This window comes from Pseudomonas sp. Y39-6 (genome assembly GCF_023651955.1).
In the GTDB taxonomy this organism is placed as follows: domain Bacteria; phylum Pseudomonadota; class Gammaproteobacteria; order Pseudomonadales; family Pseudomonadaceae; genus Aquipseudomonas; species Aquipseudomonas veronii.
Genome location: NZ_CP069594.1, coordinates 1 through 56,136 on the forward strand (window position 1 = coordinate 1; position 56,136 = coordinate 56,136).

The 56,136-nt window shown below is 61.1% G+C and carries 53 protein-coding genes and 1 pseudogene (1 of these 54 only partly in view); 29 read left to right on the forward strand and 25 right to left on the reverse strand.

Going from position 1 to position 56,136, the window contains the following annotated elements; all coding sequences use genetic code 11:
• Positions 1–100: 100 nt before the first annotated feature.
• The 4 genes from dnaA to gyrB are packed head-to-tail and all read left to right on the forward strand — an operon-like array spanning position 101 to position 6,306.
• Positions 101–1,618 (forward strand): chromosomal replication initiator protein DnaA, encoded by a 1,518-nt coding sequence (gene dnaA / locus JN756_RS00005; RefSeq protein WP_026140277.1) that lies wholly within the window; start codon positions 101–103, stop codon positions 1,616–1,618.
• A 38-nt stretch (positions 1,619–1,656) separates the two neighbouring features.
• Positions 1,657–2,760, forward strand: a complete 1,104-nt coding sequence (gene dnaN / locus JN756_RS00010) for a DNA polymerase III subunit beta (protein WP_017848945.1) — start codon at positions 1,657–1,659, stop codon at positions 2,758–2,760.
• A gap of 20 nt (positions 2,761–2,780) precedes the next feature.
• The gene (gene recF / locus JN756_RS00015; RefSeq protein ID WP_010565854.1) at positions 2,781–3,884 is read left to right on the forward strand and encodes a DNA replication/repair protein RecF; all 1,104 of its coding nucleotides are present in this window, start codon (positions 2,781–2,783) and stop codon (positions 3,882–3,884) included.
• A gap of 4 nt (positions 3,885–3,888) precedes the next feature.
• Complete coding sequence (gyrB, locus tag JN756_RS00020) at positions 3,889–6,306, forward strand: DNA topoisomerase (ATP-hydrolyzing) subunit B (RefSeq protein WP_201021673.1); 2,418 nt, start codon at positions 3,889–3,891, stop codon at positions 6,304–6,306.
• Positions 6,307–6,445: 139 nt separating this feature from the next.
• On the opposite strand, the gene norW is transcribed toward gyrB, so the two are convergent.
• The gene (gene norW / locus JN756_RS00025) at positions 6,446–7,579 is read right to left on the reverse strand and encodes an NADH:flavorubredoxin reductase NorW (RefSeq protein WP_017848947.1); all 1,134 of its coding nucleotides are present in this window, start codon (positions 7,577–7,579) and stop codon (positions 6,446–6,448) included.
• Positions 7,576–9,018: an anaerobic nitric oxide reductase flavorubredoxin gene (gene norV / locus JN756_RS00030; protein WP_017848948.1), complete on the reverse strand. Its 1,443-nt coding sequence runs from the start codon at positions 9,016–9,018 to the stop codon at positions 7,576–7,578. Before norV ends, norW begins: the two co-directional genes overlap by 4 nt.
• 160 nt (positions 9,019–9,178) lie before the next feature.
• Here norV and norR point away from each other — a divergent pair, with 160 nt between their 5' ends.
• Positions 9,179–10,702 (forward strand): nitric oxide reductase transcriptional regulator NorR, encoded by a 1,524-nt coding sequence (gene norR, locus JN756_RS00035; RefSeq protein ID WP_201021674.1) that lies wholly within the window; start codon positions 9,179–9,181, stop codon positions 10,700–10,702.
• 85 nt (positions 10,703–10,787) lie between these two features.
• Here norR and JN756_RS00040 read toward each other — a convergent pair whose 3' ends face one another.
• Positions 10,788–11,990, reverse strand: a complete 1,203-nt coding sequence (locus JN756_RS00040; RefSeq protein WP_057004921.1) for a cytochrome P450 — start codon at positions 11,988–11,990, stop codon at positions 10,788–10,790.
• A 200-nt stretch (positions 11,991–12,190) separates the two neighbouring features.
• Between JN756_RS00040 and JN756_RS00045 the strand changes: the two genes are divergently transcribed.
• From JN756_RS00045 to JN756_RS00060, 4 genes are all read left to right on the forward strand, one after another.
• Positions 12,191–12,538, forward strand: a complete 348-nt coding sequence (locus tag JN756_RS00045) for a hypothetical protein (RefSeq protein WP_017848951.1) — start codon at positions 12,191–12,193, stop codon at positions 12,536–12,538.
• Positions 12,539–12,952: 414 nt separating this feature from the next.
• Positions 12,953–13,303: a hypothetical protein gene (locus JN756_RS00050; RefSeq protein ID WP_046381569.1), complete on the forward strand. Its 351-nt coding sequence runs from the start codon at positions 12,953–12,955 to the stop codon at positions 13,301–13,303.
• A gap of 283 nt (positions 13,304–13,586) precedes the next feature.
• On the forward strand, positions 13,587–14,360 hold the full coding sequence (locus tag JN756_RS00055) for an SDR family oxidoreductase (RefSeq protein WP_046381568.1): 774 nt from the start codon (positions 13,587–13,589) through the stop codon (positions 14,358–14,360).
• A 115-nt stretch (positions 14,361–14,475) separates the two neighbouring features.
• Positions 14,476–15,405: a LysR family transcriptional regulator gene (locus JN756_RS00060; RefSeq protein ID WP_046381567.1), complete on the forward strand. Its 930-nt coding sequence runs from the start codon at positions 14,476–14,478 to the stop codon at positions 15,403–15,405.
• A gap of 32 nt (positions 15,406–15,437) precedes the next feature.
• Here the strand turns inward: JN756_RS00060 and JN756_RS00065 are convergent, their stop codons facing one another.
• Positions 15,438–16,160 carry a response regulator transcription factor gene (locus JN756_RS00065; protein ID WP_017848955.1) on the reverse strand — a complete coding sequence of 241 codons (723 nt, stop codon included), beginning with the start codon at positions 16,158–16,160 and terminating at the stop codon, positions 15,438–15,440.
• 437 nt (positions 16,161–16,597) lie between these two features.
• On the opposite strand from JN756_RS00065, the gene JN756_RS00070 reads away from it, so the two are divergent.
• Positions 16,598–18,871, forward strand: a complete 2,274-nt coding sequence (locus JN756_RS00070) for a CHASE2 domain-containing protein (RefSeq protein ID WP_201021675.1) — start codon at positions 16,598–16,600, stop codon at positions 18,869–18,871.
• 182 nt (positions 18,872–19,053) lie between these two features.
• On the opposite strand, the gene JN756_RS00075 is transcribed toward JN756_RS00070, so the two are convergent.
• The 4 genes from JN756_RS00075 to glyQ form a co-directional block, all read right to left on the reverse strand.
• Positions 19,054–19,824 (reverse strand): lysophospholipid acyltransferase family protein, encoded by a 771-nt coding sequence (locus tag JN756_RS00075; RefSeq protein ID WP_017848958.1) that lies wholly within the window; start codon positions 19,822–19,824, stop codon positions 19,054–19,056.
• An 82-nt stretch (positions 19,825–19,906) separates the two neighbouring features.
• Positions 19,907–20,446 (reverse strand): D-glycero-beta-D-manno-heptose 1,7-bisphosphate 7-phosphatase, encoded by a 540-nt coding sequence (gene gmhB / locus JN756_RS00080; protein WP_169850580.1) that lies wholly within the window; start codon positions 20,444–20,446, stop codon positions 19,907–19,909.
• Positions 20,446–22,500 (reverse strand): glycine--tRNA ligase subunit beta, encoded by a 2,055-nt coding sequence (gene glyS / locus JN756_RS00085; RefSeq protein ID WP_046381564.1) that lies wholly within the window; start codon positions 22,498–22,500, stop codon positions 20,446–20,448. The genes gmhB and glyS overlap by 1 nt, the downstream gene beginning before the upstream one ends.
• A complete protein-coding gene (glyQ, locus tag JN756_RS00090; RefSeq protein WP_003213601.1) occupies positions 22,497–23,450 on the reverse strand; it encodes a glycine--tRNA ligase subunit alpha in 954 nt (317 codons plus the stop codon). The genes glyS and glyQ overlap by 4 nt, the downstream gene beginning before the upstream one ends.
• An 81-nt stretch (positions 23,451–23,531) precedes the next feature.
• On the opposite strand from glyQ, the gene JN756_RS00095 reads away from it, so the two are divergent.
• Positions 23,532–24,089, forward strand: a complete 558-nt coding sequence (locus tag JN756_RS00095) for a DNA-3-methyladenine glycosylase I (RefSeq protein ID WP_017848961.1) — start codon at positions 23,532–23,534, stop codon at positions 24,087–24,089.
• Between the two features lie 40 nt (positions 24,090–24,129).
• Positions 24,130–25,017 (forward strand): lysophospholipid acyltransferase, encoded by an 888-nt coding sequence (locus tag JN756_RS00100; RefSeq protein ID WP_017848962.1) that lies wholly within the window; start codon positions 24,130–24,132, stop codon positions 25,015–25,017.
• A 123-nt stretch (positions 25,018–25,140) separates the two neighbouring features.
• On the opposite strand, the gene JN756_RS00105 is transcribed toward JN756_RS00100, so the two are convergent.
• The 5 genes from JN756_RS00105 to def form a co-directional block, all read right to left on the reverse strand.
• Positions 25,141–25,452, reverse strand: a complete 312-nt coding sequence (locus JN756_RS00105; protein ID WP_057004925.1) for a hypothetical protein — start codon at positions 25,450–25,452, stop codon at positions 25,141–25,143.
• A 19-nt stretch (positions 25,453–25,471) separates the two neighbouring features.
• Positions 25,472–26,845 (reverse strand): Trk system potassium transporter TrkA, encoded by a 1,374-nt coding sequence (gene trkA / locus JN756_RS00110; protein ID WP_046381563.1) that lies wholly within the window; start codon positions 26,843–26,845, stop codon positions 25,472–25,474.
• A 22-nt stretch (positions 26,846–26,867) separates the two neighbouring features.
• Positions 26,868–28,178, reverse strand: coding sequence for a 16S rRNA (cytosine(967)-C(5))-methyltransferase RsmB (rsmB, locus tag JN756_RS00115; protein WP_017848965.1), 1,311 nt, complete (start codon positions 28,176–28,178; stop codon positions 26,868–26,870).
• Entirely contained in the window at positions 28,175–29,128 is a 954-nt protein-coding gene (fmt, locus tag JN756_RS00120) for a methionyl-tRNA formyltransferase (RefSeq protein WP_046381561.1), read from the reverse strand. The genes rsmB and fmt overlap by 4 nt, the downstream gene beginning before the upstream one ends.
• 69 nt (positions 29,129–29,197) lie before the next feature.
• Positions 29,198–29,704 (reverse strand): peptide deformylase, encoded by a 507-nt coding sequence (gene def, locus JN756_RS00125; protein WP_017848967.1) that lies wholly within the window; start codon positions 29,702–29,704, stop codon positions 29,198–29,200.
• A gap of 135 nt (positions 29,705–29,839) precedes the next feature.
• Between def and JN756_RS00130 the strand changes: the two genes are divergently transcribed.
• The 3 genes from JN756_RS00130 (at position 29,840) to tsaC (ending at position 32,386) form a co-directional block, all read left to right on the forward strand.
• The gene (locus JN756_RS00130) at positions 29,840–30,616 is read left to right on the forward strand and encodes a hypothetical protein (RefSeq protein ID WP_057004926.1); all 777 of its coding nucleotides are present in this window, start codon (positions 29,840–29,842) and stop codon (positions 30,614–30,616) included.
• Between the two features lie 63 nt (positions 30,617–30,679).
• The gene (dprA, locus tag JN756_RS00135; protein WP_057004927.1) at positions 30,680–31,774 is read left to right on the forward strand and encodes a DNA-processing protein DprA; all 1,095 of its coding nucleotides are present in this window, start codon (positions 30,680–30,682) and stop codon (positions 31,772–31,774) included.
• A gap of 54 nt (positions 31,775–31,828) precedes the next feature.
• Positions 31,829–32,386, forward strand: a complete 558-nt coding sequence (tsaC, locus tag JN756_RS00140) for an L-threonylcarbamoyladenylate synthase type 1 TsaC (RefSeq protein ID WP_017848970.1) — start codon at positions 31,829–31,831, stop codon at positions 32,384–32,386.
• Positions 32,387–32,517: 131 nt separating this feature from the next.
• Here the strand turns inward: tsaC and JN756_RS00145 are convergent, their stop codons facing one another.
• Positions 32,518–33,495: an NADPH:quinone reductase gene (locus tag JN756_RS00145; protein WP_057004928.1), complete on the reverse strand. Its 978-nt coding sequence runs from the start codon at positions 33,493–33,495 to the stop codon at positions 32,518–32,520.
• A gap of 160 nt (positions 33,496–33,655) precedes the next feature.
• Here JN756_RS00145 and hemF point away from each other — a divergent pair, with 160 nt between their 5' ends.
• Together hemF and aroE are read left to right on the forward strand one after the other, a co-directional pair.
• Positions 33,656–34,588 carry an oxygen-dependent coproporphyrinogen oxidase gene (hemF, locus tag JN756_RS00150; protein WP_017848972.1) on the forward strand — a complete coding sequence of 311 codons (933 nt, stop codon included), beginning with the start codon at positions 33,656–33,658 and terminating at the stop codon, positions 34,586–34,588.
• On the forward strand, positions 34,588–35,406 hold the full coding sequence (gene aroE / locus JN756_RS00155; RefSeq protein ID WP_017848973.1) for a shikimate dehydrogenase: 819 nt from the start codon (positions 34,588–34,590) through the stop codon (positions 35,404–35,406). Before hemF ends, aroE begins: the two co-directional genes overlap by 1 nt.
• Before the next feature lie 52 nt (positions 35,407–35,458).
• Here aroE and JN756_RS00160 read toward each other — a convergent pair whose 3' ends face one another.
• The 3 genes from JN756_RS00160 to betC form a co-directional block, all read right to left on the reverse strand.
• Entirely contained in the window at positions 35,459–37,027 is a 1,569-nt protein-coding gene (locus JN756_RS00160) for a SulP family inorganic anion transporter (RefSeq protein WP_177030321.1), read from the reverse strand.
• A 161-nt stretch (positions 37,028–37,188) separates the two neighbouring features.
• A complete protein-coding gene (gene choX / locus JN756_RS00165) occupies positions 37,189–38,112 on the reverse strand; it encodes a choline ABC transporter substrate-binding protein (protein WP_201021676.1) in 924 nt (307 codons plus the stop codon).
• 15 nt (positions 38,113–38,127) lie between these two features.
• The gene (betC, locus tag JN756_RS00170; RefSeq protein WP_201021677.1) at positions 38,128–39,642 is read right to left on the reverse strand and encodes a choline-sulfatase; all 1,515 of its coding nucleotides are present in this window, start codon (positions 39,640–39,642) and stop codon (positions 38,128–38,130) included.
• Positions 39,643–39,745: 103 nt separating this feature from the next.
• Between betC and JN756_RS00175 the strand changes: the two genes are divergently transcribed.
• The 6 genes and pseudogenes from JN756_RS00175 to JN756_RS00200 all read left to right on the forward strand — a co-directional run bounded on the left by JN756_RS00175 (position 39,746) and on the right by JN756_RS00200 (position 45,211).
• Complete coding sequence (locus JN756_RS00175) at positions 39,746–40,696, forward strand: choline sulfate utilization transcriptional regulator (protein WP_017848977.1); 951 nt, start codon at positions 39,746–39,748, stop codon at positions 40,694–40,696.
• Positions 40,697–40,698: 2 nt separating this feature from the next.
• A pseudogene (locus JN756_RS00180) lies at positions 40,699–40,776 on the forward strand (DOPA 4,5-dioxygenase family protein); the annotation flags it as partial.
• Positions 40,777–40,952: 176 nt separating this feature from the next.
• A complete protein-coding gene (locus tag JN756_RS00185; RefSeq protein WP_046381555.1) occupies positions 40,953–41,912 on the forward strand; it encodes a 2-dehydro-3-deoxygalactonokinase in 960 nt (319 codons plus the stop codon).
• 1 nt (position 41,913) lies between these two features.
• Complete coding sequence (locus JN756_RS00190) at positions 41,914–42,534, forward strand: 2-dehydro-3-deoxy-6-phosphogalactonate aldolase (protein WP_201021678.1); 621 nt, start codon at positions 41,914–41,916, stop codon at positions 42,532–42,534.
• Between the two features lie 48 nt (positions 42,535–42,582).
• On the forward strand, positions 42,583–43,731 hold the full coding sequence (dgoD, locus tag JN756_RS00195) for a galactonate dehydratase (RefSeq protein ID WP_201021679.1): 1,149 nt from the start codon (positions 42,583–42,585) through the stop codon (positions 43,729–43,731).
• Positions 43,732–43,906: 175 nt separating this feature from the next.
• A complete protein-coding gene (locus JN756_RS00200) occupies positions 43,907–45,211 on the forward strand; it encodes an MFS transporter (protein ID WP_046381554.1) in 1,305 nt (434 codons plus the stop codon).
• 41 nt (positions 45,212–45,252) lie between these two features.
• On the opposite strand, the gene JN756_RS00205 is transcribed toward JN756_RS00200, so the two are convergent.
• From JN756_RS00205 to trpB, 4 genes are all read right to left on the reverse strand, one after another.
• A complete protein-coding gene (locus JN756_RS00205) occupies positions 45,253–46,911 on the reverse strand; it encodes a BBE domain-containing protein (protein WP_201021680.1) in 1,659 nt (552 codons plus the stop codon).
• A 174-nt stretch (positions 46,912–47,085) separates the two neighbouring features.
• Positions 47,086–47,526, reverse strand: coding sequence for an anti-virulence regulator CigR family protein (locus JN756_RS00210; RefSeq protein WP_057004935.1), 441 nt, complete (start codon positions 47,524–47,526; stop codon positions 47,086–47,088).
• A 137-nt stretch (positions 47,527–47,663) separates the two neighbouring features.
• A complete protein-coding gene (gene trpA, locus JN756_RS00215) occupies positions 47,664–48,473 on the reverse strand; it encodes a tryptophan synthase subunit alpha (protein WP_046381551.1) in 810 nt (269 codons plus the stop codon).
• The gene (gene trpB, locus JN756_RS00220) at positions 48,474–49,700 is read right to left on the reverse strand and encodes a tryptophan synthase subunit beta (RefSeq protein ID WP_017848984.1); all 1,227 of its coding nucleotides are present in this window, start codon (positions 49,698–49,700) and stop codon (positions 48,474–48,476) included.
• A 111-nt stretch (positions 49,701–49,811) separates the two neighbouring features.
• On the opposite strand from trpB, the gene JN756_RS00225 reads away from it, so the two are divergent.
• Positions 49,812–50,708, forward strand: a complete 897-nt coding sequence (locus JN756_RS00225; protein WP_201021681.1) for a LysR family transcriptional regulator — start codon at positions 49,812–49,814, stop codon at positions 50,706–50,708.
• Between the two features lie 8 nt (positions 50,709–50,716).
• Here the strand turns inward: JN756_RS00225 and JN756_RS00230 are convergent, their stop codons facing one another.
• The gene (locus JN756_RS00230; RefSeq protein ID WP_010565821.1) at positions 50,717–51,043 is read right to left on the reverse strand and encodes an ElaB/YgaM/YqjD family protein; all 327 of its coding nucleotides are present in this window, start codon (positions 51,041–51,043) and stop codon (positions 50,717–50,719) included.
• A 156-nt stretch (positions 51,044–51,199) separates the two neighbouring features.
• Here JN756_RS00230 and JN756_RS00235 point away from each other — a divergent pair, with 156 nt between their 5' ends.
• Both JN756_RS00235 and JN756_RS00240 read left to right on the forward strand, forming a co-directional pair.
• A complete protein-coding gene (locus JN756_RS00235) occupies positions 51,200–51,415 on the forward strand; it encodes a dodecin (protein ID WP_017848986.1) in 216 nt (71 codons plus the stop codon).
• Positions 51,416–51,530: 115 nt separating this feature from the next.
• On the forward strand, positions 51,531–51,755 hold the full coding sequence (locus tag JN756_RS00240; protein ID WP_169881585.1) for a DUF1161 domain-containing protein: 225 nt from the start codon (positions 51,531–51,533) through the stop codon (positions 51,753–51,755).
• Between the two features lie 61 nt (positions 51,756–51,816).
• On the opposite strand, the gene JN756_RS00245 is transcribed toward JN756_RS00240, so the two are convergent.
• Complete coding sequence (locus JN756_RS00245; RefSeq protein WP_201021682.1) at positions 51,817–52,818, reverse strand: LLM class flavin-dependent oxidoreductase; 1,002 nt, start codon at positions 52,816–52,818, stop codon at positions 51,817–51,819.
• 216 nt (positions 52,819–53,034) lie between these two features.
• Here JN756_RS00245 and JN756_RS00250 point away from each other — a divergent pair, with 216 nt between their 5' ends.
• Together JN756_RS00250 and JN756_RS00255 are read left to right on the forward strand one after the other, a co-directional pair.
• Positions 53,035–53,466: an OsmC family protein gene (locus tag JN756_RS00250; protein ID WP_017848989.1), complete on the forward strand. Its 432-nt coding sequence runs from the start codon at positions 53,035–53,037 to the stop codon at positions 53,464–53,466.
• A gap of 142 nt (positions 53,467–53,608) precedes the next feature.
• Positions 53,609–53,848, forward strand: a complete 240-nt coding sequence (locus JN756_RS00255) for a DUF1161 domain-containing protein (RefSeq protein ID WP_017848990.1) — start codon at positions 53,609–53,611, stop codon at positions 53,846–53,848.
• Here the strand turns inward: JN756_RS00255 and JN756_RS00260 are convergent, their stop codons facing one another.
• A complete protein-coding gene (locus JN756_RS00260; RefSeq protein ID WP_017848991.1) occupies positions 53,849–54,271 on the reverse strand; it encodes a PA0061/PA0062 family lipoprotein in 423 nt (140 codons plus the stop codon).
• Between the two features lie 110 nt (positions 54,272–54,381).
• Between JN756_RS00260 and JN756_RS00265 the strand changes: the two genes are divergently transcribed.
• Positions 54,382–55,425, forward strand: a complete 1,044-nt coding sequence (locus JN756_RS00265; protein WP_057004936.1) for an aminopeptidase — start codon at positions 54,382–54,384, stop codon at positions 55,423–55,425.
• 86 nt (positions 55,426–55,511) lie between these two features.
• Here the strand turns inward: JN756_RS00265 and JN756_RS00270 are convergent, their stop codons facing one another.
• Positions 55,512–56,136, reverse strand: the 3' portion of a protein-coding gene (locus tag JN756_RS00270) for an HAD family hydrolase (protein ID WP_079442550.1). The gene runs 35 nt beyond the window's last position; the window shows 625 of its 660 coding nt (coding positions 36–660); its start codon lies off the right edge, out of view; it ends in the stop codon at positions 55,512–55,514.

The window sequence follows — 56,136 nt, forward strand, 5'->3', positions numbered from 1 at the left end:
TTGGCTGGCCTGTGCGCAACCTACATGTGGATAAGTGGGCGGCCGACCGCTACAATGGCGGCTGTTTTTGCCTCACCGGCTTTCAACTTAGGGGATATCCGTGTCAGTGGAACTTTGGCAGCAGTGCGTAGAGCTTTTGCGCGATGAGCTGCCTGCCCAGCAATTCAACACCTGGATCCGTCCGCTACAGGTCGAAGCCGAAGGCGACGAGTTGCGCGTCTACGCACCCAACCGTTTTGTTCTCGACTGGGTCAACGAGAAGTACCTGAGCCGCGTTCTCGAATTGCTCGATGAACATGGCAACGGCCTCGCGCCCGTGCTCTCCTTATTAATAGGCAGCAAACGTAGCTCCGCGCCTCGCGCTGCGCCGAATGCGCCATTGGCGGCTGCCGCGTCGCAAGCCCAGGCGGTGACGGCTCCGGTCAACCACGCGCCGGCTCCCGCGCCGACGCCTTCGAAATCGTCGGCCCAGAAAAACGCGCCGGCCAATGAAGAGCCGTCCCGCGACAGCTTCGATCCGATGGCGGGTGCCAGTTCCCAGCAAGCACCGGTTCGCGCCGAGCAGCGCACCGTGCAGGTCGAAGGCGCGCTCAAGCACACCAGCTACCTGAACCGCACCTTTACCTTTGAGAACTTCGTCGAGGGTAAATCCAACCAGCTGGCCCGCGCGGCCGCCTGGCAAGTCGCCGACAACCCCAAGCACGGTTACAATCCGCTGTTCCTTTATGGTGGCGTTGGCCTGGGTAAGACGCACTTGATGCACGCGGTGGGTAACCATCTATTAAAGAAGAACCCGAATGCCAAGGTCGTGTACCTGCACTCGGAGCGCTTCGTGGCTGACATGGTCAAGGCCTTGCAGCTCAACGCTATCAACGAGTTCAAGCGGTTCTACCGTTCCGTGGATGCCTTGCTGATCGATGACATTCAATTCTTCGCGCGCAAGGAACGTTCCCAGGAAGAGTTTTTCCACACCTTCAACGCCCTGCTCGAAGGCGGCCAGCAGGTCATCTTGACCAGCGACCGCTACCCGAAGGAAATCGAAGGCCTGGAAGAACGCTTGAAGTCGCGCTTCGGCTGGGGCCTGACCGTAGCGGTCGAGCCACCGGAGCTGGAAACTCGCGTGGCGATCCTGATGAAAAAGGCCGATCAGGCCAAAGTCGATCTGCCCCACGACGCCGCGTTCTTCATCGCCCAACGCATTCGCTCCAACGTGCGTGAGCTGGAAGGCGCGCTCAAGCGGGTCATCGCGCACTCGCACTTCATGGGCCGCGACATCACCATCGAGCTGATTCGCGAATCCCTGAAAGACCTGCTGGCTCTGCAGGACAAACTGGTGAGTGTGGATAACATCCAACGCACCGTGGCCGAGTACTACAAGATCAAGATTTCCGATCTGCTGTCCAAGCGCCGTTCGCGCTCGGTGGCACGTCCGCGTCAGGTGGCCATGGCACTCTCCAAGGAGTTGACCAACCACAGCCTGCCGGAAATCGGCGATGTCTTCGGTGGTCGCGACCACACCACGGTCTTGCACGCATGCCGCAAGATCAACGAGCTTAAGGAATCCGACGCGGATATTCGCGAGGACTACAAGAACCTGCTGCGTACACTGACTACTTGATGACACCAGCGCAGCTTATTAAGGCAAGGGACTAGACCATGCACTTCACCATTCAACGCGAAGCCCTGTTGAAACCCCTGCAACTGGTCGCAGGCGTCGTCGAGCGCCGACAGACCTTGCCGGTGCTTTCTAACGTATTGCTGGTTGTCGAGGGCCAGCAATTGTCCTTGACCGGCACCGACCTGGAAGTCGAACTGGTGGGTCGCGTTCAGCTGGAAGAGCCCGCTGAACCTGGCGAGATCACCGTGCCCGCGCGCAAGCTGATGGATATCTGCAAAAGCTTGCCCAACGACGCGCTGATCGACATCAAGGTCGATGAGCAGAAGCTGGTGGTCAAGGCCGGCCGCAGTCGCTTCACCTTGTCGACCTTGCCGGCCAATGACTTCCCGACTGTGGAAGAAGGCCCGGGTTCGCTGACCTGCAGCCTGGAGCAAAGCAAACTGCGTCGTTTGATCGAGCGCACTAGCTTCGCCATGGCCCAGCAGGACGTGCGCTATTACCTCAACGGTATGTTGCTGGAAGTGTCGGAAGGCATTATTCGCGCCGTGGCCACCGACGGTCACCGCCTGGCCATGTGTTCGATGAAGGCCGATATCGGTCAGCCGGACCGTCATCAGGTGATCGTGCCGCGCAAAGGTATCCTTGAACTGGCGCGTCTGCTCACCGAGCCGGACGGTATTGTCAGCATCGTCCTGGGCCAGCATCATATCCGCGCCACCACTGGCGAGTTCACCTTCACCTCCAAGCTGGTTGACGGCAAGTTCCCGGATTACGAGCGTGTACTGCCCAAGGGTGGCGACAAGCTGGTGGTCGGTGATCGTCAGGCCCTGCGTGAGGCGTTCAGCCGTACTGCGATTCTGTCCAACGAAAAGTACCGGGGTATTCGCCTGCAATTGGCCAACGGCCAACTGAAAATCCAGGCCAACAACCCGGAACAGGAAGAAGCGGAAGAAGAAGTGGGCGTCGACTACAACGGCGGTTCGCTGGAAATCGGCTTCAACGTGAGCTACTTGCTCGACGTACTGGGTGTGATGACCACCGAACAGGTTCGCCTGATTCTGTCCGACTCCAACAGCAGTGCGCTGGTGCAAGAATCCGATAACGATGACTCGGCTTACGTTGTTATGCCGATGCGTCTGTAATCATGCTCAGCAGAAGCTAGATGTCCCTCAGTCGCGTCTCGGTCACCGCGGTGCGCAATCTGCACCCGGTGACCTTCTCCCCCTCCCCCCGCATCAATATCCTCCATGGCGCCAACGGCAGTGGCAAAACCAGCGTGCTGGAAGCCATCCATTTGTTGGGGCTTGCCCGGTCTTTCCGCAGTGCCCGCCTGTTGCCGGTGATTCAGTACGAACAACTGGCGTGTACGGTGTTTGGCCAGGTCGAGTTGGCTGAAGGCGGCCACAGCAGCCTGGGGATATCCCGTGATCGCGGGGGCGAGTTTCAGATCCGCATCGACGGGCAAAATGCTCGCAGCGCGGCGCAGTTGGCGGAAATCCTGCCGCTGCAACTGATCAACCCCGACAGTTTCCGTTTGCTCGAAGGCGCGCCGAAAATCCGTCGGCAGTTCCTCGATTGGGGAGTGTTCCACGTGGAACCGCGCTTCATGGCCACTTGGCAGCGCCTGCAGAAGGCCTTGCGGCAGCGGAACTCATGGCTGCGGCATGGTACACTTGACGCCGCGTCGCAAGCAGCCTGGGACCGGGAACTGTGCCTGGCCAGCGACGAAATAGATGAATACCGCCGCGCCTATATCAAAGCCTTGAAACCAGTCTTTGAGCAGACCTTGAGTGAGCTGTTGGACCTCGAAGGGCTGACGCTGAGCTACTACCGCGGTTGGGACAAAGAGCGTGAACTGAGTGCAGTGCTCGCCACGTCCTTGCAGCGGGATCAGCAAATCGGCCACACCCAGGCCGGCCCCCAGCGCGCTGATTTGCGTCTTAGGTTAGGCGCACATAATGCCGCGGATATCTTGTCCCGCGGCCAGCAGAAGCTGGTGGTATGTGCATTGCGTATCGCCCAAGGGCATTTGGTTAGCCAGGCCCGGCGCGGTCAATGTATTTATCTGGTGGATGATTTGCCGTCAGAACTCGACGAGCAACACCGCCGAGCGTTATGCCGCTTGTTGGAAGACTTACGCTGCCAGGTGTTTATCACCTGTGTAGACCACGAATTATTGAGGGAAGGCTGGCAGACGGAAACGCCAGTCGCTTTGTTCCACGTGGAACAAGGCCGTATCACCCAGACCCACGACCATCGGGAGTGAAGGCATGAGCGAAGAAAACACGTACGACTCGACCAGCATTAAAGTGCTGAAAGGTTTGGATGCCGTACGCAAACGTCCCGGTATGTACATTGGCGACACCGATGATGGTAGCGGTCTGCACCACATGGTGTTCGAGGTGGTCGACAACTCCATCGACGAAGCTCTCGCCGGTTACTGCGACGACATCAGCATTATCATTCACCCGGATGAGTCCATCACCGTGCGCGACAACGGTCGTGGCATTCCGGTAGACGTGCATAAAGAAGAAGGCGTTTCGGCGGCAGAGGTCATCATGACCGTGCTCCACGCTGGCGGTAAGTTCGACGACAACTCGTACAAAGTATCCGGTGGTTTGCACGGCGTAGGTGTTTCCGTAGTAAACGCCCTCTCCGAATTGCTGGTGCTGACCGTGCGTCGCAGCGGCAAGATTTGGGAGCAGACCTACGTTCACGGTGTTCCGCAGGAACCGATGAAGGTTGTTGGCGAAAGCGAAACTACCGGTACCCAGATTCACTTCCGTCCTTCTGACGAAACCTTCAAGAACATCCACTTCAGCTGGGACATTCTGGCCAAGCGGATTCGTGAACTGTCCTTCCTCAACTCCGGTGTCGGCATCGTCCTCAAGGATGAGCGCAGCGGCAAGGAAGAGCTGTTCAAGTACGAAGGCGGCCTGCGTGCGTTCGTTGAATACCTGAACACCAACAAGACTCCGGTCAACCAGGTGTTCCACTTCAACGTCCAGCGTGAAGACGGCATCGGCGTGGAAATCGCCCTGCAGTGGAACGACAGCTTCAACGAGAACCTGTTGTGCTTCACCAACAACATTCCGCAGCGCGACGGCGGTACTCACCTGGTGGGTTTCCGTTCCGCGCTGACGCGTAACCTGAACACCTACATCGAAGCCGAAGGCCTGGCCAAGAAGCACAAAGTTGCCACCACCGGTGACGATGCCCGTGAAGGTCTGACTGCGATTATTTCGGTGAAAGTACCGGACCCTAAGTTCAGCTCCCAGACCAAAGACAAGCTGGTGTCTTCCGAAGTGAAGACCGCCGTGGAACAGGAGATGGGCAAGTACTTCTCCGACTTCCTGCTGGAAAACCCGAACGAAGCCAAGCTGGTTGTCGGCAAGATGATCGACGCAGCGCGTGCCCGTGAAGCCGCGCGTAAAGCCCGTGAGATGACCCGCCGCAAAGGCGCGCTGGACATCGCCGGCCTGCCGGGCAAACTGGCTGACTGCCAGGAGAAGGACCCTGCCCTCTCCGAGCTGTACCTGGTGGAAGGTGACTCTGCTGGCGGTTCCGCCAAGCAGGGCCGTAACCGTCGCACCCAGGCCATCCTGCCGCTGAAGGGTAAGATCCTCAACGTCGAGAAAGCACGCTTCGACAAGATGATTTCCTCCCAGGAAGTCGGCACCTTGATCACGGCGTTGGGCTGCGGTATCGGCCGCGACGAATACAACATCGACAAGCTGCGCTATCACAACATCATCATCATGACCGATGCTGACGTCGACGGTTCGCACATCCGTACCCTGCTGCTGACCTTCTTCTTCCGTCAGTTGCCGGAGCTGATCGAGCGCGGCTACATCTACATCGCCCAGCCGCCGTTGTACAAAGTCAAAAAGGGCAAGCAAGAGCAATACATCAAAGACGACGACGCCATGGAAGAGTACATGACGCAGTCGGCCCTGGAAGACGCCAGCCTGCACTTGAACGAAGAAGCACCGGGCATTTCCGGTGAGGCGCTGGAGCGTCTGGTCAACGACTTCCGCATGGTCATGAAGACGCTCAAGCGTCTGTCGCGCCTGTACCCTCAGGAGCTGACCGAGCACTTCATCTACCTGCCGGCCGTGAGCCTGGAGCAGTTGGGCGATCACGCAGCGATGCAGGATTGGCTGGCCCAGTACGAAGTGCGTCTGCGCACCGTCGAGAAATCCGGCCTGGTGTACAAAGCCAGCCTGCGCGAAGACCGTGAACGTAACGTGTGGCTGCCCGAGGTCGAATTGATCTCCCACGGCCTGTCCAACTACGTCACCTTCAACCGCGACTTCTTCGGCAGCAACGACTACAAAACCGTGGTCACCCTGGGCGCACAACTGAGCACCCTGCTGGACGACGGCGCTTATATCCAACGTGGCGAACGCAAGAAGCAGGTCAGGGAATTCAAGGAAGCCCTTGACTGGCTGATGGCCGAAAGCACCAAGCGTCACACCATCCAGCGCTACAAAGGTCTGGGCGAGATGAACCCGGATCAACTGTGGGAAACCACCATGGACCCCGCTCAGCGCCGTATGCTGCGCGTGACCATCGAAGACGCCATTGGCGCAGACCAGATCTTCAACACGCTGATGGGTGATGCGGTCGAGCCTCGCCGTGACTTCATCGAGAGCAATGCTTTGGCGGTGTCTAACCTGGATTTCTGATCGGGTGTAGGAACTCACAAAAGCAGCTGACGTTCACACTATGCTGCTTTCGCCGCGCTACAAAAAAGGCCAACCCCTGCGGGTTGGCCTTTTTTTTGCCCGTATGTCCAGGAACGCGCGAGAGCTCTGCCAATTGGATTCACAGCGAGAGTTGCCGTAATAGTGTAAAGGCCTGCTTCATTTGGTCTTCACTGACGACGAACGCACGTAGCTGCCCTGCCATGTCCAGACCTTTGGCTATCAGCCCCTGTGCCTCAAGGCTGATCTGCCATTGCAAGTCCTTGCGGCTGGTTTCTCCGGCCAGGTGCAGCGGCATTTCCGGTGTCTTGACCTTCACCAGCATCGCCGGGAACTTAACTTCCTCATTCCCACCCAGCACATTACGCGCCAGGGTCATGGCGCTTACCTGAATAGGTTGCAGAAACGGCAGTAGCTTGCCCTGGATTTGCGCGCAATCGCCAACGGCGAATATGCGTGGGTCAGAGGTGCACATGCGTTCATCAACTTCAATGCCACGGTCCACTCGTAAGCCAGCCTGTGTGGCTAACGTCGTATCGGGTTTCAACCCAATTGAGGCAACGATCACATCGGCGCTGATGTGTCGGCCGTTGGACAACGTCGCCAACAGGCCATCGTTTCTCTTTTCAATGGATACCAACGCCTGGTTAAACAGCATTTCCACACCCATCTGGCATAACCGGTGCTGCAGGCGGCTGCTCACCTCAACAGGAAGCAACGATGCGAGCAGGCTGCAGGACTTGTCCATCAGCACCACCTGCTTTCCAGCACGATTGATGTCCATCGCCAGTTCACTGCCAATCAAGCCGGCCCCGAGGATCAGTACGCGCTGTGCAGCCCGCAGTGCATGTTGTGCATGACGGTATTCCTGCTGGCTGTTCAGCGTCACCATCCACTCCCGCCCGGGAATCGGCGGAACCATGGCTTGCGCCCCCGTGGCGAGAATCAGTTGGTCGTAGCTGAATGCCTCATTCCCGGCGCTAACACGCTGGTTTTCGCGATCAATCGCAGTGAGCTGGCAGCACGAGTTCAGGGTCAACCGATACATCTCGGCAAACTCTGCTGCAGGCTGGCGAGTCATGTCGTCTGCGGTCTGATTGAGACTGACGACGTGACTCAGGTCGGGCTTGTTGTACTCATCGCAACTGTCTGCAGCGATCAATCGAATGGGCACCGCCGCATCGAGCCGGCGCAAGTTCTTGACCACCTGACGAGCCGCGAAGCCGGAGCCCACAATGACGATTTCCCGGTTCATGTCGCCTCCGAAGGCAGCTCATCGAACACGGATTTACCCATTGAACATTCAGGGCACAGGAAGTAATCAGGCACATCACACCAGGCCGTACCGGCCTGCACATCCTGCATCGGCTCGCCGATCGCGGGGTCGTAAATCCATTGGCAGACACTGCAGCGCATGCGCAGGCCGTTGTCCGCGATGGGGTCTGCCTGGGCAGTTGCGGTGGCTGCAGCGGGTGCGACATGTGCAGCCGTCGATGGATGCAGCGCCCATTGCCGAGCGATTTCGCGGCCATGAGCCCGGCAAACCTCAAGCGCCTCGCCGTCCGGCCGCCACTTGGCTTTGAGCGCCAATGTGGTTTCAAAACCAGCGTCCATCAAGCGCGTCTGGATACGGTCTACCGCCCCGCCATTCCAGCCGTAACTGCCAAACGCCGAAGCCTTTTTGTCACGAAAACGCAGCCCGGTTATTTCCTCCAGCAGCGCGGCGACTTTCGGCATCATCACGTTGTTCATGGTGGACGAGCCCACCAAAACGCCTTTTGAGCGGAACACGTTGGTCAGAATCTCATTCTTGTCGTGGCGCGCGACGTTGAAAATCTTCACCGCCACACCTGGATCGACTTCGTGAATACCCTGCGCGATGGCATCGGCCATCATGCGGGTGTTGTTCGACATGGTGTCGTAGAACAGGGTGATGCGATCCTCCTGATAGTCCGCCGCCCATTCCAGATAGCGGTGCACGATCTGCGTCGGATTATCACGCCACACCACGCCATGAGCGGTGGCAATCATATCGACCGGCAGGTTGAAACCGAGGATCTCGGTAATCTTGGCAATGACCAGGCGACTGAAGGGGGTGAGGATATTGGCGTAGTAGCGTTGGCACTGTTCGAACAGTTCGTTTTGATCCACTTCATCATTAAACAGGTGTTCGTCGCAGTAATGCTGGCCAAAGGCGTCGTTACTGAACAGAACGGCATCGCCGGTCATGTACGTCATCATGCTGTCCGGCCAATGCAGCATCGGGGTTTCCACGAAAACCAGCTGTTTGCCATTGCCGACATCCAGGGTGTCGCCGGTATGGACGACGTGGAAATTCCATTCGGGATGATGGTGATGACCGTTGATCGAGTCCACGCCATTGGCGGTGCAATAGATCGGCGTATTCGGGATCAGCGACATCAACTCTGTCAGCGCTCCTGCATGGTCCTCTTCCGCATGGTTGATGACGATACAGTCCAGCGTGTTCAGGTCGATTTCCATCGCCAGGTTCTGTATGAACTCCCGACTGAACCTGTGATCAACCGTATCAATCAGTACGGTCTTTTCTTCACGGATCAGGTAGCTGTTATAGCTGCTACCTTTGTGGCATTTGTATTCTGTGCCATGAAAGTCCCGCACTTCCCAATCGCGCTGACCGACCCAATGAATGTTGTTTTTGACGTGAATTGACATGACCTACCTCGGTATAGAAATGATGTTCTACACCGAAGATGGCAACCTTCGTGCCACATAATAACTAGTTGATTTAAAAGGAAAAATAAAACAATGATTGTCAATATGACATTGCCCGACTATTGTCTTTATGACTAATTCATTGTCAAAGTGACAAACCATGAGTCTCTCCGTTGAATCCCTGGCACGCATCGCTATTGAGCTGCAAAGCGGCATTTCCCATCAGGACCGTTTTCAACGTCTGATCAATACCCTGCGCCAATTGCTGGGTTGCGACGCCTCTGCCTTGTTACGTTATGAACAGCGACTGTTCCGTCCGCTGGCGATCGATGGCCTGGCACCGGATGTTCTGGGGCGCCGCTTCAGCCTTGATGCACATCCACGTCTGGAAGCCATCGCCCGCGCCGGTGACGTGGTGCGCTTTCCGGCAGAGAGTCATTTGCCTGATCCCTATGACGGCCTGATCCCGAGCCGGCAGGACCTCAAAGTACATGCCTGCATCGGGTTACCGTTGTTCGCGGACCAGACACTGATTGGCGCGCTGACGATCGATGGCATGGACCCGGCACAGTTTGATCACTTCAGCGACGAAGAGCTGCGACTGGTGGGCGCCCTCGCTTCTGCTGCCTTGACCAATGCGTTGCTGGTCGAGCAACTCGAGAGTCAGACCATTACGCCTCTCTCCATCAGTCATGTCCCGGCGGGCAAACCCGGCACCGAAATGGTCGGGCTCAGCGAGGTCATGCAACAGTTGAAAAGAGAGATCGAAATGGTGGCAGGTTCCGACCTGAACGTTTTGATCACTGGAGAAACCGGGGTCGGCAAGGAACTGGTCGCCAAGGCGATACATGAAGGTTCATCACGCGCCAGTCACCCTGTGGTCTATCTAAACTGCGCTGCGCTGCCGGAGTCAGTGGCTGAGAGTGAGTTGTTCGGCCATGTCAAAGGTGCCTTCACCGGGGCGATCCATCATCGCACCGGGAAGTTCGAAATGGCCGATAACGGCACACTGTTCCTCGACGAAATCGGTGAACTGTCGCTGAGCCTGCAAGCAAAACTGCTGCGGGTATTGCAATACGGCGACCTGCAACGGGTTGGTGACGATACCGTCTTGCGGGTCAACGTAAGAGTGCTTGCCGCGACCAATCGTGACCTGAAGCAGGAGGTGCTGAACAATCGCTTCCGGGTCGACCTGTTCCACCGTTTAAGCGTGTTCCCTGTGCATGTGCCGCCACTGCGTGAGCGTGGGCAGGACATCACATTGCTAGCGGGTTTTTTCTGCGAGCAGAGCCGGGTACGCATGGGATTGCAACGGGTGGCGCTGGCTGCCGGTTGCCTGTCGTTGCTCAAGCAGTATTCGTGGCCAGGAAACGTTCGCGAACTGGAGCATGCTGTTTATCGAGCGACAATCCTTGCTCGTGCGACCCAGCAAAGTGAAGAGCTGCTGCTGGAAGCACAGCATTTCAATCAAGTACCCGAACAGCTGGCAATACAGCCTGTTGCTGTGGATGTTCCTTCCAGCAGCGTTGGCCAATGCCTACGGGACGCGACGGATAGCTTCCAGCGTCAGCTGATTGAAAGCACGCTGAAAAATTGCGCAGATAACTGGTCTGCCTGTGCGCGAATGCTCGATATGGATGTGGCCAACCTGCACCGACTGGCGAAGCGGCTCGGTTTGAAATAACACTCGCGGCCGATCAGGGCTCAATGCAGGTCAGTCATGCTGACCCACATGTCGCCCTCGCCGCCAAGCTGTCCAGCATAAAACGCTATCGGATCTCGGGGGGAAGGCCGGCGCCCAGCGGTTGGGACGGCGGTTTCTGAATCTGCAGGTGTAGAGAAGAAAACCCGCCGGCAGGGAAAAACGCGTTCACTGGTTCTTTATCCGGCGCCAGCGTAATCCGGCTGGTGCGTCCAAGCAGTTCCTCCATCACGATCCGTAGCTCCAGTCTGGCAAGCGGCGCACCGGGGCAGACATGAATGCCGGCGCCATAGAGCAGGTTCAGCTCGGGATCGCGATCGAGGCGCAATTCATCGGGATCTCCAAAGACCGCTTCGTCCCGATTGGCGGACGCCCAGTTGAGGGCAATACGCGAACCCTTCGCCAGCGTGCGCCCGCCCAGCGTGACCTCTTTCGTAGTCACCCGACGGTTCATGATCAGTGGCGCATGAATACGCAGTATTTCATCAATGGCGACAGGTAACAGCGCGGGTTGTTCGCGCAATCGCTGCTGCCACCCGAAGTTGGTCGCCAGATAGTGCGCAAGAATGCCGACCGAGGCGGAAATGGTTCCGAGTTCGCCGACTGTCCAGTTACGTAGAATGCTGACGATCTCGTCGTCCGTCAGGGGCCTTCCCAAGGACTGATCGCGTAGCAAGAGGGTCGTGATGTCATGCGATGCAGCAGCGCCAGCGGTACGGCGCACGTCCAGCAGATCCTTGATGTAACCGTCAAACTCAAGGGCCACGGCACTCAGGGCCGCCTCGTCTCGGGACAGCGTGGCCGAGTGATTCTTCAGCGTCCACAGGCGCAGCGGTTCATGAAAATCCGCCGGCCAACCCAGCCAGGCACACTGGATCTGCAACGCAAAGATCTGGGCAAATTCGCCGATCAGTTCTGCACGGCCTTCATCCGGTAATGCCTGCACCAGACGAACCGCTATGTCACGGCACGTCGGCGCAAAGGCATCCATATGCTCCGGGCTGAAATAACGCTCGATGAGGTTCCGGTACGCCGTATGTTCGGGCGGATCCATTCCGTTGGGGACCGCGGGGAAACGCGAGACGGCATTACTGAAGGTTTCATGATCGTTAAGTACGCGCAGCACATCCGCATGCCTGAATAACGACGTATAGCCATATTGACTGTGTGCGACCGGGCAACGGTGGCGCATGTCGTCATAGGCTGTCGTCTGATCCTTTAATACGGCTTCAGACCTGGGATCCCAATCCGGTAGCGATTTCTTGTCCATCGTTTACTCCATAAACCCGTCCCGCTGAGAACCCGGAAACAAGGAAGCAAGGTTTGTCGGCCTACTTGTACTCGGTCGGGACATGTAGGAAATACCCGCTAGACTGAAACCATGCACGACGTCCCTACGTCGGCATCACTTGGGTGAAGTCTGTACGGGCTTATAGGGAAAATCGGCTATTAGCTAGCCAGGGGGTTGTGATGAGTAAGCTTCAGCAGTGGGTAAACTCGCAGGGCAGCACTGCGCTGTGGGTGGTGTTCTGGCTCTACGGGGTGGTGCTCAGCAATGTACTGTTTGGCCTGATTCTGGTCGCCTTCAACAAAGTTGCACCCTCCCTGTTTGGTCTAATGCTGCTGGGTTTTGTGGCCTACACCGCGTGCATGCTCAATGCGGTATGGCGCAATGCGGATAATGTCAGTGACCCCCTCTACGGTCAGATCGCTCGTTTCCTCACGGTGGCCTGGTCGATCAACGCGGTATTGGTTTCGGGCTTTCTCTTCCTGGGCCATCTGAATGCCGTCGCCCTCCCCCTGCCGCTGCCTTTTTGATTCCAGATAACCTGGGCCCTCAATGTGGGGTTTGAACGTTAGAGCCCAGGTCATTGCGCCGTTGCGATTATCGCGCCAATTGATTGTCTGCATAGTTGATCAATATCAATTCCATTATTTCTGTCGATCGCCATCACCGTTTCAACGCTATCTCAAGTGCAACAACTCGATCTTCGCTCATGACGCATAGCGGCTCTGTAGAGCGTTGAGCGCTGTTCAACCCCTCCCTTCAACAAATTGCCTCAACCGGCGATAGGAAGTCATATTGACTATTCCTTTGTCATTATGACCTTTTTCGAGTTAGGTCATAATGACAGTGTTGTTATTTAACTAGTTGATATTAAACAATAAAATTGTTGGCCCGGTTTGTGTATTAGGTAATGAACTTAACGCAAACCCCAAAGGGACAATCTCATGACTCGTACCATCGCGCTCAGTTTCACCCTGTGTACACTGCTGTCTCCGCTATGCCAGGCAGACCAGATAATCCGTGTAGTCCCCGACACAACCGCCGGCAAGGGGGTCGGCGTTTTGACCGGAATGATGGTTGGCGCGGTAGGTGGCCCGATTGGAGCATTAGTCGGCGCAGCTGGCGGATTTTTCGCCGGCAGTGCGGTGCAAGGAGGCATTGGCAAGTCTGAAACCGCTTATGAAGTGAAAAACGCGCAAGGCGAGATTAGTACGGTGCGCTCACCCAATGGGCGTTTTGAAGTCGGGCAACAGGTCACCCGTAAAGGTGTGCGACTGGTGGCATCTGAGGAGTAAGAGGCTCCCGTCTGCGTCTTCCCAAGCATTCCAGGCCCTCCGTGGAGTTGCACACATAGATGGTTCGGCTAATCCTCACCGATTAGCTGAACATCACGAAAAGAGCCCGTCAAATCGCGGGCTTTTTTTGCATTCGATCCGGGTTTTTATTACGTGACCTTCCCCGCTCCAATCTGCCTGATTGGGGTGTTTTTCTGGATTATTCATCCAGTCATCCACGGTTTATCGCCGCGTTGAAGCGGCCTAATCTCGATTCTCCATCGATTCGTGAAGGAGATTCTCCATGGCAGACCATTCCATTAAAGGCAAAGTCGTTCTCATCGCGGGTGGCGCGAAGAACCTTGGCGGTCTCATCGCCCGTGATATGGCCGCACAGGGTGCCAAGGCTGTCGCGATCCATTACAACAGCGCCGCGTCCAAGGTTGATGCCGATGCCACGGTTGCCGCCGTTCAGGCCAGCGGCGCACAGGCCGTCGCGCTGCAGGGGGATCTGACGACGGCCGGCGCCATTGAGAGGTTGTTCGCCGATACCATCGCCGCGGTCGGCACACCCGACATCGCCATCAACACCGTTGGCAAGGTGCTCAAGAAGCCGATGGCCGAGGTGAGTGAAGCCGAATACGACGAGATGAGCGCGGTCAATTCCAAGACCGCTTTCTTCTTCCTCAAGGAGGCGGGCAAGCACCTCAACGACCATGGCAAGATCTGCACGATAGTGACGTCGCTACTGGGCGCCTTCACGCCGTTCTATGCCGCCTATGCCGGCACCAAGGCGCCGGTCGAACACTACACCCGAGCGGCCTCCAAGGAATTGGGCGCGCGCGGTATTTCGGTGACAGCGGTCGGTCCGGGGCCGATGGATACGCCGTTCTTCTACCCGGCCGAAGGCGCCGACGCGGTGGCCTATCACAAGACCGCCGCCGCGCTCTCGCCGTTCAGCAAAACAGGCCTGACCGACATCGAGGATGTGGTGCCTTTCATTCGCCATCTGGTCAGTGACGGCTGGTGGATCACCGGCCAGACCATTCTCATCAATGGTGGGTACACCACCAAGTAAATCCATTATCCGCAGTGTGATCTTCGTCGCCATCCGCTGCTGGGGCGCCGTACAATCGACGCAGAGCAGGCGCTCCTGGGCAGGCTGACGTCGGGACCATCGGCAGGGCAGATACATGGACAGATTCGACCAGTACCGCGTATTCGCCAAAGTGGCCGAGATGGGCAGCTTCATCAAAGCTGCCAACGCGCTGGAGATGCCACGAGCGTCGGTGTCTGCGGCCATCCAGCAGTTAGAGGCTCAACTGGGCGTGCGCCTGCTGCATCGCACGACGCGGCAGGTACGGCTGACACCCGATGGGGAGCAATTGCTCAGCCGTGTGCGCCCGGTGTTGTGCAACGTCGAAGACATCGACCAGTTATTCCAGGCCAGCCAGCGGCAAGTCTCCGGCCGGCTGATCATCGATGTGCCCAGCCGCATTGCCCGCCGCGTCATTGCGCCAGCGCTGCCCGGCCTGTTGCGTTGTCATCCCCTGCTTCAATTGATTTTGGGTTCTACCGACCGGGCCATCGATCTGGTGCAGGAAGGTGTGGACTGCGCGGTGCGCGTTGGCGCGCTGCATGACAGCAGTCTTGTGGTGCGGCCGCTGGGTCAGATTGCCTTGATCAATTGTGCGAGCCCGGCCTATTTGCTTGAGCATGGAGAGCCTCAGCAGCCTGCGCAGCTACTCGATGGACATTGGACCATCGGCTATGCGTCGCCGAAGTCGGGCAAGGAACTGCCTTGGGAATACCTGTCCGGCGACGGCAGCGTGCAGCGGTTCGACGTACCGAGCCGGGTGATCGTGAACAATGCCGAAAGCTATATCGCTTGCTGCCTTGCAGGGTTGGGGTTGATCCAGATCCCGCGCTTCGACGTCCAACACCTGCTGGACTCACGACAACTGGTGGAGGTCATGTCGAGTTACTGTGCCGCTTCGATGCCGGTATCCCTGCTCTACCCGCACCGCCGGCAGCGTTCGCAGCGACTGGATGTGTTCCACGAGTGGTTCGAGGCATTGATGCGGCCGTATTTGGATAGCCGCCACGTCTCTCTGCATCAATAAAGCCAAATGCTCCACGTGGAACATCGGCATTTTTAACCCGCTGAAGCGGCCGCCACACTCTCCAAGCGGTAGCCGTATCCATAGATCGTCAACAACTGCCAACCCCGATCCGCGGTTAACCCCAGCTTGTTCCGCAGCCGATAGATATGTGTGTCTAGCGGCCGCGACGAGACCATTTCTTCATGGCTCCAGAACCGCTCATACAGATACTCGCGAGACAACGGCCGCGCCAGGTTGGCGAACAGGCAGCTGGCCAGGCGGTATTCGCGTTCGGTCAGGTTGATCGGTTTGCCCGCACGGGTGACGGTCAGTTCGGCGTCGTCAAAGGTCAGGTCGTTGAAACTTTGCACTTCAGACGTCGCCGACTTTTGCAGACCGTGGCGGCGCAGGACGGCGTTGACCCGGGCTTTGAGTTCATTCGGGCGAAAGGGTTTACTGACGTAATCGTCGGCGCCGCTGTTCAGGGCGGTGACGATATCGCTTTCGGCATCGCGGCTGGTAAGCATGATCACGGCCGGGGGCGATTCCATGTGTTCACGGGTCCAGCGCAGCAAGGCGATGCCGCTGATGTCGGGCAACTGCCAGTCGAGGATCAGCAGGTCGAAGGTTTCCCGGCGCAGTTGGCGCAGCAGGTCTTCACCGCGTTCGAAGCAATGCACAGACCAGGGCTGTTCCAGGTTGCTGGGGATCTGTCGCAGTGTCTGTTCCACCCGCTGCAATTCAGCGGGTTCGTCATCCAGTATTGCGACACGCATGGGTGGGTCCTTTCTACTTGGAAATATTTCAGCTGTCGGCCGGTCGAAGAGCGGGCGTCCTTGCTGCGCAGATGCCAGTCATTGAATCTGAAGAATTGTGCTCAGATTCAACGACCCTTTGGATCTCTCGGTACGCTGATATCAAAGGGCCGTTAACGCTTTGAAAAACCATGCGACTCAGGGGGAAAGATACCGACTCCCGTGCGTAAGGAAAAGGATCAGTGCCGCTGGCATTGCATAGCCGTGCGGGTAGCTGATACTGCGCCCCGATGTACGGTATGTTTCAACGAACGCATTCAGGAAAACCCCCGGGGCGATCAAAATGAGCTTCACTGGGTTCAGCACCACACCGCGCACCACCTGGAGGGAGAAACCGGGTCTATGACATCTTCAACTGTCCATTTTCAGCAGCGGTGCGGGTTCCTGGCGGTCGCCCTGTGATGCTGTGGCGCAAGGCCGAAAAACGCCAGCCCACCCAGGCGCAGTTGTTGTTCCATGGCCTGTTTCGGGAGTGGCTGTGGATTGGCCTGGTGTTGCTGCCCTTTACTGCATATTTGTCCTCAAGTGCGGGCCTGGCCTTCAATAATCCGCTGTATGACGGCCTGCGCCGCCTGACCCCTCTGCCGGTCGATCCGCGCATTTTGCTGGTGACCATCGATGACCAGAGCCTGAAAAAGCTCGGCCAATGGCCATGGCCGCGCAGCCTGCATGCCGACGTCATCAACCGTCTGAGCGCTGCCCAACCCGCGGGTATCTTGTTCGATGTGATCTTCAGTGAGCCGCGCAACGCCACGGATGACCAGCGCCTGGCCAATGCCGTGTGCAACGCTGGGAATGTTTTGCTTCCCCTGGAACGCGATGGCGGCGCGAGCCAGCCGGGCGAACAGCTGTTGCCGCTGCTCAATTGCGCCAAGGGGCTGGGCCATATCAACGTCGAAGCAGACAGCGACGGTGCCGTCCGCAGCCTGTATCTGCGTGAAGGCCCGCCTGGGAACACCCTGCCGCAGTTGGCATGGCTGGCGTATACGTTGAGCGGGCAAACCGCGCAAATGCCTGGACGCAGCGAACAACCCAACAGTCTGCGCTGGCATCGGGAATATAGAGTTCGCGTCCCGTCCACGTCTGAGCCGCATGGGTTTCCCAGTGTGTCCTACGCCAGCGTATTGCACGGCGAAGTGCCGGCCGAATTGCTGCGCGACCGCCTGATCCTGGTGGGCGCCAGCGCCTATGGGCTGGGGGACCGTTTTGTGACGCCGCTCTCCTCCACTCCGGATACCACCGCCGGTGTGGAAATCCAGGCCAATGTGCTCAACGGCTTGCTGCAGGAGCGCAGCATTGTCGACCTCCCCGGCTGGCTCGCGGCACTGATCGCCACGGCCTGGGTGGCGTTGTTGCTCGGCCTTTTGCTGTACCGCCCACGTTACGCGCTGTGGATGACCTTGGGTTGCATGGCCGGCGCGTTGCTCGGCGCGTGGGCGCTGTTACGCCTTGGCCATTGGTGGTCGCCCGCGGCCTGCCTGATCGGTATGTTGCTCAGCTACCTGATCTGGAACTGGCGCCGCCTGAGCGTGATCCTTGCCTACTTTGGCTGGGAACTGGCGCGCCTGGACAACGAACCCAAGGTGCTGCCCGAACGCCGCCGAGCGCCCGCGAACAAAGGCGATGTGTTGCAAGGGCGCATCTTTGCCCTGGAGCAGGCCGTCAGCCGCACCCGTGACACCCGACGCTTCATGGCCGATGGCCTCGAATGCCTCCCGGTGGCGACCCTGATCACCGACCCGCGGGGCAACATCCTGTTGGCCAACCGTATTGCCCGCGACGTATTCGGCAATGATCTGGTCAACCAAAACCTGCTCGAGCAGCTCGCCGACCTGGGTTATCCACCCCTGCATAACGGCGTGCGCCCTGCCTTGTCCGCCCTGGAAATCGTCGAGTTCCGGGACATCCACCAACGCAGCCTGCGCATGGAAATCGCACCCTTGCTGCCCGCCGAAGGCGATGTCGCCCTCGGCTGGCTGCTCAGCCTGACCGACTTGAGCAAGGAGCGCGAAGCCCAGCAACACCGCGAAACCATGCTGCGCTTCCTGTCCCACGACCTGCGCGCGCCGCACTCGGCGATCCTCGCGTTGCTGGATGTGCATAACGCGGAGTCGCCGGTGTTTGCCCAGATCGAGCAGCAGGTTCGACGCGCCTTGAGCCTCACCGAATCATTCGTACAACTGGCGAAAGCCGAGGCTGACGGCTACCACTTCCAGCCAAGCCTGTTTGCCATGCTGGTGATGGATGCGTTCGATCAGGTGGCGGTGATTGCGCAGCTCAAGGGCATCCAGTTGATCCACGACCTGGATGAAGCGGATGAAGGCATGGTGTCGGCCGATCAATCCCTGCTCACCCGCGCGTTGTTCAACGTGCTGGAGAACGCGATCAAATACTCGCCGGCCGGCACCACCGTGAGGTTGAGCCACGGCAGCGCGCAAGGTTGGCTGGAGTGTCGCATCAGCGACCAGGGCCCGGGCATTGCGGCAAAGGACTTGCCGGAACTGTTCAGCCAGTACCGCCGCTTCGATTCTGCCCAGGGTAGCGAAGGCCTTGGGTTGGGCCTGACCATGGTCAAGGCCGTTGTGGAGCGGCACGGTGGCCGTATCTGTTGCGAAAGCGTGGTGGGCAAGGGCACCACATTCACCCTGCAGCTGCCCCAGTTGGAAGACTGACAACACGTGCTTTTGCGCTGTGTATAAAAAACCGGTCTCAAGGACCGGTTTTTTTATCCAAAAAAAACTTATGCACGTTTTTAGTATTTTTATGAGTTCAGGAAATATCTAATAAAATCATCTTGTTATGAAGAGAAAATGCCATTTTGCCAACAAACCGTACACAGGTTATCCACAGATGCTCAGGCCACCGGCGTGTCCACCGCCACCGGCTCCGGCGGCAGCGAACCCATGGCGCGTTGCTGGGCTTCATTCCAGGCGGCGGCGCGGTCATTCAGTGCGGCAATTGCACGCGGTCCTTCACCTTCGGCGTACATCGGTTCCCCGATCACCACGGTGATGGTGCCTGCACGTTTTGCCCAACCGGTTTTTGGCCAGTACTTGCCGGCATTATGTGCAATCGGCAACACGGGCAGGTGGGCGTTGACGGCCAATGCCGTGCCGCCACGTGAGAACTTGCCGACGGTGCCGTAGGGCACACGTGTACCTTCCGGAAAGATCAGCACCCAGACGCCGTCCTTGAGCAGCTCGTCGCCCTTTTTGGCCACGTGCTTGAGCGCCGCCTTGGGGTTGTCGCGGTCGATGGCGATCGGGCGCAGCATCGCCATCGCCCAGCCGAAGAACGGCACATACAGCAGCTCGCGCTTGAGCACTTGGCTCAGGGGCGAGAAGTACGCCGAGAGGAAGAACGTCTCCCACGTGCTCTGGTGGTTCGACAGAATCACGCAGGGCTGATCCGGGACGTTTTCCGCGCCCTTGACCTCGAAGCGGATGTTCAGGAACACCTTGGTCAGCCACAGCGCGCAGCGGCACCAATAGACGTTGATGAAGCGATAGCGCGCCTTGAACGGCAGAAAAGGCGCGATAAAAAAGCTCAGGGTGCACCAGAGAAACGAACTGGTGCCCAACAGCAGGTAAAAGAAGAAGGTTCTGATGGCCTGCAAAATCGACATGGCGGCATTTACCGTTGCGGGACACAGCCCGCCTGTTGAAGGCGCACTCCCGAACAGTCCTTGGTCAGGCAGTCGAGGGCGGCTAGTTGTTGATAAGTTCTGCGGCAACCGCCGCCAGATCGTCAAAAATCAAGGTGCCTACCGGCAGGTTTTTCGCCTGGGTCTTTTCGCCTTTCCCGGTCTTTACCAAAACTGGCTGAGAGTCGACGGCTTTGGCCGCCTCCAGGTCACCGAGGCTGTCCCCGACGAACCATAGCCCAGCCAGGGGCACGTTGTAATGTTCTGAAATAGTTTTCAACATGCCAGGCTTGGGTTTGCGGCAATCGCAGCCCTCATCCGGCCCGTGGGGGCAGTACACCACCAGCCCCACCTCACCGCCCTGCTCCGCCACCAACGTGCGCAAGCGCGCGTGCATGGCGTCCAGGGTTGCGATGTCGTAGTAGCCGCGGGCGATGCCGGACTGGTTGGTGGCGACGGCCACCGTCCAGCCGGCCTTGCTCAACTGCGCGATGGCCTCGATCGCGCCGGGCAGTGGGATCCATTCCTCCACCGACTTGATGTAAGCGTCGGAGTCGTAATTGATCACCCCGTCCCGATCGAGAATCAGCAGTTTCAACATGATCAGCCCAATACGGAAATGTCAGCGATGTTGATGAACAGACCGCGCAGACGCGCCAGCATGGCGTAGCGGTTTTTCCGCACGCCGGCATCTTCGGCATTGATCATCACCGCTTCGAAGAACGCATCCACCGGCTCGCGCAAGGTAGCCAGGCGCGCCAGTGCTTCGGCGTAGTTGCGTTCGGCGATCAACGGTTTCACCGCATTTTCCGCCTTGGCGATGGCCGAGTTCAGCGAGAACTCCTTGGCATCGGCGAACAGGCCTGGGTCGACATCGGCATTGCCAAGGTTGTCGGCCTTGCTCAACAGGTTCGACACGCGCTTGTTCACGGCGGCCAGGGCCTCGGCTTCCGGCAGTTTGCGGAAGGCCTGCACGGCTTGCACGCGCTGGTCGAAGTCCAGCGCCGAACCCGGTTGCAGGGCACGTACCGACAGGTACACCGAAACGTCCACGCCTTCGTCTTCGTAACGCGCACGCAGGCGGTCGAACACGAACTCCAGCACTTGCTCGGCCAGGCCGGTTTGCTTGACCTTGCCGCCGAACTGGCCGACCGCGAACACCACGGCCTGGGTCAGGTCGAGGTCGAGCTTCTTGTCGATCAGGATCCGCAGCACGCCCAGGGCCGCACGGCGCAGGGCATACGGGTCTTTACTGCCGGTAGGCAGCATGCCGATGCCGAAGATCCCGACGAGGGTATCCAGCTTGTCGGCAATGGCCACGGCCGCACCGGTCAGGGTGCTCGGCAACTCGGCGCCAGCACCGCGCGGCATGTACTGCTCGTTCAGGGCCAGGGCGACATCGTCCGGCTCGCCGTCGTTGAGGGCGTAGTAGTAACCGGCAACGCCTTGCATTTCCGGGAACTCGCCGACCATCTCGGTGGCCAGGTCGCACTTGGACAGCAGGCCAGCGCGCGCAGCCCAGGCAGCGTCACCGCCAATGCGCGGGGCAATGTAGGCGGCCAGTTTGGACACGCGCACAGCCTTGTCGTAGACGCTGCCGAGTTTTTCCTGGAACACCACGTTTTGCAGGCGCAGGTTGAAGTCTTCGAGCTTCTGCTTCTTGTCTTGCTTGAAGAAGAACTCGGCGTCGGTCAGGCGCGGGCGCACGACTTTTTCGTTACCGGCGATGATCTGCTGCGGGTCCTTGCTTTCGATGTTGGCCACGGTGATGAAGCGCGGCAGCAATTTGCCGTCCACGTCCAGCAGGCAGAAGTACTTCTGGTTGTCCTGCATCGTGGTGATCAGCGCTTCTTGCGGTACATCGAGGAAGCGTTCTTCGAACGAGCACACCAGCGGCACCGGCCATTCAACCAGGGCGGTCACTTCGTCCAACAGGCTTGGCGGCACGATGGCGGTGCCTTCCTGCAGGCGGGCCAACTCTTCGGTGCGCTTGCTGATCAGCTCGCGACGCTCGTTGGCGTCGGCCAGCACATAGGCGGCGCGCAGGTCGTTGAGGTAGTTGGCCGGCGCGGTGATACGCACGCTTTGCGGGTGGTGGAAGCGGTGACCACGGGAATCGCGGCCGGCTTTCTGGGCAAGGATGGTGCAATCGATGACCTGGTCACCGAGCAGCATCACCAGCCACTGGGTCGGACGCACGAACTCTTCCTTGCGCGCACCCCAGCGCATGCGCTTGGGGATCGGCAGGTCGTTCAGGGAGTCTTCGACGATGGTCGGCAACAAGCTGGCAGTCGGCTTGCCTTTGATGACCTGGCTGAAACGCAGTTTCGGGCCGCTCTGGTCGATCTCGCTCAGCTCGACGCCACACTTCTTGGCAAAACCCAGCGCTGCTTGGGTCGGGTTGCCTTCGGCGTCGAAAGCGGCCTGGCGTGGCGGGCCGTCGAGGTTGATGCTGCGATCCGGCTGCTGGGTTTCCAGCGCGGTCAGCAACACCGCCAGGCGACGCGGCGCGGCGTAGACTTTTTTCGCCTCGAACTTCAGGCCGGCGCTTTGCAGGCCTTTTTCGATACCGGCCAGGAACGCATCGGCCAGGGTGTTCAGTGCCTTGGGTGGCAGCTCTTCGGTGCCCAGTTCAACCAGAAAATCTTGAGCACTCATTGTGCAGCCTCCAGCTTAGCCAACACTTCATCACGCAGGTCCGGGGTTGCCATCGGGAAGCCCAGCTTGGCGCGAGCCAGCAGGTAGGCTTGGGCGACGGAACGCGCCAGGGTGCGAACACGCAGAATATATTGCTGGCGCGCGGTCACCGAGATGGCGCGGCGGGCGTCCAGCAGGTTGAAGGTATGGGACGCCTTCAACACCATTTCATAGCTCGGCAACGGCAGCGGCTGGTCCAGTTCGATCAGGCGCTTGGCTTCGCTTTCATAGAAGTCGAACAGTTCGAACAGCTTCTCGACGTTGGCGTGTTCGAAGTTATAGGTCGACTGCTCCACTTCGTTCTGGTGGAACACATCGCCGTAGGTCACTTTGCCGAACGGGCCGTCTGCCCACACCAGGTCGTAGACCGAATCCACGCCTTGCAGGTACATGGCCAGGCGCTCGAGACCGTAGGTGATCTCGCCGGTCACCGGGTAGCACTCGATGCCGCCCGCTTGCTGGAAGTAGGTGAACTGCGTGACTTCCATGCCGTTCAGCCAGACTTCCCAGCCCAGGCCCCAGGCGCCCAGGGTCGGCGATTCCCAGTTGTCTTCGACGAAACGGATGTCGTGGACCAACGGGTCGAGGCCGACATGTTTCAGCGAGCCGAGGTACAGCTCCTGGAAGTTGTCCGGGTTCGGCTTCAATACCACCTGGAACTGGTAGTAATGCTGCAGACGGTTCGGGTTTTCGCCGTAGCGGCCGTCAGTCGGGCGCCGACTGGGCTGCACATAAGCGGCGTTCCAGGTTTCCGGGCCGATGGCCCGCAGGAATGTAGCGGTGTGGAAAGTGCCGGCGCCTACTTCCATATCGTAGGGCTGAAGTACCACACAACCTTGCTCGGCCCAGTACTGCTGGAGGGCGAGGATCAAGTCTTGGAAGGTACGCACGGCTGGCGTAGGCTGGCTCACGAAATTCACCTGTTACTTGGGCTGCGATTTAAAGAGCGGGAGTATACCCGATTCGGCCGCGCCACCATCCCCTGGAGCCTTATGCCACGCTGCTTTTGGTGTTCTGAAGATCCGCTGTACATGGCTTATCACGATCAGGAGTGGGGAACGCCGCTGCGCGATGCGCAGGGTTTGTTCGAGTTACTTTTGCTCGAAGGGTTCCAGGCGGGCCTGTCCTGGATCACCGTTTTACGCAAACGCGAGCATTATCGAAAGGTCTTGTTCGGTTTTGATGCACAGCGCCTGGCGCGGCTGAGCGATGCCGAGATCGAAGCGTTGATGCTCGACCCAGGCATCGTGCGCAATCGTCTGAAGCTCAACGCCACCCGCCGCAACGCCGCGGCCTGGTTGGCGCTGGAGGACCCGGTGGGGCTGCTGTGGTCGTTTGTCGGCGGCGTGCCCAAGGTCAATCACTTCAAGGACCGCAGCGAAGTCCCGGCGATTACCGCCGAAGCCGAGGCCATGAGCCGCGCGCTGAAAAAAGCCGGTTTCACCTTCGTCGGGCCGACCATTTGCTACGCGTTCATGCAGGCCTCGGGCATGGTCATGGACCACACCCAGGACTGCGACCGTTACGCGGACTTGGCCAACGCCGGTTAGAATGCGTGCTTTGCGCACCACACACGATCAGGAGTGACCTGTGGAAAAGTTTAAAGGCGCCTTGCTGGTAGGCGCTCTCCGGTTGTTTGCCCTGCTGCCCTGGCGCGCCGTGCAAGCCGTAGGTTCGGCGATTGGCTGGATCATGTGGAAAACCCCCAACCGCTCCCGCGACACGGTGCGGATCAACCTCTCAAAATGCTTCCCGGACATGGACCCGGCCGAGCGCGAGCGCCTGGTGGGCCGCAGCCTGATGGACATCGGCAAGTCCCTGACCGAAAGCGCCTGCGCCTGGATCTGGCCGGCCCAGCGCTCCATCGACCTGGTGCGCGAAGTCGAAGGCCTGGAAGTCCTCCACGAAGCCCTGGCCTCGGGCAAAGGCGTGGTCGGTATCACCAGCCACCTGGGCAACTGGGAGGTGTTGAACCACTTCTATTGCAGCCAGTGCAAACCGATCATTTTCTACCGCCCGCCGAAGCTCAAGGCGGTGGATGACCTGCTGCGCAAGCAACGCGTGCAACTGGGTAACCGCGTGGCGGCGTCCACCAAGGAAGGCATCCTCAGTGTCATCAAGGAAGTGCGCAAGGGCGGCCAGGTGGGCATTCCGGCCGACCCGGAGCCGGCTGAATCGGCGGGGATCTTCGTGCCGTTCTTCGCCACCCAGGCGCTGACCAGCAAGTTCGTGCCGAACATGCTCGCGGGCCACAAGGCGGTCGGTGTATTCCTGCATGCCCTGCGCCTGCCGGACGGTTCAGGCTACAAAGTGATCCTGGAAGCGGCGCCGGAAGACATGTACAGCACCGACACCGCCACCTCCTGCGCGGCGATGAGCAAGGTGGTGGAGCGTTATGTCGGCGCCTACCCGAGCCAGTACATGTGGAGCATGAAGCGCTTCAAGAAACGCCCGCCGGGTGAGGCGCGGTGGTACTGACTCAAAGGCAACCCAAAACCAATGTGGGAGGGGGCTTGCCCCCGATAGCGGTGTATCAGTCGATGCATATTGGACTGAACCACCGCTATCGGGGGCAAGCCCCCTCCCACATTTGAGTTCCGCTTAGGCCTTGCGGTCGAGTTTTTTCAGGAACACCGTCATTTCTTTCTCGGCCTGCTTGTCGCCATGGGCCTGGGCCGCTTCAATGCCCTTCCCCCAGGCCAGTCGCGCGGCAGCCTGATCGCCCAGCCCGACGTGGGCCTTACCCAGCAGCTTCCACGCCGCCGAATACTTCGGATCAAACTCGACACACTTGTGCAGATGCTCGGCGGCCTTGGCGTTGTCCTTCAGGTCCAGATAACCCTTGCCCAGCCCAAAGCGCAGCAGGGCGTTATCCACACCCTTGGCCAGCATTTTCTCCAGGGATTCGAGCATGTCGGTGTACTCCGTTTGATCAGAAAAAGCTCAACCCCACGTGGAACAGCTTCTCCACATCGCGGATATGTTTTTTATCCACCAGGAACAGGATCACATGGTCACCGGTGGCAATTACCGTGTCGTCGTGGGCAATGATCACTTCTTCATCGCGAATGATCGCACCGATGGTGGTACCCGGCGGCAAGCCGATGTCGCGGATGGCCTTGCCGATCACCTTGCTCGACTTCGAGTCGCCATGGGCGATCGCCTCGATGGCTTCCGCCGCGCCGCGGCGCAGGGAGTGGACGCTGACGATATCGCCACGGCGCACGTGGGTGAGCAAGGTGCCGATAGTCGCCAACTGCGGGCTGATGGCGATGTCGATATCGCCGCCCTGGATCAGGTCGACATACGCTGGGTTATTGATGATGGTCATCACCTTCTTCGCCCCCAGCCGCTTGGCCAGCAGCGATGACATGATGTTGGCTTCGTCATCGTTGGTCAGGGCCAGGAAGATATCGGCGTCGGCGATGTTTTCTTCCATCAACAGGTCGCGGTCCGAGGCGCTGCCTTGCAGGACTACAGTGCTGTCGAGGGTGTCGGACAAATGCCGGCAGCGCGCCGGGCTCATCTCGATGATCTTCACTTGGTAGCGGCTTTCGATGGCCTCAGCCAAGCGTTCGCCGATCTGCCCGCCACCGGCGATGACGATGCGTTTATACGTCTCATCGAGACGGCGCATTTCGCTCATCACGGCACGAATATTCGCTTTGGCGGCGATGAAGAAGACTTCGTCGTCAGCCTCGATCACCGTGTCGCCCTGGGGCAGGATCGGCCGGTCACGCCGGAAAATCGCCGCGACGCGGGTTTCCACATTCGGCATGTGTTCGCGCAGTTGGCGCAGTTGCTGGCCGACCAACGGCCCGCCGTAATAGGCCTTCACGGCGACCAGTTGCGCTTTGCCGTCGGCGAAGTCGATCACCTGCAACGCGCCGGGAATCTCGATCAGGCGCTTGATGTAATGGGTGACCACCTGCTCCGGGCTGATCAGCACGTCCACCGGGATCGCGTCGTTGTCGAACAGGCCGGCGCGGGTCAGGTAGGCGGCTTCACGCACCCGGGCGATCTTGGTCGGGGTGTGGAACAGCGTGTGGGCGACCTGGCACGCGACCATATTGGTCTCGTCGCTGTTGGTTACGGCCACCAGCATGTCGGCATCGTCGGCACCCGCCTGACGCAGCACCGTAGGAAACGACGCACGGCCCTGCACGGTACGAATGTCCAGGCGGTCGCCGAGGTTGCGCAGGCGCTCGGCATCGGTGTCGACCACGGTGATGTCGTTGGATTCGCTGGCCAAATGCTCGGCCAGCGTGCCACCGACCTGCCCTGCCCCGAGGATGATGATTTTCATCCGGTCACTCCCTTTGAACCGTTCAGCCGCGTGCGGCGGCGATCTTGATCAGTTTGGCGTAGTAGAAGCCATCGTGTCCGCCTTCCTGCGCCAGCAATTGGCGCCCGTGGGGCTGCTTGATGCCGGCTGCGGTGGCGAGGTCCAGCTCGCGCGCGCCGCTGGTACGGGCGAGGAAGGCTTCGATGACCTCGGTGTTCTCGGTGGGCAAGGTGGAACAGGTGGCGTAGAGCAGGATGCCGCCGACTTCCAGGGTCGGCCACAACGCGTCGAGCAGTTCGCCTTGCAGCACGGCCAGGGCGGCGATGTCGTCGGGTTGGCGGGTCAGCTTGATGTCCGGGTGGCGACGGATCACGCCGGTGGCGGAGCACGGCGCGTCGAGCAGGATGCGCTGGAACGGCTTGCCGTCCCACCAGGTGGCGGTGTCGCGGCCATCGGCGGCGATCAGCTCGGCGCTCAGGCCCAGGCGTGCGAGGTTTTCCCGCACGCGCACCAGGCGCTTGGCTTCCAGGTCGACGGCGACGACGCCGGCGAGGTCTTTTTCGACCTCCAGGATGTGACACGTCTTACCGCCGGGGGCGCAGCAGGCGTCCAGCACGCGCTGGCCTGGGGCCAGGTCGAGCAGGTCGGCCGCCAGTTGCGCGGCTTCGTCCTGCACGCTGATCCAGCCCTCGGCGAAGCCCGGCAGGCTGCGCACGTCGGTGGCGGCTTCGAGCACGATGCCATCGGTGCTGTACACGCACGGCGCGGCCGCGATGCCCGCATCGGTCAGCAATTGCAGATAAGCATCGCGGCGGTGATGGCGACGGTTGACCCGCAGGATCATCGGCGGGTGTGCATTGTTGGCCGCGCAGATGGCTTCCCATTGCTCGGGCCAGAAGGCTTTCAGGGATTTTTGCAGCCAGCGCGGGTGAGCGGTACGCACCACCGGGTCATGTTCCAGCTCGGCCAGCAGCGCTTCGCTTTCGCGCTGGGCGCGGCGCAGCACGGCGTTGAGCAGGGCTTTGGCCCAGGGTTTTTTCAGCTTTTCGGCGCAGCCGACGGTTTCACCGATGGCGGCGTGGGCCGGCACGCGGGTGTAGAGCAATTGATAGAGGCCTACCAGCAGCAGCGCTTCTACATCGGCATCGGCCGCCTTGAACGGCTTTTGCAGCAGCTTGGCTGCCAGCGCCGACAGCCGTGGCTGCCAGCGCGCGGTGCCGAAGGCGAGGTCCTGGGTGAAGCCGCGATCACGGTCTTCGACCTTATCCAACTGGGTCGGCAGCGAACTGTTCAGCGAAGCCTTGCCGTTGAGCACGGCGGCCAGGGCCTTGGCGGCGGCCAGACGCGGGTTCATTGGGCGGCCACCCCGAGAAGCGTGCCTACGGCAAATTTCTCACGACGGCTGTTGAACAAATCGCTGAAATTCAGCGCCTTGCCACCGGGCAATTGCAGACGCGTCAGACACAGCGCCTGTTCACCGCAGGCGACCAGCAGGCCGTCCTTGCTGGCACCGATGATTTCACCGGGGGCGCCCTTGCCGTCGGCCAGGGTGGCAGCCAACACCTTCAAGGCTTCGCCGTTGAGGGTGCTGTGGCAGATCGGCCACGGGTTGAACGCGCGCACCAGGCGCTCCAGTTCCACGGCCGGGCGGCTCCAGTCGAGGCGCGCTTCGTCCTTGTTCAGTTTGTGCGCGTAGGTCGCCAGGCTGTCGTCCTGCACCTCGCCTTCGAGGGTGCCGGCAGCGAGCCCGGCAATCGCCTGGATCACGGCCGGCGGGCCCATCTCGGCCAAGCGATCGTGCAGGCTGCCGCCGGTGTCTTCGGCGGTGATCGGGGTGCTGACTTTCAACAGCATCGGGCCGGTATCCAGGCCCGCTTCCATACGCATCACGGTCACGCCGCTTTCGCTGTCGCCCGCTTCCACGGCGCGTTGGATCGGTGCCGCACCGCGCCAGCGTGGCAGCAGCGAGGCATGGCTGTTGATGCAACCCAGGCGCGGGATGTCCAGGACCACTTGGGGCAGGATCAAGCCGTAGGCCACCACCACCAGCAGGTCCGGTTTCAGCGCGGCCAACTCGGCCTGGGCCTCGGCGTTGCGCAGGGTCGGCGGTTGCAGCACGGGAATGTGGTGCTCCAGCGCCAGTTGCTTGACCGGGCTCGGCATCAGTTTTTGCCCGCGACCGGCCGGGCGATCCGGCTGGGTGTACACCGCGACGATGTCATAAGGGCTGGCGAGCAGGGCCTTGAGGTGTTCGGCGGCAAATTCGGGTGTGCCGGCAAAAACAATGCGCAGTGGCTCGGTCATGGGCGTTCTCGGTTAAAAGCAGTCACAAAAGAAAAAGGCTTGCCGCAGCAAGCCTTTGGAAGAAGGGCATCAAGCTTGCTGGCGGTGCTTTTTTTCCAGCTTCTTCTTGATCCGGTCACGTTTGAGCGTGGACAGGTAATCGACAAACAGCTTGCCGTTGAGGTGGTCGCATTCGTGCTGGATACACACCGCCAGCAGGCCTTCGGCAACCTGCTCGAAGGGCTTGCCGTCGCGGTCCAGGGCCCTGATCTTCACGCGCACCGGGCGCTCGACGTTCTCGTAGAACTCCGGCACCGACAGGCAGCCTTCCTGGTATTCGCCCATTTCGTCGGTCAGCGCTTCGAACTCGGGGTTGATGAACACCCGTGGCTCGCTGCGATCTTCGGACAGGTCCATCACCACGACACGCTGATGCACGTTGACCTGGGTCGCGGCGAGGCCGATGCCCGGGGCTTCATACATTGTTTCAAACATGTCATCGACCAACTGACGAACCTTATCGTCCACTACGGCCACCGGTTTGGCGATCGTGCGCAGGCGCGAGTCGGGGAATTCGAGGATGTTCAAAATAGCCATAAGCGTAATTGCTGCACATGTGAGGTAAAGGCAAATCGGCGTAGGGATGGACCCGCACGGCCGGTGTGGAACGCTCGGAAGCCGCGAAGGCTATGGCGTTTCACGCGAACGTACATAATAAAGGAGATTCACCCCATGAGGAAATCGCTACTCGTCTTGCTGCTCTGGGCGCCGTTCGCCCAGGCCCTGCTTCCATCGCCCGGCCCGCGCCTGGATCAACCGACGCAACAGGCCATCCAGCGATTTTTGTTACACAATCGCATCCTCGATTCGCCCCTCGATCTCGATAACGCGCCCTACGTTGTCGCGGCAGAGGCCGGGCGCGTGCTGGGGGCCAATGGCGAGCGCGTGCATGCCCGCGGCGTCCTGGACCCGGCCCAGCCAAGCTATGGGATTTTCCGCCGAGGCAAGGTCTACACCGACCCCAAAACCCAGGAGTTACTGGGTATCCACGCCGACGACATCGGCACCGCGCACTGGGTGATGGCCGGCGACCTGACCACCCTTGCCGTACAACGGGTCACCCAGGAAGTGCGCCCCGGCGACCGCTTGCTGCGTGCCGAACCGCCGGTTGCGCTGGCCAGCCTGGAAGGCCCGCAGGCCGCGCCGTTTATCGAAGGGCGCATCATCGACGTACCCAAGGGCGTGACGCAGATCGGCGTGCTGGATGCCGTGACCCTGAATAAAGGCCGCCGCGACGGCCTGGTCGACGGCCAACGGCTGAATGTGATCAAGACCGGCGCCACGGTACGCGACGCTCTCAGCGGCGCTCCGGTGAAGCTGGCCGATGAGTACGGCGGCATGCTGCTGGTGTTTCGCACCTACGAAAAACTCAGTTACGGCCTGGTCCTCAATGCCTCGCGGCCACTGGCGGTGATGGACCGTTTCGAGACGGCCCGTCAAACGCAATAAATAGGCTGCTAAATAAGTTACCAACAGAGTTATCCACAGCTTGTTCCGGTCAAGGATGATCAGATGTATCCGATAAACAGCAGTGAAATTTCCCCGGCAGAACTGGAAGCCCGGCTACGCTTGCACAGGCTGCCGGAACTGGGCCCGAAGCGTTTTCGCCGGTTGATCGACGCGTTCGGCTGCGCCTCGAAGGCGCTCAGCGCGCCGGCCAGCGCCTGGCGTTCGCTCGGCTTGCCCGCCGTCAGCGCCGAGGCCCGGCGCAGCCATGAAGTCCGCGAGGGCGCGAGTGTCGCATTGGCCTGGCTGGCGCGTCCGGCCCAGCATTTGCTGATGTGGGACCAGCCTGAGTACCCCGCACTGCTGGCCCAGATCGATGACGCACCGCCGTTGTTATTCGTCGCCGGCGACCCTGCGATCCTGGAAAAACCCCAGTTGGCCATGGTCGGCAGCCGTCGCGCATCGCGCCCCGGCATGGACACCGCCGCCGCCTTTTCCCGCAGCCTGGCGAGTGCTGGGTTTGTCATCACCAGCGGCCTGGCCCTGGGCATTGACGGCGCGGCGCATCAAGCGGCCCTGGAGGTCGGCGGGCAGACCATCGGCGTACTCGGCACCGGCCTGGAAAAGTTTTATCCACAGCGCCACCGACGCCTCGCGGCCGCGATGATTGCCCAGGGCAGCGCGGTGGTTTCCGAGTTTCCGCTGGACGCCGCGCCCCAGGCCGGCAATTTCCCCCGGCGCAACCGCATCATCAGTGGTCTGTCGCTGGGCGTGCTGGTGGTGGAAGCCGGCATCGCCAGCGGTTCGCTGATCACCGCGCGGCTCGCCGCCGAGCAAGGGCGCGAGGTGTACGCGATTCCCGGCTCGATCCATCATCCCGCAGCCAAGGGTTGTCATCAGCTGATCCGCGACGGCGCGGTGTTGGTGGAAACCATCGAGCACATTCTTGAAGGCTTGCGCGGCTGGCAGGCGCTGCCGTGTCCGGTGCCGCTGCCGGCGACTCATCCGCTGGTCGCACTGCTGCATGCGGCGCCCCACACCAGCGAAGCCCTGGCGATTGCCAGCGGGCGGCCGTTGTCCCAGGTGCTGGCGAGCCTCACTGAATTGGAGCTGGAAGGCCAGGTGATCTGCGAAAGCGGGCGTTGGCTCGCGCGCTGCTAGGTTTTGCAGGGAAGATCGGTAAACTGCGCAGAGCTTTAGTCCGGAGAGTGAGTAATGGTCAACAGGTGGCGTGTGCTGGAAGCCGCACGAGAAATTCGCGCAGGCGCGGTGATTGCCTATCCGACCGAGGCGGTCTGGGGCCTGGGCTGTGACCCGTGGAACGAAGCGGCGGTGGACCGGCTGCTGGCGATCAAGAACCGCTCGGTGGATAAGGGCCTGATCCTGGTCGCGGATACTATCCGCCAGTTCGATTTTCTCTTCGAAGACTTCCCGCAGGATTGGATCGACCGCATGGCCAGCACCTGGCCGGGGCCGAACACCTGGCTGGTGCCTCATCAGGACCTGTTGCCGGAATGGGTCACGGGGGAGCATGACACCGTGGCGCTGCGGGTCAGCGACCATCCGCTGGTGCGCGACTTGTGCTCATTGGTCGGGCCATTGATTTCCACCTCGGCCAACCCCCAGGGCCGCCCGGCCGCCCGCACGCGGATTCGCGTCGAGCAGTACTTCCGTGGCCAGGTCGATCTGGTGTTGGGTGGCGCCCTCGGTGGGCGCAAGAACCCGAGCCTGATTCGCGATCTGGTGACGGGTGAGGTTGTGCGGCCGTCCTGAGACCGTGGCGTGGCTATCGCGGGCAAGCCCGGCTCCCACATTCGATCGGTGTCCGTCATGACAACACGGTCAAATGTAGGAGCCGGGCTTGCCCGCGATGGCACCCTTAGCCACGCCAGAAACCCCAAGCCTTACGGCAACAGAATGGTCGACCCGGTCGTGCGCCGCGCCGACAGCTCGGTCTGCGCCTTGGCCGCTTCCGCCAGCGAGAAGCGCTGGTTGATATCGATGCGTACCTTGCCACTCTGGATCATCGAGAACAGATCATCGGCCATGGCCTGCAAGTCCTTGGGGTTGCTGGCGTAGGTCGCCAGGGTCGGCCGGGTGACGTACAGCGAGCCCTTGGCCGCCAGAATCCCCAGGTTCACCCCGTCCACCGCGCCCGAGGCGTTACCGAAACTCACCACCAACCCCCGGGGCGCTGCGCAGTCCAGCGAGGTCAGCCAGGTGTCCTTGCCGACGCCGTCGTACACCACCGGGCATTTCTTGCCGTCGGTCAATTCCAGCACGCGCTGTGCGACGTTTTCCTTGCTGTAGTCGATGGTTGCCCAGGCGCCGTGGGATTTGGCCACGGCGGCTTTTTCCGGCGAACTGACCGTGCCGATCAGCTTCACACCCAGGGCCTTGGCCCACTGGCAGGCCAGGGAGCCCACGCCACCGGCTGCGGCGTGGAACAGGATGGTTTCGCCGCCCTTCAACTCATAGGTCTGGCGCAGCAGGTATTGCACGGTCAGGCCCTTGAGCATCGCGCCAGCGGCTTGTTCGAAGCTGATGTCGTCCGGCAGGTGAACCAGGTTGGCTGCGGGCAACACGTGCAGTTCGCTGTAGGCACCCAATGGCCCACTGCCGTAGGCCACGCGGTCGCCGACCTTGAATTGGCTGACCTCGCTGCCCACGGCGTCGACCACACCGGCACCTTCGGCGCCCAGGCCCGACGGCAAGGCCGGCGGCGCGTACAAGCCGCTGCGATAGTAGGTGTCGATGAAGTTCAGGCCGATGGCCGCGTTGCGCACCCGAACCTGCTGTGGGCCAGGTTCTGCTGGCGTGTAGTCCACATACTCAAGCACCTCGGGGCCGCCATGGGCGCTGAACTGGATACGTTTGGCCATCTGCACTTCTCCTGGGTTCGAATTCGGGTAGCGCCCTATCGGACTCCTAAGCTTGATCTTCGTCAACTGCGACGGAGTTGAGTGCGGTGGTATCCTGTGCGCCCATTTGCCGCCGACGCCCAATGGCCTCGCGTAGCTTTGCCCGATTCAAGGTGATGCCATGACTACCCGCACCGAGGCTGTTAAAGCCTATCTGCTTGATCTGCAAGACCGTATTTGCAGCGCCCTGGAAACCTTCGAGACGGACACTCGCTTTATCGAAGACGCCTGGACCCGGCCAGCCGGCGGCGGCGGTCGCACCCGTGTGATTGAAAACGGTACGGTGATCGAAAAAGGCGGCGTCAACTTTTCCCACGTGTTTGGCAGCGGCCTGCCGCCGTCCGCCAGCGCGCATCGCCCCGAGCTGGCCGGGCGCGGGTTTGAAGCGCTGGGGGTGTCGCTGGTGATTCACCCGCACAACCCGCATGTACCGACTTCCCACGCCAACGTGCGCTTTTTCATCGCTGAAAAAGAAGGTGAAGAGCCGGTGTGGTGGTTTGGCGGCGGCTTCGACCTCACGCCCTATTACGCCAACGAAGAAGACTGCATCCACTGGCACCGCGTGGCCGAACAGGCCTGTGCGCCGTTTGGCGCCGACGTTTATGCGCGCTACAAGGCCTGGTGCGACACCTACTTCTACATCAAGCATCGCAACGAACCGCGCGGCATCGGCGGCCTGTTCTTCGATGACTTGAACGAGTGGGACTTCGACACCTGCTTCGCCTTCATCCGTGCCATCGGCGATGCGTACATCGACGCCTACCTGCCGATCGTGCAGCGCCGCAAGGCCCAGGCCTATACCGAACAGCAGCGCGAATTCCAGGAATTCCGCCGTGGTCGCTACGTTGAATTCAACCTGGTCTACGACCGTGGCACCTTGTTCGGCCTGCAGTCGGGCGGGCGTACCGAGTCGATCCTGATGTCGCTGCCGCCCCAGGTGCGCTGGAGCTACGACTGGAAAGCCGAGGCCGGCAGCGAAGAAGCGCGCCTCACCGACTACTTCCTGCAAGACCGCGACTGGCTCGGCGTGGCTGCGCCCAAGGCGGCGGTCTGATGGACCGTTATGTGGTGTTCGGCAACCCCATCGGCCACAGCAAGTCGCCGTTGATCCACCGCATGTTCGCCGAGCAGACCGGCGAGCAACTGGACTACAGCGCTCTGCTTGCGCCGCTCGAGGATTTCATCGGGTTTGCCCGTGAGTTTTTTCAACAAGGCCGTGGCGCCAACGTCACGGTGCCGTTCAAGGAAGACGCCTACCGCCTGGCCGATACCCTCACCGCACGCGCCGAGCGCGCCGGGGCGGTGAACACCCTGAGCAAGCTGGCCGATGGCAGCCTGCTGGGCGATAACACCGACGGCGCCGGCCTGGTGCGCGACCTGACGGTGAATGCCGGGCTGCACCTGCAAGGGCAACGCATCCTCTTGCTCGGCGCTGGCGGTGCAGTGCGCGGGGCGTTGGAGCCGTTACTGGCCGAGCGGCCGGCGTCGCTGATCATCGCCAACCGCACCGTGGAAAAAGCCGAAATGCTCGCCGAGTTGTTCGACGATTTGGGCCCGGTGTCTGCCAGTGGTTTCGACTGGCTGTGTGAGCCGGTGGACGTGATCATCAATGCCACCTCCGCCAGCCTGTCAGGCGATGTACCGCCGATTGCAGGCAGCTTGATCGCGCCGGGCAAAACGTTTTGCTACGACATGATGTATGCCAAGGAACCGACCGCATTCTGCCGCTGGGCCACGGAACACGGCGCGGCGGTGGCGATGGATGGTCTGGGCATGCTGGTGGAGCAGGCCGCGGAAGCGTTCTTCCTGTGGCGCGGCGTGCGTCCGGATTCGGCGCCGGTGTTGGCTGAACTGCGCCGCCAATTGGCTTGAAGCAACTCGAAAGGTGGGAGGAGCAAGCCCCCTCCCACCTGTTTGACCGCATTCAGTCTTCGAAATGGATGGGGCAATTGTCGGCGCCTTCCAGCTTTTTCAACTCCTCGACGACCTGCGGCCTGGCCCGGCGCAAGGTCAGGCTACGGCCCATCGCCCTTAATCGACGCGCTTCCTGGTGCAGCATCTCCACCCCGGAATAGTCGATAAAGTTGATCTGCTGCGCTTCGATTACCACCCGCTCACTCTGCAGGCTTTGCAGGCGAACCTGCAGGTAATGGCTGGCGCCGAAAAAGATCGAGCCACCGACCCGCAACACCTCTTCCTCGCCGTCGCGCCATTGCTGAACCCGCGGCTGCGAGGTGCGCTTGAGGTAGAAAAACAGTGAGGCCAGCACTCCGGCGTAAATCGCGGTTTGCAGCTCCAGCAGCAACGTGGCGATGCAGGTCAGGCTCATCACCACAAACTCGGCGCGACTGACCCGGAACAACGCACGAATGCCCCGATGATCCACCAGGCCCCAACTGATCAGCAGGATGCTCGCGGCCATGCTCGGGATCGGTATATGTGCGATCAGCGCTGCACCAAACAGTGCGAACAATGCCACCCACAGGGCGGAAAACACCCCCGCCAGCGGCGAGCAGGCGCCTGCTTCGTAGCTGAGGCCGGAGCGCGTAAAGGAACCGGCCGACAGGTAGCCGGAGAAAAATCCGCCGACGATATTGGACAAACCCTGCGCTCGAACTTCCTGGTTGGCGTCGAGCAATTGCTGTGAGCGCGCCGCCAGCGAGCGCGCGATCGACAGGCTGGTCACCAGCCCGAGCATACCCACCGCCACGGCGCTGGGCAGCAGGCGCAAGAGCATGTCCAGGTCCAGCGGCAACGGGCTGAATGGCGGCAGCTTGCCGATAAACGCACTGACCAGCGCCACCTGCCCGAATATCGCCGGCCACAGCCAGGCGGCCAGGCTGCCCAGCGCCAGCGTGATCAACAGCGTCGGCCAGCGCGGCAGCAGGTACTTGAGCAGCGCGCCCGCCAGCAAGGTGCCGAGCCCCAGGGCGAGTGAGGCGCGGTCCCACTCGCCGCCGTGCTCGATCAGTGCCATCAGGCTGTTGATCGCCGTGGCCTGGCTCGGCAAATCCAGGCCCAACAGGTTGGGCAGTTGGCCGAGGGCAATCACCACGGCGGCGCCGAGGGTGAACCCCAGCACCACCGAATGGGAGATGAAATTCACCAGCGCGCCGAAGCGCAGCAGGCCGAGCAACCACTGGAACACCCCGGCGAGGAAGGTCAGCAGCAGGATCAAGGTGATGTAGTCCTGTGAACCCGGCACGGCCAGGGGGCTGACGCTGGCGTAGAGCACGATGGATATCGCCGCCGTGGGGCCGCAGATCAGGTGCCAGGACGAACCCCAGAGGCACGCGATCAGCACCGGGATGATCGCGGCGTACAGGCCGTATTCCGGTGGGAGACCGGCGATGAGCGCATAGGCAATCGACTGCGGCAAGGCCAGCACCGCGCCGCTGAGGCCGACGATCGCGTCCCGGCCGACGCTGGCGCGGGTTTGGCGCGGCAGCCAACTGAGGAAGGGGAAGAGTGTGTGGCGGTTGGGCCGGGGCATCGCAAACTCGGGTTGAAAGGTTTGGCTCAGGGTATCAGTACACACCGGCTTTTTGTGGGAGGGGGCTTGCCCCCGATAGCGGCGAACCAGCCGCCGAAGATGTCGACTGACACTCACCTATCGGGAGCAAGCTCCCTCCCACATTTGGATAGTGGTGGGCTTTAGAGCTTGGCTTTTACGGCGGCCAACGCGTCCTGGCCGTCCACGGTTTTCACGCCGTCGAGCCACTGCTCCAGTACCGCCGGGTTGGCCTTGATCCACGCCTTCGCCGCATCCGCATTGCTGACCTTGTTGTTGACCACCGCGGCCATGATGCTGTTCTCCATCGCCTGGGTGAAACTCAGGTTGGTCAGCAGTTTTCCTACGTTCGGGCAGGCTTGTGCATAACCCTTGCGCGTCAGGGTATACACGCTGCCGGTGTCGCCGAAGTACTTCTCGCCGCCCTTGAGGTAATGCATTTTCAACTGCACGTTCATCGGGTGCGGGGTCCAGCCGAGGAAGGTGATGAAGCGCTGTTTCTTCACCGCCCGTGAGACTTCGGCGAGCATCGCCTGTTCGCTGGACTCGATCAGCTTCCATTGGCCCAGGTCGAAGTCGTTCTTCTTGATGATCTCCTGCAGCGAGAGGTTCGCTGGCGCGCCGGAGCCGATGCCGTAGATCTTCTTGTCGAACTTGTCGGCGAATGAGTTGAGGTCGGTAAAGTCATGCACCCCGGCGTCCCACACATAGTCCGGCACAGCCAGGGTGAATTCGGTGCCGACGAGGTTTTTCGCCAACTGCACCACATCGCCGTTGGCCACGAATTTGTCGTAGAAACCTTGCTGCGCCGGCATCCAGTTACCCAGGAACACATCCACCTGGCCGTCCTTGAGCCCGCCGAAGGTGATCGGCACCGCCAGGGTGTCGACCTTGGGCTTGTAACCCATGCCCGTCAGCAGAAAACCGGCGACGGCATTGGTGGCGGCAATATCGCTCCAGCCAGGATCGGCCATCCTCACCGTCTCACAACCGGCGTCTGCGTACACGGTGGCGCTGCTCAACGCCGCCATGCCCATTACGCCCAGCACCACAGTCAATTTTTGCATGGCCTTCCCTCTGTTTTATTGGTTTTGGCAGGGTTGTGGATAACGTGCCTTGCGCTCCAGGTCGTCGAGGTCGATATGGTTGCGCATGTATTGCTGACTGGCGTCCACCAGCGGCTGGTGATCCCAGCTCTTCAGCTTGCCCTGGGTCAGCGCCTGATAGACCAGGCGGCGACGGCGTTGACTGGCGAGCACCTGCTGGTGGATCGCCGGGATGTCCCATTTGGCCCGCGCCTCAAGCAGAAAGGCGGCAAACAGCGCCCGATGCTGCGGCGATTGGCTGAGTTCTTCCTGCTCGCGCGGGTCGTTGTGTATGTCGAACAGTAGGCAGGGGTCGTCTTCGCTGTAGATGAATTTGTAGGCGCCACGGCGAATCATCATCAGCGGGCTGAGGGTGCCTTCGGCCATGTATTCGCCGAACACTTCGTCGTGCCCGCCCTGTCCTTGCAGGTGCGGGACCAGCGAGCGGCCGTCCATGGGCAAGAGCGGTTCGAGTTCGCCGCCGGCCAGTTCCACCAGGGTCGGCAACAGGTCGGCGGTGGAGACCGCCTGGGTCACACGGCCCGCCGCGAACTGCCCCGGCGCGCTGATCAGCAGCGGCACGCGGGCGGCCATTTCGAACCAGTGCATTTTGTACCAGAGGCCGCGCTCGCCGAGCATGTCGCCATGGTCGCCGGAGAAAACGATCAAGGTGTCGTCGGCCAGGCCGGTGTCTTCCAGGGTCTGCAGCAGCTTGCCGACATTGCTGTCGATGTAACTGCAGGCACCGAAGTAGGCGCGGCGCGCATCGCGGATCTTGTCCACTGGCAGCGGCTTGTCCCACAGGTCGTAGACCTTGAGCAGGCGCTGGGAGTGCGGGTCGAGATCGCCCTGGGCCGGGGTTGTGGGCAACGGGATGTCGCTGTCGTCGTACAGATCCCAGAACGGTTTGGGAATGGTGTACGGGTCGTGGGGATGGGTCATCGACACGGTGAGGCAGAACGGCTGGTCGCCGCCCTCGCGAATGTGGTCGAACAGGTACTGCTGGGCCTTGAACACCACCTCTTCGTCGAAATCCAGTTGGTTGGTCCGCACGCACGGCCCGGCTTGCAGCACCGAGGACATGTTGTGGTACCAGGTGGGGCGCACGTCCGGCTCATCCCAGTTCACCGCCCAGCCATAGTCGGCGGGGTAGATGTCGCTGGTCAGGCGCTCTTCGTAACCGTGCAACTGGTCTGGCCCGCAGAAATGCATCTTGCCCGACAGCGCGGTGCGGTAGCCAAGACGACGCAGGTAGTGGGCATACGTCGGCACATCGGCGGGGAAATCTGCCGCGTTGTCGTAAGCGCCGATCTTGCTCGGCAACTGGCCGCTGACCAGGGTAAAGCGCGACGGCGCGCACAGCGGGCTGTTGCAGTAGGCGGCGTCGAACACCACGCCTTGTGCGGCGAGGCGACTGAGGTTCGGCAACTTGATCGGGGAAGGTCCGTAGAACGGCAGCATCGGCGCGGCCATTTGATCGGCCATGATGAAAAGAATGTTCTTGCGCTTCATGGGTCTTCGGCATTCCATAGGCGGTGTTTATGCGAATGAGCATGCAGCCCATGGAAAATGGGGTAAAGCCCATGAAATGCAATGTCTAGGATAAGTACAGCTTATGTATAAAGCCTTCGGCGACGTATCCCTCGATTTGCTCCGGGCGTTCGAAGCGGCGGCGCGCCACCGCAGTTTTACCGCTGCGGCGATGGAGCTGGGCACCACCCAACCGGCCATCAGCCAGCAGATCAAGCGCCTCGAAGAGCAATTGGCGATCCGCCTGTTTGATCGCATCTACCGTGGCATCGAGCTGACCGACGCCGGCGCGCTGCTGTTCGAACATGTCCAGGGCGGTTTGCAGACCATCAACCAGGGCCTGAGCGCGATCACCCAGCAGGACCAGCACGAAGTGCTGCAAGTGGCCACCGACTTCGCCTTCGCCGCCTACTGGCTGATGCCGCGCCTGCATCGCTTCCATGCGGCCAACCCCCAGGTCGACGTCAGCCTGGTGACCAGCGAGCGCAATCACGCCACGTTGCGCAGCGATATCGACGTGGCGGTGCTGTTTGGCGACGGCCGTTTCAAGCAGGGCGACAGCCTGTGGCTGTTCAATGAGGAAGTGTTCCCGGTGTGCAGTCCGCAATGGCTCAAGGACCAGGCCACGCCGCTGACCGTGCAGACCTTGCCCGACTGCCCCTTGCTGCACCTGCGCCAGGAACACACCAGCCAGTGGTTCGACTGGAGCGGCGTGTTCCGCGAACTGGGCATTACCAGCACGCCGACCCCCGGCCAACTGCGCTTCGATAACTACACCCTGTTGATCCAGGCGGCGATTGCCGGCCAGGGCGTGGCCATCGGCTGGCGCCACTTGGTGGACAACCTGCTGGAACAGAAATGGCTGTGCCGGCCGATCAGCGACACGGTGATCTCACGCTTCGGCTACTACGTGGTGCAGCCGCAGCGCAAACGGCGGGGGCAGTTGGTCGAGCGGTTCGTCGACTGGCTGGTGGCGGAGCAGGCGCGCAGTGCACAGTCGCTGACCGGGCTGGCCCTGCCGTCGATTGCCGTCTAGGGGGCGACGACCTGAAGGACCACACCGAGTACGCGATCTGGATGGGTGCGATACGCGAACTGAATCTGTCGGTTTTTTAACCTCTCTTATCAGATAAAGCCTGGCCGTTCCCGCAGTAAAAGGCGGAGTGGCTGTAGGATTTATCTCGATTCATTCCAATATATGGGATTGATATTTATATATTGAGATATCGCCGAGCATAGGTTTATATTCGCCCATCTGCTTTTTTCAGCACCCACTCATTTCAGGTGAAGCGATGCCGGCGCAATTGATCGCGCTCGATTGGGGAACCAGTTCCCTTCGTGCTTATAAACTCGGCCCCGCAGGCGTGGTGCTGGAACAACGTGCGTTGGCGTCGGGGATCATGCACCTGCCCAGCCAGCCCCGGGAGATTGCCGGCGTTTGCTGCAGCGATGGCTTCGAGTTGGCGTTCGACGCGGCCTGTGGCGATTGGCTCGACGCGCAACCGGGCTTGCCGGTGATCGCCTGCGGCATGGTCGGCAGCGCCCAGGGCTGGAGCGAAGCGGCCTACCGCAACACCCCGGTCGACGTCGCCAGCCTCGGCCAAGCGTTGCACCGCGTGCGCAGTGTGCGCGGCGTCGATGTGCATATCGTGCCCGGCGTGATCGAGCAGGTCGGCTTGCCCAACGTGATGCGCGGCGAAGAAACCCAGGTACTCGGCGTGCTGCAAGGCCTTGGCGCCGAGGTCTTGATCGGCCTGCCCGGCAGCCATTCCAAATGGGTCGAGGTGGTCGATGGCTGTATCACCCATTTCGACACCTTCATGACCGGCGAGCTGTTCGCGGTGCTGAGCAAGCACAGCCTGCTCGGGCGCACCCAACAACCCGCCGAACACTTCCAGGCGGCGGCTTTCGACCGCGGCGTGCGCGTGGCGCTGTCGGCAGACGGCCAGCGCGGCGTGCTGTCGACGCTGTTCAGCGCACGCACCCTGGGCTTGACCGGCGAACTCGCCCCGGACCAGCAGCCCGACTACCTCTCCGGCCTGTTGATCGGCCATGAACTCGCCGGCTTGCCCGGTGCCGCCCAACATAAGCCGATCATCCTGGTCGGCGCCGCACCGCTCTGTACACGTTACCAGCGTGCCCTCGGCCTCTGCGGCTTCGCCCACGTCAGCCTGGCGCAAGAGGCCAGCGAACGCGGTCTCTGGCAGTTGGCCCTGGCCGCCGGGCTCATTCAACCAGCAATGGAGGCCTGACATGCTCAAGCAAGCACTCACGCAAAACGGTTTGATCGCGATCCTGCGCGGCGTGCGCCCGGACGAAGCCGAGGCGGTTGGCCAGGTGCTGTACCGCGCCGGTTTTCGCGTGATCGAAGTCCCGCTCAATTCGCCGGACCCTTACACCAGCATCCGCACCCTGCGTGACAGCCTGCCCGCCGATTGCCTGATCGGCGCCGGCACGGTGTTGACGCCGGCGCAGGTCGAGCAGGTCAAGGCCGCCGGTGGCCAGGTGATCGTGATGCCCCACAGCGACGCCAAGGTCTTGCGTGCCGCGAAAGCCGCCGGCCTGTACCTGTCGCCAGGTGTGGCCACCCCGACCGAGGCGTTCGCCGCGCTGGCCGAAGGCGCCGACGTATTGAAACTGTTCCCCGCCGAGCAAATGGGCCCGGCGGTGATCAAGGCGTGGCTGGCGGTGTTGCCGGCGGGCACGCTGTTGCTGCCGGTCGGCGGCGTGAGCCCGGCCAACATGCAGGTGTATTTCGACGCCGGCGCCAGGGGCTTCGGCCTGGGGTCCGGATTGTTCAAGCCGGGCATGTCCGTGGCCGAGGTGGCGAGCAGTGCCCAGGCGTATGTCGTGGCCTGGAACGCCTTGAACTGATCGCAAGCTTGGCGCCTTGGGCGCTGCATCGACAAGAGAGATAAGAAGATGAAAATCACCAAACTGACTACCTTCGTCGTCCCACCGCGCTGGTGCTTCCTCAAAGTGGAGACCGACCAGGGCGTCACCGGCTGGGGCGAACCCGTGGTCGAAGGCCGCGCCCACACGGTGGCGGCTGCGGTCGAGGAACTGTCCGATTACCTGATCGGCAAAGACCCACGCAATATCGAAGACATCTGGACTGTGCTCTATCGCGGCGGTTTCTATCGCGGCGGCGCCGTGCACATGAGCGCGCTGGCCGGCATCGACCAGGCGCTGTGGGACATCAAGGGCAAGGCCCTGGGCGTGTCGGTCAGCGACCTGCTGGGCGGCCAGGTGCGTGACAAGATTCGCGTGTATTCGTGGATCGGCGGCGATCGCCCCGCCGACACCGCCCGCGCCGCCAAAGAGGCCGTGGCCCGTGGCTTCACTGCGGTGAAAATGAACGGCACGGAAGAATTGCAGTTCGTCGACAGCTTCGAAAAAGTCGACCTGGCGCTGGCCAACGTTGCCGCCGTGCGCGATGCCGTCGGCCCCAACGTGGGCATCGGCGTCGACTTCCATGGCCGCGTACACAAGCCCATGGCCAAGGTGCTGATGAAAGAGCTGGACCCGTACAAACTGATGTTCATCGAAGAGCCGGTACTCAGCGAAAACTACGAAGCGCTGAAGGAACTCGCACCGCTGACCAGCACCCCGATTGCCCTGGGCGAGCGCCTGTTTTCGCGTTGGGACTTCAAACGCGTGCTCAGCGAAGGCTACGTCGACATCATCCAGCCGGACGCTTCCCACGCTGGCGGTATCACCGAAACCCGCAAGATCGCCAACATGGCCGAAGCCTACGACGTGGCCCTGGCGCTGCACTGCCCGCTGGGCCCGATCGCGCTGGCCGCCTGCCTGCAGCTGGACGCGGTCTGCTACAACGCGTTTATCCAGGAGCAAAGCCTGGGCATTCACTACAACGAGAGCAACGACCTGCTCGACTACGTGCGCGACCCGGGCGTGTTCGACTATGACCAGGGCTTCGTGAAGATCCCCAACGGGCCGGGCCTGGGCATCGAGATCAACGAGGAATACGTGATCGAACGCGCGGCCATCGGCCATCGCTGGCGCAACCCGATCTGGCGCCATGCCGACGGCAGTTTTGCCGAGTGGTGATGTCTGCCTGAAAAAATGTGGCAAAAAATGTGGGAGGGGGCTTGCCCCCGATAGCTGAGTGTCAGTCGACATCTTCGGCGGCTGGTTCACCGCTATCGGGGGCAAGCCCCCTCCCACATTTGAGCTGGTTTGGTCAGTAAGTCCGTCCTCAATAAACATAAGAAGAGACAACCCCATGCACCCTGAATCCCTCACCGGGCAGGCTTCTTTAGTCACGCCTAGCAGAAAGCGCTACTTCATCATGGTGCTGCTGTTTATCACCGTGGTGATCAACTACCTCGACCGCAGCAACCTGTCGATCGCGGCCCCGGCCCTGACCAGTGACCTGGGCATCGACCCGGTGCATGTCGGGCTGATTTTCTCGGCGTTCGGCTGGACCTACGCCGCCATGCAAATCCCCGGCGGCTGGCTGGTCGACCGGGTGCCGCCGCGCATCCTCTACACCGTGGCCCTGCTGCTGTGGTCCATCGCCACTGTGATGCTCGGTTTTGCGGCCAGCTTCATCGCGCTGTTTGTCCTGCGCATGGCGGTGGGCGCCCTGGAAGCGCCGGCCTATCCGATCAACAGCCGCGTGGTCACCACGTGGTTCCCCGAGCGTGAGCGCGCCACGGCGATTGGCTTCTACACCTCCGGCCAGTTCGTCGGGCTGGCGTTTCTCACCCCGGTGCTGGCCTGGTTACAGCACCACTACGGCTGGCACATGGTGTTTGTCACCACCGGCGGCGTCGGCATCCTCTGGGCGCTGATCTGGTACGCGGTGTACCGCGAGCCGAAGGACTTCAAAGGCGCCAACGCCGCTGAAATCGAACTGATCCGTGCCGGCGGCGGGCTGGTGGACATGCAGGCGCAAACCACCAAGGCACCGTTCAGTTGGGTCGACCTGGGCATCGTGCTGAGCAAGCGCAAACTCTGGGGCATCTACCTGGGGCAGTTCTGCCTGAACTCCACGCTGTGGTTCTTCCTGACATGGTTCCCGACCTATCTGGTGAAATATCGCGGGATGGACTTCATCAAATCCGGCCTGCTTGCTTCCCTGCCCTTCCTCGCGGCGTTTGTCGGCGTGCTGTGCTCCGGGATTTTTTCCGACTGGTTGATTCGCCGCGGCGCATCAGTGGGCTTTGCGCGCAAGTTGCCGATCATTGGCGGGCTGTTGATTTCCACCGCGATCATTGGCGCCAACTACGTGGATTCGACGGCCTGGGTGATTGCGTTCCTGGCAGTGGCGTTCTTCGGCAATGGCCTGGCGTCGATCACCTGGTCGCTGGTGTCGACCTTGGCACCCGCTCGCTTGCTCGGCTTGACCGGTGGCGTGTTCAACTTCATCGGCAACCTGGCGGCGATTGCCACGCCGATCGTGATTGGCTTCCTGGCCAGCGGCGATTCGTTCGCACCGGCGATCACCTATATCGCAGTGCTGGCGTTGCTCGGGGCGCTTTCCTACATCTTGTTGGTGGGCAAGGTCGAACGGATCGAGTTGTAAAAAAACGGGCGACCTTGGGGTCGCCCGTTTTTATTTGCGGCTTACGGCACCGACATTTCGTTGTGGAATATATTCAGCGGGTCCCAGCGCTGCTTGGTACGCCGCAGCCGGCTTTCGATGATCAGGTCGGGGAAGAAAACCGTGTACCACTGGGGGTTCTTGGCGTTCGCCGGGTTGCCGCCGAGGTGCGTCATGTCGAGGTCGGGGTAATTGATGTAGCAGCCCTCGAACTCCGCGTTGAGCGGCACGCCTTGATCGTTGGCGAAGGCGTTGAAAAACAGCCCCTGAATCCAATCGGCATGTGCCTGGTCGGTGGCGGCGCTGGCATCGCGCCAATAACACTGCGGTTGCCACTTGAGGAAAGAGCCGCGCTGGGCCGCAGACGATTCGCGCCGCACCGCCGGATCTGGCTGGTTGATGCGCCCGCCGAACGACTGGATCTGTATGAGGCTTTGGGTCAACACGTTCGCCGGGTCGGGCCAGGTCAGCGTGGTCCAGATCGCGGATAACACCTGCGGCGTGAAAATGCCTTTCTGATAGGCCGACTTATAGCGCCCGCGCTGGTTGTCGCCGGAGCCGTTGAGGGTTTGCTGGCACGGCAGCCAGTCGAGACGGCGCACGACGGCCTGCGCCGTGCTCAAGGAGTTGATGACACGCCCGGTGGGGTTGCTTCGCGGCAGGTGGATCACGTGAAACGGTGTCACCGATTCGCTGGCGGCAATGCCGATGGCGTCCAGCATCGTCGTGACAAAATCGTTGAAGGGCGCCTGATCGTTCAACTCGCCGTCTTTGTCCACGTAGTGAATGCCCAGCGTGACGTTGCCGGTGTGCTGGTGGCGCATTTCCAGCTTGGTCGCCAGGCCCCAGGTGTCCGGGTCGGCCTGATGTCGGGCGAACCAGGCTTGATAGGCCACCAGCAATCGGTCGAGCGCCGGTTTGGTCAGCATCGCCCAGTCCCATTCCAGTACCAGCCAAAGCACCTCCTTGGGGGCGTCCGGCAGGTCCTTGAAGTAATAACTGGTGATGATCCCGAATTGCCCGCCGCCGGCACCGCAGCACGCGGCAAACAGGTCCAGTTCGTCCGGGTCGGTGCTCTCCCGGCAGACATGCAGCGCTGTCAGGCCGTTGCCCTGGGCGTTGGGCACCAGAATATCGACACCGGACAGCCAGTCGCACACCAGGCCGTGTTTGCGCGAGAGCAAGCCATAGCCGCCACCGCAGATGTGCCCGCCCAGGCCCACCGAATAACACGAACCACCGGGCAGGGTCTTGTTGGCCAACGTGTACAGTGCGACGTAGGCGTCCCAGTTCTGCCCGCCGGCCTCCAGGCGAAAGCGGTAGCGATAGGGCAAGGTCGGCATCAACTGGGAGTGCAGTTGGCCGTCGGCGTCGTAGTCCAGTTGCTTCATTTGCCCGATATCCAGAATCGCCAATACCTCATTGGGGTTGTTGGGCATCTTGTTGGCGACGAAACCTTCGTAACAGTGGCCGCCGCTGCGCACGGTAATCCGGCCATTGGCAACGGCCAGGGCCTGCGCCGCGGCGTCGATGATGTCCTGGGGGCTGTAACAGAGGTAAATCAGGTTGGCGCCGTTGGGCGAGGATTGGCCCTGCACGTTGCCCAACGGCCAGCGCAGGTTGAAGCCTTTTTGCAAGGTGGCGTGACGGCGGTCCGATTCGGTGATGAGATCAAATGCCATGATGTACTCCATAGAGCCAAGAATGACTTCTGATGCGGCTAACTTAACGACCGGGAGCGCAAGAAATACCGGGGCTTGCTGAGGTGGTTAGACGGCAATAGGCATGAAGTGCGTTAAGGGGGAACGAACGGTTCGCCCCTTAAGCCTAGCGGAAGAAATCGCGGAACCGTGGCGTCAGTTCAACACGCCTTCCAGAATCTCATAGACGATGCCGGTGCCCACTGCGATCAGCACCACGTCCGGGCCCGAACGGCGCCATTCGTAACCCTCGTAGTACGGCAGGCGCGCCAGGGCGCGGTTGTCGAGGCGTTCGCCGTAGTAGCCGTGGGGCAGCGGCCGGCCACGGACCAGGCGCACATTCGGCGGCGGCGGCGCGCCACGGCCGAATTGGCCGTGGTTGTCGTGGATGATCTGGCGCACCGGGCCGAAGTCCTGGGGCGGGCCGCCGCGATGGTTGTCCTGCGGGCCGCGATGGTCGTCGCCACGTTGCTCGTGCTGGTCTTGTGGGCCGCCACGGTCGTCACCGCGCTGGTCAGGCGGCGCGGCTTGCACCAGGGCGCTGGCGGCAAGCACCAGGACGCCACAACCAGCAATCACGGATTTGCGCATTTTCATCGGGAATTCCTCGGGGCACACATACAAAAAAAGGGATTGCGAACACGGTTCGAAATCCCTTGGTCTTGTTGTTTAGGCCACGGTGTTGCCGGTTGATTCCTGTGTATCAGGAACTTTACCTACCGCATACGAGGCGCTTACTTACGTGCGTTACGGACACCTTCCGACAGCGCCGCGCACAGGCTCAGCACGCCGTCGATGGCTTGCTGGTCGTTGCTGGCGTTGGCGATGTGATCGATCAGCGCCGAACCCACCACCACACCATCGGCCAAGCGCGCGATGGCGGCCGCTTGTTCCGGCGTGCGGATACCGAAACCGATGCTGATCGGCAGGTCGGTATGGCGACGCAGGCGGGCCACGGCTTCTTCGACGTGTTCCAGGGTGGCGGCACCGGCACCAGTCACACCGGCTACCGACACGTAGTACACAAAGCCCGAGCTGCCGTTGAGCACGGTCGGCAGGCGCACGTCGTCGGTGGTCGGCGTGGTCAGACGGATAAAGTCGATGCCTGCCGCCTGGGCCGGGTCGCACAGCTCGCCGTTATGTTCGGGCGGCAGGTCGACCACGATCAGGCCGTCGACCCCGGCTTGCTTGGCGTCGGCAATAAAGGCCGGCACGCCGTATTTGTGGATCGGGTTGAAGTAACCCATCAGCACCAGCGGGGTGTCGCTGTTGTCCTTGCGGAACTCGCGCACCATCTGCAGGGTTTTCGCCAGGTTTTGCTTGGCGCTCAGCGCGCGGATGTTGGCCAGTTGAATGGCCGGGCCGTCGGCCATCGGGTCGGTGAAGGGCATGCCCAGCTCGATCACGTCGGCACCGGCAGCGGGCAAGCCCTTGAGGATCGCCAGCGAGGTGTCGTAACCGGGGTCGCCGGCGGTGACGAAGGTCACCAGGGCGGCGCGGTTTTGTTGCTTGAGTTGCGCAAAGCGGGTTTGCAGGCGGCTCATTTAGTGTTTCTCCTGCTGGGACTGTTCCATGTGGTGCATCACGGTCTGCATGTCTTTGTCGCCACGGCCGGACAGGTTGACCACCATCAGGTGTTCCTTCGGCAGGGTCGGCGCGCGTTTGAACACTTCGGCCAGGGCGTGGGCGCTTTCCAGTGCAGGAATAATCCCTTCCAGGCGGCAGCATTTGTGAAAGGCGTCGAGCGCTTCGTGGTCGGTCACCGAGGTGTACTGGACGCGGCCGATATCGTGCAACCAGGCGTGCTCAGGGCCGATGCCGGGGTAGTCGAGGCCGGCGGAAATCGAGTGGGCGTCGATGATCTGGCCATCGTCGTCCTGCAGCAGGAAGGTGCGGTTGCCGTGCAGTACGCCCGGTACGCCGCCGTTGAGGCTGGCGGCGTGCTTGCCGGTTTCGATGCCAAAGCCTGCGGCTTCGACGCCGATGATCTCGACGCTGCTGTCATCCAGGAACGGGTGGAACAGGCCCATGGCGTTGGACCCTCCGCCGATGCACGCCACCAGGCTGTCCGGCAGACGGCCTTCCTGGGCTTGCAGCTGGGTGCGGGTTTCCTTGCCGATCACGGACTGGAAGTCGCGCACCATCGCAGGATAAGGGTGCGGGCCGGCAACGGTGCCGATCAGGTAGAACGTGTCGTCGACGTTGGTCACCCAGTCGCGCAGAGCTTCGTTCATCGCGTCTTTGAGGGTGCCGGTGCCGGCGACCACCGGGATCACTTCAGCGCCCAGCAGCTTCATGCGAAATACGTTGGCCTGTTGGCGCTCGATGTCAGTGGTGCCCATGTAGATCACGCATTGCAGGCCGAAACGCGCGGCCACGGTGGCGGTGGCCACACCGTGCATGCCGGCGCCGGTCTCGGCGATGATGCGTTTCTTGCCCATGCGCCGCGCCAGCAGGATCTGACCGATGCAGTTGTTGATCTTGTGCGCGCCGGTGTGGTTCAGCTCTTCGCGCTTGAGGTAAATCTTGGCGCCGCCGCAGAACTCCGTCAGGCGCTCAGCGAAATACAGCGGGCTTGGTCGACCGACGTAGTCGCGTTGGAAGTAGGCTAATTCCTCGTTGAACGCAGGATCAATCTTGGCCGCTTCGTACTCGCGGGCCAGGTCGAGGATCAACGGCATCAGGGTTTCGGCGACGTAGCGGCCGCCGAATGCGCCGAACAGGCCGTTGGCGTCAGGGCCGTTGCGTAGATCGGTCTGGGACTGAGTCATGGGACGCTCCAGGAAAAGAATTCGGGTGGGAAGCAATGACGCTCACTCTACCCCTGACGCTCAGGGCTGAAAACCGATAAGATCGCTGCAACCTGTCAGGAAAACTCACAGATGAGCCGAGACCTCCCGCCCCTTAACGCCCTACGCGCCTTCGAAGCCACGGCCCGCCTCAACAGCGTGAGCCAGGCGGCTGAGCAGTTGCACGTCACCCATGGCGCCGTGAGCCGCCAGCTTAAAGTGCTGGAAGAACATTTGGGGGTCAGCCTGTTCGTCAAGGAAGGGCGCGGCCTCAAACTCACAGATGCCGGCGTGCGTCTGCGCGATGCGAGTGCCGAGGCGTTCGAGCGGTTAAGGGAGGTGTGCGCGCAAATTACCCAAAGCAGCGCCGATGCACCGTTCGTCCTCGGCTGTTCGGGCAGTTTACTGGCGCGCTGGTTCATTCCGCGCCTGGGCCGCTTGAATGCCGACCTGCCCGATCTGCGCTTGCACCTGTCGGCGGGTGAAGGTGATCTGGACCCGCGCCGTCCCGGCCTGGATGCCCTGCTGTTGTTCGCCGAACCGCCGTGGCCAGCGGATATGCAGGTGTACGAGCTGGCCAGCGAACGTATCGGCCCGGTCATGAGCCCGCGTTTCGCCGGTTACGAACGCCTGCGCGACGCTCCGGCCACGGCGCTGTGCGGCGAAGCGCTGTTGCACACCACGTCTCGCCCGCAGGCCTGGCCCAGCTGGGCGCAGCAACACGGGATCGAACCCGGTGCGTTAAAACTCGGCCAGGGGTTTGAGCATTTGTATTACTTGCTGGAAGCGGCGGTTGCGGGGCTGGGTGTGGCGATCGCGCCGGAGCCGCTGGTGGCGGAGGACGTGCGCGCCGGTCGCCTGGTGGCGCCGTGGGGTTTCACGCAAACCCCGGCGCACCTGGCGTTGTGGCTACCCAAGCGCGCCGCGGACGGGCGCGCTCGGCAATTGGCGCGATGGCTCAAGGCTGAGCTGTCGCGCCAGCCGGTATAGCCGGCAGATCAGTTACCGCGTTTGCACAAAAGGTAAGCCGCCAGCAGGCCCAGCGCGCCAACGGCAACGCCGGCGGTAGTCCATGGGTGTTCTTGTGCGTAGTCCCGGGTCGCCACGCCGGTTTCGCGGATTTTGACTTTGCTTTCTTCGTAGGCGTCGCTGATCAGGTGACGAGAATGCTTGAGCGCGTTCTCGGCATTGCTTTTCAGGGCCTTCAGAGTCTTGAGCGACTCATCGGATGCGTCGTCCTTGAGGCTCTCAAGAGACTTGAGCAGGCTCGAAATCTCGGCTTCCATGCTTTCCAGCGACGCTTTGCGTAAAGAGGTGTTGGCCATGTGGACTCTCCTGAAGTGATTAGGTGGCGTGTGTAGATACCGACTACGGCCATTTCAGAAAGTGCAGTAAATCTGAACTTTCGAGTAGGAACGGTCGCCAGAAGCAGTATGAGCTTTGACTGCTAGGCTTTATTGACGACCCTCAGGAGAAACGCCATGTCTGATCATCACACTTACAAGAAAGTCGAATTGGTGGGTTCGTCCACCACCAGCATCGAAGAGGCGATCAACAACGCCCTGGCTGAAGCCAGCAAGAGCATCAAGCATTTGGAGTGGTTCGAGGTGACCGAAACCCGTGGCCATATCAAGGACGGCAAGGCTGCGCACTTCCAGGTTACGTTGAAGGTGGGGTTCCGAATTGCCAGTAGTTGATCGAAACCGTTGAACTTGCCGGCTGGCCGATTGCCATAACCTGCGCTACAACCAATGGGGGCCGATGCGACCAGCGTCGGCACGCTCGTTTCGATCAGCGCAAGGGAAGTGACGGATGAAGAAGTTCTTGTTAGCAGTAGGTTTGTTGAGCATGGCGGGCACCGTGCTGGCGGCGGGCAAGCCGTGTGAAGAGCTGAAAAGCGAAATTGCCGCGAAAATCGACGCCAAGGGTGCTTCGGGTTATTCGCTGGACGTGGTGGCTAAAGGCGCTGCGGCTGACGGCAAGGTGGTTGGCACCTGTGAAGGCGGCACCAAGGAAATCGTCTACAAGCGCGGTTAATCGCGCGTTGCAGACATAAAAAACCGACGCGCGCGCGTCGGTTTTTTTTCGCCTGCCAGATTTAGCCCTTCATCAACTGCGCGAGCAGTTCGTAGGAATGAATCCGGTCGGCGTGTTCGTACAGGTCGCAGGTAAAGATCAGCTCGTCGGCGCCGGTCTGTTCGACCAGCACGTCCAGTTTGGCGCGGATCTTCGCCGGGCTGCCGACCATCGCCAGGCCGAGGAAGCTGCCCACCGCGTCTTTTTCATGGGGCAGCCACAGGCCGTCCATGCTTTTCACCGGCGGACGCTGCACCAGGCTCTGCCCGCGCATCAGCGCCAGGATGCGTTGGTAGACGGAAGTGGCCAGGTAATCGGCCTGTTCGTCGGTATCCGCCGCGACCAACGGAAGGCCGAGCATTACGTAAGGCTTGTCCAGAACGGCCGAAGGCTTGAAGTGATTGCGGTACACGCGAATCGCCTCATGCATCAAGCGCGGTGCGAAATGCGAGGCAAAGGCGTAGGGCAAGCCGCGTTCCCCCGCCAACTGCGCGCTGAACAGGCTGGACCCGAGCAGCCACACCGGGACGTTGGTGCCGGTGCCGGGAACCGCGATCACCCGCTGGTCGGGCGTGCGCGGGCCGAGGTAGGCCATCAATTCGGCCACGTCTTCGGGGAAGTCGTCGGCGCTGCCGGAGCGCTCACGGCGCAGGGCGCGGGCGGTCATCTGGTCGGAACCGGGCGCACGGCCCAGGCCCAGGTCGATCCGGCCGGGGTACAGGCTTTCCAGGGTGCCGAATTGTTCGGCGATCACCAGCGGTGCATGGTTGGGCAGCATCACGCCGCCGGAGCCGACGCGGATGGTCGAGGTGCCGCCGGCCAGGTAACCGAGCAATACCGAGGTGGCCGAGCTGGCGATGCCGTCCATGTTGTGGTGTTCCGCCACCCAGAAGCGGTTGTAGCCAAACTTTTCCACATGCTGGGCCAGGTCCAGGGAATTGCGCAACGACTGCGCGGCGCTGCCGTTGGCCCGCACGGGCACCAGGTCGAGGGTCGAGAACTTCACGTCGGACAGCGATTTCATAAGCCTGCTTCTCCAATAAGGGCGCAGGTTTCTTAGACGAACCAAAACCTGCCGCTTCATGTGCATGTTCTATGCAATGAGGGCATATACCCGAGATTCAATAGGTCGTGCGAAATTTCCTACTTTGTTGCTAGGTTTCTCTTACAAGTGAACTTTGCCAAAGCATCTATCCTCAGAACCCTTACTGACGCAAAACCATCGTTTGAGGAGACTGCTATGAGTATCGTTAAAAAAGCATCTGCGCATTGGGAAGGTGATCTGAAGACAGGCCTGGGTTCCATCTCCACGGAAACCGGCGTGCTGCGCGAAGCGCCCTACGGCTTCAAGGCCCGTTTCGAGGGCGGCAAGGGCACCAACCCTGAAGAGTTGATCGGTGCGGCCCACGCTGGCTGTTTCTCCATGGCGTTTTCCATGATTCTCGGCGACGCCGGGCTCAAGGCTGACAGCATCGACACCCAGGCCGAAGTGACCCTGGACCAGGTCGACGGTGGTTTTGCGATCACCGCTGTACACCTGATCCTCAATGCCAAGATTCCCGGCGCGAGCCAGGCGCAGTTCGATGAGCTGAGCAAAAAGGCCAAGGAAGGGTGCCCAGTGTCCAAGGTGCTGAACGCGAAAATCAGCCTGGACGCCACCCTCGTCGACTGACACAGCCTTAGGTGAGAGGGGGCTTGCTCCCTCCCACATTCAGTTGTGCGTTAAATCAGAACTCGTGTTTCCCCGATGTGGTCCTATAGCCTATGCAGCCATAGGCGCACATTCGTGCGCGTGCATTCAGGGAGCTTCACACATGAAACGTTTTGTCTTGGCGATCATCTGCGGTGTATTGGCCACATCGGCTGTGGCCGCGCCCAAAGACTGCGAAGAACTCAGGAAAGAGATCGAAGTGAAGATCCAGGCCAAGGCGATTCCGTCCTACACCCTGGAAATCGTCAGCAAGGAAGAAGCCGACAAGCACGATGTCGCCATGGTCGTAGGCACGTGTGAGAACGGTACCAAGGCAATCATCTACCAGAAGAACAATGACTGATCAGATGCAGTTCACGCTGCGCTCCTGCGCCAATAACTGACGCGCGGCGTTGTACAGCCGGATATTCGGTGTGTAGGACAACGAGCGCCCCTCCAGGCGATAACGCTGGCCTGCCTCGAAGTGGTCGTACTGCAAGGTCATGAAACAGGTCCGGTCCTGGGTCTGCGACAACCCGCCAAAGCTGCCGCCGGTCGGCACTTCGAAATCAAACCGCACCATCAACTCGTGACTGCCCGGCGGGACCTGGAAGAAGCGCCCGTCGTTGAGGTTTTTCCCATCCAGACGTTGGGCCATCACCAGCTTGGCCCCCGGTGTCGGGGTGGCGAAATCGACCCAGGCCTGTTGCGCGTCCATCGGCGGGATGGGTGGTAAAGCACAGGCGCTGAGCAACAGGGCGGCGATGGGAAGCACTAGCTGGCGCATGGCGGGCACTCAACACAAGGAGAGCCTTGAGTATAAACGCGCTACGCCATGGAAAAACGCCGGGCAGTCACGATAGGCTGGCGAGCCAATTACCCAGGAGCAGTCGCGGCATGATCAGGCGTTTTCTTCCAGGGTTGTGGTGGGTGCTGCTCAGCGGTTGTTCCAGCGTCGATTACTACGGCCAATTGGCCAGCGGCCAGTGGCAGTTGCTGCAGGCTCGGGAGCCGGTGGCCAAGGTGATTGCCGACCCGGCGCGGCCGCAACAGTTACGTGAGCACTTGGTGCAATCGCAAAAGGCGCGCACGTTCGCCAGCGAGCAGTTGCACCTGCCTGACAATCAGAGTTACCGGTTGTACGCCGATATTGGCCGGCCTTATGTGGTCTGGAATGTTTTTGCCACGCAGGAATTTTCCTTGTCGGCGCAAAATCACTGCTTTCCCATCGCTGGCTGTGTCGCCTATCGCGGTTATTACAGCCAGGGCGCGGCGCGGGGTGAGGCGGCGTTGCTCAAGCAACAAGGCATGGACGTGTCGATTGGCGGCGTCGAGGCCTATTCCACCTTGGGTTGGTTCAATGACCCGATCATGAGTTCGATGCTGGGCTGGGGCGACGAGCGGCTGGCCACGTTGATTTTTCACGAGCTGGCGCACCAACGCTTTTACGTGAAGGACGACACCGAGTTCAACGAGTCCTTTGCCACCTTTGTCGAGCAGGAAGGCACGCGCCAATGGCGCGCCGCCCGTGGCCTGGCGCCGATCGGCAGCGCGGCGCTGCAGCAGCGTGACCAATTTACCCAGTTGCTCCTCGATACTCGCAAACGTCTGGAAACACTCTACGCCCAGCCCTTGGCGGCCGATGCGATGCGGCGGGCCAAGGCGGCTGAATTCGAGCGTTTGCGCAGCGACTACCGGCGGGTGCGGGACAGTCAGTGGGGCGGCGACAAGCGTTATGACGCCTGGATGAACCTGCCGATGAACAATGCGCGGCTTTTACCGTTCGGGCTGTATGACCAGTGGGTGCCGGCGTTTGCGGCGTTGTTCCGGCAGGAAGGCGGGGATTGGCTGAAGTTCTATGCGGCAGTGGAGCGGATGGGCCAACTGCCGGTGGCACAGCGTAAGGCGGCGTTGAGGCAGTTGGAAGGTGTTGGCCGGTAGGGCCTCATCGGGAGCAAGCCCCCTCCCACATTTGGCCTGCGTACACGGATCAAAATGTGGGAGGGAGCTTGCTCCCGATAGCGCCCTCAAGGCCGCTGCAAAAACGCCTGATGCATCTGCGCCAACGTCTCGAAATGCCAGGTCGGCGCTTCGGCACTCAGCTCTTCGAAACTGCCGAACCCATACCCGACCGCCGCCGAATCCAGCCCATTGCTGCGCGCCCCGATCAAGTCATGCTTGCGGTCGCCGATCATCAAGGTGGTGGCCGGGTCCAGGCGTTCTTCGCGCATCAAGTGAGCGATCAGCTCGACCTTGTTGGTGCGCGTGCCGTCCAGTTCGCTGCCGTAGATCACCTTGAAGTGCTTGGCAAAATCGAAATGACGGGCGATCTCGCGGGCAAATTCCCACGGCTTGGAGGTGGCCACGTACAGCTGGCGCCCTTGGCTGTTGAGGGCTTCGAGCAGCGGCATCACCCCGTCGAACACGCGGTTTTCATACAAACCGGTGACTTTGAAGCGTTCACGGTAGAAATTCACCGCTTCCCAGGCCTTGGCTTCGTCGAAGTCGTAGAACTGCATGAAGGCTTGCAGCAACGGCGGGCCGATGAAATGTTCCAGTTGGGTGATGTCCGGCTCATCGATACCGAGTTTGCCCAGGGCGTACTGGATCGAACGGGTAATGCCCTCGCGCGGGTCGGTCAGGGTGCCGTCC

Bases quoted from the DNA above. Each gene is read 5' to 3' on its own strand.
- JN756_RS00205 (WP_201021680.1), bottom strand. From the start codon at position 46,911: ATGGCATTTGATCTCATCACCGAATCGGACCGCCGTCACGCCACCTTG.
- JN756_RS00200 (WP_046381554.1), top strand. From the start codon at position 43,907: ATGCACCCTGAATCCCTCACCGGGCAGGCTTCTTTAGTCACGCCTAGC.
- JN756_RS00160 (WP_177030321.1), bottom strand. From the start codon at position 37,027: ATGCCCCGGCCCAACCGCCACACACTCTTCCCCTTCCTCAGTTGGCTG.
- JN756_RS00075 (WP_017848958.1), bottom strand. From the start codon at position 19,824: ATGTCGATTTTGCAGGCCATCAGAACCTTCTTCTTTTACCTGCTGTTG.
- JN756_RS00105 (WP_057004925.1), bottom strand. From the start codon at position 25,452: ATGCTCGAATCCCTGGAGAAAATGCTGGCCAAGGGTGTGGATAACGCC.
- JN756_RS00045 (WP_017848951.1), top strand. From the start codon at position 12,191: ATGAGTAAGCTTCAGCAGTGGGTAAACTCGCAGGGCAGCACTGCGCTG.
- norV (WP_017848948.1), bottom strand. From the start codon at position 9,018: ATGTCAATTCACGTCAAAAACAACATTCATTGGGTCGGTCAGCGCGAT.
- JN756_RS00260 (WP_017848991.1), bottom strand. From the start codon at position 54,271: ATGCGCCAGCTAGTGCTTCCCATCGCCGCCCTGTTGCTCAGCGCCTGT.
- dgoD (WP_201021679.1), top strand. From the start codon at position 42,583: ATGAAAATCACCAAACTGACTACCTTCGTCGTCCCACCGCGCTGGTGC.
- JN756_RS00190 (WP_201021678.1), top strand. From the start codon at position 41,914: ATGCTCAAGCAAGCACTCACGCAAAACGGTTTGATCGCGATCCTGCGC.
- fmt (WP_046381561.1), bottom strand. From the start codon at position 29,128: ATGACCGAGCCACTGCGCATTGTTTTTGCCGGCACACCCGAATTTGCC.
- betC (WP_201021677.1), bottom strand. From the start codon at position 39,642: ATGAAGCGCAAGAACATTCTTTTCATCATGGCCGATCAAATGGCCGCG.
- trpB (WP_017848984.1), bottom strand. From the start codon at position 49,700: ATGACTCAGTCCCAGACCGATCTACGCAACGGCCCTGACGCCAACGGC.
- trpA (WP_046381551.1), bottom strand. From the start codon at position 48,473: ATGAGCCGCCTGCAAACCCGCTTTGCGCAACTCAAGCAACAAAACCGC.
- gyrB (WP_201021673.1), top strand. From the start codon at position 3,889: ATGAGCGAAGAAAACACGTACGACTCGACCAGCATTAAAGTGCTGAAA.
- JN756_RS00245 (WP_201021682.1), bottom strand. From the start codon at position 52,818: ATGAAATCGCTGTCCGACGTGAAGTTCTCGACCCTCGACCTGGTGCCC.
- JN756_RS00265 (WP_057004936.1), top strand. From the start codon at position 54,382: ATGATCAGGCGTTTTCTTCCAGGGTTGTGGTGGGTGCTGCTCAGCGGT.
- JN756_RS00060 (WP_046381567.1), top strand. From the start codon at position 14,476: ATGGACAGATTCGACCAGTACCGCGTATTCGCCAAAGTGGCCGAGATG.
- choX (WP_201021676.1), bottom strand. From the start codon at position 38,112: ATGCAAAAATTGACTGTGGTGCTGGGCGTAATGGGCATGGCGGCGTTG.
- recF (WP_010565854.1), top strand. From the start codon at position 2,781: ATGTCCCTCAGTCGCGTCTCGGTCACCGCGGTGCGCAATCTGCACCCG.
- JN756_RS00240 (WP_169881585.1), top strand. From the start codon at position 51,531: ATGAAGAAGTTCTTGTTAGCAGTAGGTTTGTTGAGCATGGCGGGCACC.
- glyS (WP_046381564.1), bottom strand. From the start codon at position 22,500: ATGAGTGCTCAAGATTTTCTGGTTGAACTGGGCACCGAAGAGCTGCCA.
- JN756_RS00210 (WP_057004935.1), bottom strand. From the start codon at position 47,526: ATGAAAATGCGCAAATCCGTGATTGCTGGTTGTGGCGTCCTGGTGCTT.
- JN756_RS00255 (WP_017848990.1), top strand. From the start codon at position 53,609: ATGAAACGTTTTGTCTTGGCGATCATCTGCGGTGTATTGGCCACATCG.
- JN756_RS00185 (WP_046381555.1), top strand. From the start codon at position 40,953: ATGCCGGCGCAATTGATCGCGCTCGATTGGGGAACCAGTTCCCTTCGT.
- JN756_RS00145 (WP_057004928.1), bottom strand. From the start codon at position 33,495: ATGGCCAAACGTATCCAGTTCAGCGCCCATGGCGGCCCCGAGGTGCTT.
- JN756_RS00175 (WP_017848977.1), top strand. From the start codon at position 39,746: ATGTATAAAGCCTTCGGCGACGTATCCCTCGATTTGCTCCGGGCGTTC.
- JN756_RS00095 (WP_017848961.1), top strand. From the start codon at position 23,532: ATGCCACGCTGCTTTTGGTGTTCTGAAGATCCGCTGTACATGGCTTAT.
- norW (WP_017848947.1), bottom strand. From the start codon at position 7,579: ATGAACCGGGAAATCGTCATTGTGGGCTCCGGCTTCGCGGCTCGTCAG.
- trkA (WP_046381563.1), bottom strand. From the start codon at position 26,845: ATGAAAATCATCATCCTCGGGGCAGGGCAGGTCGGTGGCACGCTGGCC.
- norR (WP_201021674.1), top strand. From the start codon at position 9,179: ATGAGTCTCTCCGTTGAATCCCTGGCACGCATCGCTATTGAGCTGCAA.
- aroE (WP_017848973.1), top strand. From the start codon at position 34,588: ATGGACCGTTATGTGGTGTTCGGCAACCCCATCGGCCACAGCAAGTCG.
- JN756_RS00050 (WP_046381569.1), top strand. From the start codon at position 12,953: ATGACTCGTACCATCGCGCTCAGTTTCACCCTGTGTACACTGCTGTCT.
- hemF (WP_017848972.1), top strand. From the start codon at position 33,656: ATGACTACCCGCACCGAGGCTGTTAAAGCCTATCTGCTTGATCTGCAA.
- JN756_RS00065 (WP_017848955.1), bottom strand. From the start codon at position 16,160: ATGCGTGTCGCAATACTGGATGACGAACCCGCTGAATTGCAGCGGGTG.
- JN756_RS00230 (WP_010565821.1), bottom strand. From the start codon at position 51,043: ATGGCCAACACCTCTTTACGCAAAGCGTCGCTGGAAAGCATGGAAGCC.
- def (WP_017848967.1), bottom strand. From the start codon at position 29,704: ATGGCTATTTTGAACATCCTCGAATTCCCCGACTCGCGCCTGCGCACG.
- JN756_RS00225 (WP_201021681.1), top strand. From the start codon at position 49,812: ATGAGCCGAGACCTCCCGCCCCTTAACGCCCTACGCGCCTTCGAAGCC.
- dprA (WP_057004927.1), top strand. From the start codon at position 30,680: ATGTATCCGATAAACAGCAGTGAAATTTCCCCGGCAGAACTGGAAGCC.
- JN756_RS00130 (WP_057004926.1), top strand. From the start codon at position 29,840: ATGAGGAAATCGCTACTCGTCTTGCTGCTCTGGGCGCCGTTCGCCCAG.
- JN756_RS00235 (WP_017848986.1), top strand. From the start codon at position 51,200: ATGTCTGATCATCACACTTACAAGAAAGTCGAATTGGTGGGTTCGTCC.
- JN756_RS00055 (WP_046381568.1), top strand. From the start codon at position 13,587: ATGGCAGACCATTCCATTAAAGGCAAAGTCGTTCTCATCGCGGGTGGC.
- JN756_RS00040 (WP_057004921.1), bottom strand. From the start codon at position 11,990: ATGGACAAGAAATCGCTACCGGATTGGGATCCCAGGTCTGAAGCCGTA.
- dnaN (WP_017848945.1), top strand. From the start codon at position 1,657: ATGCACTTCACCATTCAACGCGAAGCCCTGTTGAAACCCCTGCAACTG.
- tsaC (WP_017848970.1), top strand. From the start codon at position 31,829: ATGGTCAACAGGTGGCGTGTGCTGGAAGCCGCACGAGAAATTCGCGCA.
- JN756_RS00250 (WP_017848989.1), top strand. From the start codon at position 53,035: ATGAGTATCGTTAAAAAAGCATCTGCGCATTGGGAAGGTGATCTGAAG.
- rsmB (WP_017848965.1), bottom strand. From the start codon at position 28,178: ATGAACCCGCGTCTGGCCGCCGCCAAGGCCCTGGCCGCCGTGCTCAAC.